At 38.1% G+C, this 57,671-nt stretch carries 60 protein-coding genes (2 of these 60 only partly in view); 4 read left to right on the forward strand and 56 right to left on the reverse strand.

The genetic code is table 11. The annotated features are described in order from the left end of the window. Positions 1-823, forward strand: the 3' portion of a protein-coding gene (locus IGJ00_RS08565; protein WP_100494966.1) for a tyrosine-type recombinase/integrase. Its footprint begins 323 nt before the window's first position; only the last 823 of its 1,146 coding nucleotides appear in the window; its start codon lies off the left edge, out of view; its stop codon occupies positions 821-823. A gap of 76 nt (positions 824-899) precedes the next feature. On the opposite strand, the gene lepA is transcribed toward IGJ00_RS08565, so the two are convergent. Beyond that, a complete protein-coding gene (gene lepA / locus IGJ00_RS08570; protein WP_065095933.1) occupies positions 900-2,735 on the reverse strand; it encodes a translation elongation factor 4 in 1,836 nt (611 codons plus the stop codon). Positions 2,736-2,883: 148 nt separating this feature from the next. Here lepA and IGJ00_RS08575 point away from each other — a divergent pair, with 148 nt between their 5' ends. From IGJ00_RS08575 to IGJ00_RS08585, 3 genes are read left to right on the forward strand one after another with little or no spacing between them, the layout of a single operon-like run. Continuing rightward, positions 2,884-4,101, forward strand: coding sequence for a GNAT family N-acetyltransferase (locus IGJ00_RS08575; RefSeq protein ID WP_071867693.1), 1,218 nt, complete (start codon positions 2,884-2,886; stop codon positions 4,099-4,101). 20 nt (positions 4,102-4,121) lie between these two features. Further along, the gene (locus IGJ00_RS08580; protein WP_071867692.1) at positions 4,122-4,616 is read left to right on the forward strand and encodes a nucleoside 2-deoxyribosyltransferase; all 495 of its coding nucleotides are present in this window, start codon (positions 4,122-4,124) and stop codon (positions 4,614-4,616) included. After that, positions 4,609-5,277 (forward strand): hypothetical protein, encoded by a 669-nt coding sequence (locus IGJ00_RS08585; protein WP_071867691.1) that lies wholly within the window; start codon positions 4,609-4,611, stop codon positions 5,275-5,277. The genes IGJ00_RS08580 and IGJ00_RS08585 overlap by 8 nt, the downstream gene beginning before the upstream one ends. Before the next feature lie 84 nt (positions 5,278-5,361). Here IGJ00_RS08585 and IGJ00_RS08590 read toward each other — a convergent pair whose 3' ends face one another. The 55 genes from IGJ00_RS08590 to IGJ00_RS08860 all read right to left on the reverse strand — a co-directional run. After that, on the reverse strand, positions 5,362-6,216 hold the full coding sequence (locus IGJ00_RS08590; RefSeq protein ID WP_438844324.1) for a GRP family sugar transporter: 855 nt from the start codon (positions 6,214-6,216) through the stop codon (positions 5,362-5,364). A 125-nt stretch (positions 6,217-6,341) separates the two neighbouring features. Beyond that, positions 6,342-8,924 (reverse strand): alpha-mannosidase, encoded by a 2,583-nt coding sequence (locus tag IGJ00_RS08595; protein WP_438844325.1) that lies wholly within the window; start codon positions 8,922-8,924, stop codon positions 6,342-6,344. A 2-nt stretch (positions 8,925-8,926) separates the two neighbouring features. Continuing rightward, on the reverse strand, positions 8,927-10,036 hold the full coding sequence (locus IGJ00_RS08600) for a PTS fructose transporter subunit IIC (RefSeq protein WP_019723575.1): 1,110 nt from the start codon (positions 10,034-10,036) through the stop codon (positions 8,927-8,929). A 27-nt stretch (positions 10,037-10,063) separates the two neighbouring features. After that, on the reverse strand, positions 10,064-10,378 hold the full coding sequence (locus IGJ00_RS08605) for a PTS fructose transporter subunit IIB (protein ID WP_071867688.1): 315 nt from the start codon (positions 10,376-10,378) through the stop codon (positions 10,064-10,066). 23 nt (positions 10,379-10,401) lie between these two features. Continuing rightward, positions 10,402-10,851 (reverse strand): PTS sugar transporter subunit IIA, encoded by a 450-nt coding sequence (locus tag IGJ00_RS08610; protein ID WP_071867687.1) that lies wholly within the window; start codon positions 10,849-10,851, stop codon positions 10,402-10,404. Between the two features lies 1 nt (position 10,852). Continuing rightward, positions 10,853-12,760, reverse strand: a complete 1,908-nt coding sequence (locus tag IGJ00_RS08615) for a BglG family transcription antiterminator (RefSeq protein WP_438844326.1) — start codon at positions 12,758-12,760, stop codon at positions 10,853-10,855. Between the two features lie 284 nt (positions 12,761-13,044). Continuing rightward, complete coding sequence (gene clpB, locus IGJ00_RS08620) at positions 13,045-15,654, reverse strand: ATP-dependent chaperone ClpB (RefSeq protein WP_438844327.1); 2,610 nt, start codon at positions 15,652-15,654, stop codon at positions 13,045-13,047. 379 nt (positions 15,655-16,033) lie between these two features. Then, positions 16,034-16,528, reverse strand: coding sequence for a GrdB-related putative oxidoreductase (locus IGJ00_RS08625; RefSeq protein ID WP_074799240.1), 495 nt, complete (start codon positions 16,526-16,528; stop codon positions 16,034-16,036). Between the two features lie 17 nt (positions 16,529-16,545). Further along, entirely contained in the window at positions 16,546-17,898 is a 1,353-nt protein-coding gene (gene celB, locus IGJ00_RS08630) for a PTS cellobiose transporter subunit IIC (protein WP_071867683.1), read from the reverse strand. Positions 17,899-17,973: 75 nt separating this feature from the next. Continuing rightward, positions 17,974-18,309 (reverse strand): PTS sugar transporter subunit IIB, encoded by a 336-nt coding sequence (locus IGJ00_RS08635; RefSeq protein ID WP_071867682.1) that lies wholly within the window; start codon positions 18,307-18,309, stop codon positions 17,974-17,976. 47 nt (positions 18,310-18,356) lie between these two features. Next, positions 18,357-19,304: a N(4)-(beta-N-acetylglucosaminyl)-L-asparaginase gene (locus tag IGJ00_RS08640; RefSeq protein WP_071867681.1), complete on the reverse strand. Its 948-nt coding sequence runs from the start codon at positions 19,302-19,304 to the stop codon at positions 18,357-18,359. 168 nt (positions 19,305-19,472) lie between these two features. Continuing rightward, positions 19,473-20,774 (reverse strand): Sapep family Mn(2+)-dependent dipeptidase, encoded by a 1,302-nt coding sequence (locus tag IGJ00_RS08645; protein WP_438844328.1) that lies wholly within the window; start codon positions 20,772-20,774, stop codon positions 19,473-19,475. Positions 20,775-20,784: 10 nt separating this feature from the next. Then, entirely contained in the window at positions 20,785-21,513 is a 729-nt protein-coding gene (locus tag IGJ00_RS08650; protein ID WP_438844329.1) for a GntR family transcriptional regulator, LSA1692 subfamily, read from the reverse strand. A gap of 446 nt (positions 21,514-21,959) precedes the next feature. Then, complete coding sequence (locus tag IGJ00_RS08655) at positions 21,960-23,012, reverse strand: lysylphosphatidylglycerol synthase transmembrane domain-containing protein (RefSeq protein WP_074799250.1); 1,053 nt, start codon at positions 23,010-23,012, stop codon at positions 21,960-21,962. A 10-nt stretch (positions 23,013-23,022) separates the two neighbouring features. Continuing rightward, a complete protein-coding gene (locus IGJ00_RS08660) occupies positions 23,023-23,295 on the reverse strand; it encodes a DUF1294 domain-containing protein (protein WP_010735321.1) in 273 nt (90 codons plus the stop codon). Between the two features lie 13 nt (positions 23,296-23,308). Further along, on the reverse strand, positions 23,309-24,211 hold the full coding sequence (locus IGJ00_RS08665) for a diacylglycerol/lipid kinase family protein (RefSeq protein ID WP_115357704.1): 903 nt from the start codon (positions 24,209-24,211) through the stop codon (positions 23,309-23,311). A gap of 201 nt (positions 24,212-24,412) precedes the next feature. Further along, entirely contained in the window at positions 24,413-25,645 is a 1,233-nt protein-coding gene (gene pepT / locus IGJ00_RS08670; RefSeq protein ID WP_438844330.1) for a peptidase T, read from the reverse strand. 15 nt (positions 25,646-25,660) lie between these two features. Then, the gene (locus IGJ00_RS08675; RefSeq protein ID WP_438844331.1) at positions 25,661-26,785 is read right to left on the reverse strand and encodes a Nif3-like dinuclear metal center hexameric protein; all 1,125 of its coding nucleotides are present in this window, start codon (positions 26,783-26,785) and stop codon (positions 25,661-25,663) included. A gap of 1 nt (position 26,786) precedes the next feature. After that, positions 26,787-27,479, reverse strand: coding sequence for a tRNA (adenine(22)-N(1))-methyltransferase (locus tag IGJ00_RS08680; protein WP_438844332.1), 693 nt, complete (start codon positions 27,477-27,479; stop codon positions 26,787-26,789). 221 nt (positions 27,480-27,700) lie between these two features. After that, complete coding sequence (locus IGJ00_RS08685) at positions 27,701-28,132, reverse strand: hypothetical protein (RefSeq protein WP_071867674.1); 432 nt, start codon at positions 28,130-28,132, stop codon at positions 27,701-27,703. A 183-nt stretch (positions 28,133-28,315) separates the two neighbouring features. Continuing rightward, complete coding sequence (gene dnaI / locus IGJ00_RS08690; protein WP_071867673.1) at positions 28,316-29,242, reverse strand: primosomal protein DnaI; 927 nt, start codon at positions 29,240-29,242, stop codon at positions 28,316-28,318. After that, the gene (locus tag IGJ00_RS08695) at positions 29,242-30,624 is read right to left on the reverse strand and encodes a replication initiation and membrane attachment family protein (RefSeq protein ID WP_115357707.1); all 1,383 of its coding nucleotides are present in this window, start codon (positions 30,622-30,624) and stop codon (positions 29,242-29,244) included. The genes dnaI and IGJ00_RS08695 overlap by 1 nt, the downstream gene beginning before the upstream one ends. A 22-nt stretch (positions 30,625-30,646) precedes the next feature. Beyond that, positions 30,647-31,132: a transcriptional regulator NrdR gene (nrdR, locus tag IGJ00_RS08700; protein WP_071867671.1), complete on the reverse strand. Its 486-nt coding sequence runs from the start codon at positions 31,130-31,132 to the stop codon at positions 30,647-30,649. A 458-nt stretch (positions 31,133-31,590) separates the two neighbouring features. Then, on the reverse strand, positions 31,591-31,923 hold the full coding sequence (locus IGJ00_RS08705) for a CsbD family protein (RefSeq protein ID WP_071867670.1): 333 nt from the start codon (positions 31,921-31,923) through the stop codon (positions 31,591-31,593). 57 nt (positions 31,924-31,980) lie between these two features. After that, positions 31,981-32,601 carry a dephospho-CoA kinase gene (coaE, locus tag IGJ00_RS08710; protein ID WP_071867669.1) on the reverse strand — a complete coding sequence of 207 codons (621 nt, stop codon included), beginning with the start codon at positions 32,599-32,601 and terminating at the stop codon, positions 31,981-31,983. Beyond that, entirely contained in the window at positions 32,574-33,410 is an 837-nt protein-coding gene (gene mutM / locus IGJ00_RS08715; RefSeq protein ID WP_071867668.1) for a DNA-formamidopyrimidine glycosylase, read from the reverse strand. Before mutM ends, coaE begins: the two co-directional genes overlap by 28 nt. Positions 33,411-33,810: 400 nt before the next feature. Then, positions 33,811-36,456, reverse strand: a complete 2,646-nt coding sequence (gene polA / locus IGJ00_RS08720; protein ID WP_074799260.1) for a DNA polymerase I — start codon at positions 36,454-36,456, stop codon at positions 33,811-33,813. A gap of 301 nt (positions 36,457-36,757) precedes the next feature. After that, the gene (locus IGJ00_RS08725; RefSeq protein ID WP_034688779.1) at positions 36,758-37,438 is read right to left on the reverse strand and encodes a Bax inhibitor-1/YccA family protein; all 681 of its coding nucleotides are present in this window, start codon (positions 37,436-37,438) and stop codon (positions 36,758-36,760) included. Position 37,439: 1 nt separating this feature from the next. Next, entirely contained in the window at positions 37,440-37,913 is a 474-nt protein-coding gene (locus IGJ00_RS08730; protein ID WP_019722649.1) for a MaoC/PaaZ C-terminal domain-containing protein, read from the reverse strand. Between the two features lie 336 nt (positions 37,914-38,249). Beyond that, entirely contained in the window at positions 38,250-39,584 is a 1,335-nt protein-coding gene (gene murC / locus IGJ00_RS08735) for a UDP-N-acetylmuramate--L-alanine ligase (protein WP_010735306.1), read from the reverse strand. 137 nt (positions 39,585-39,721) lie between these two features. Further along, positions 39,722-40,480: a YdcF family protein gene (locus IGJ00_RS08740; protein WP_019722648.1), complete on the reverse strand. Its 759-nt coding sequence runs from the start codon at positions 40,478-40,480 to the stop codon at positions 39,722-39,724. Between the two features lie 21 nt (positions 40,481-40,501). Then, complete coding sequence (locus IGJ00_RS08745; RefSeq protein ID WP_438844333.1) at positions 40,502-40,969, reverse strand: SprT family protein; 468 nt, start codon at positions 40,967-40,969, stop codon at positions 40,502-40,504. After that, positions 40,966-43,146 (reverse strand): Tex family protein, encoded by a 2,181-nt coding sequence (locus tag IGJ00_RS08750; RefSeq protein WP_074799263.1) that lies wholly within the window; start codon positions 43,144-43,146, stop codon positions 40,966-40,968. The genes IGJ00_RS08745 and IGJ00_RS08750 overlap by 4 nt, the downstream gene beginning before the upstream one ends. A gap of 299 nt (positions 43,147-43,445) precedes the next feature. Further along, the gene (locus IGJ00_RS08755; protein ID WP_071867663.1) at positions 43,446-44,183 is read right to left on the reverse strand and encodes a metallophosphoesterase family protein; all 738 of its coding nucleotides are present in this window, start codon (positions 44,181-44,183) and stop codon (positions 43,446-43,448) included. 191 nt (positions 44,184-44,374) lie between these two features. Further along, positions 44,375-45,313, reverse strand: a complete 939-nt coding sequence (gene trhO / locus IGJ00_RS08760) for an oxygen-dependent tRNA uridine(34) hydroxylase TrhO (protein ID WP_071867662.1) — start codon at positions 45,311-45,313, stop codon at positions 44,375-44,377. A gap of 194 nt (positions 45,314-45,507) precedes the next feature. Then, positions 45,508-45,879 carry a VOC family protein gene (locus IGJ00_RS08765; RefSeq protein WP_019724568.1) on the reverse strand — a complete coding sequence of 124 codons (372 nt, stop codon included), beginning with the start codon at positions 45,877-45,879 and terminating at the stop codon, positions 45,508-45,510. Positions 45,880-46,061: 182 nt separating this feature from the next. After that, positions 46,062-46,451: a hypothetical protein gene (locus tag IGJ00_RS08770; RefSeq protein ID WP_071867661.1), complete on the reverse strand. Its 390-nt coding sequence runs from the start codon at positions 46,449-46,451 to the stop codon at positions 46,062-46,064. 107 nt (positions 46,452-46,558) lie between these two features. Next, complete coding sequence (locus IGJ00_RS08775; protein WP_233433774.1) at positions 46,559-46,957, reverse strand: hypothetical protein; 399 nt, start codon at positions 46,955-46,957, stop codon at positions 46,559-46,561. Between the two features lie 66 nt (positions 46,958-47,023). Further along, positions 47,024-47,332, reverse strand: a complete 309-nt coding sequence (locus IGJ00_RS08780) for a hypothetical protein (protein ID WP_438745068.1) — start codon at positions 47,330-47,332, stop codon at positions 47,024-47,026. 265 nt (positions 47,333-47,597) lie between these two features. Beyond that, positions 47,598-48,005 (reverse strand): contact-dependent growth inhibition system immunity protein, encoded by a 408-nt coding sequence (locus IGJ00_RS08785; RefSeq protein ID WP_065095964.1) that lies wholly within the window; start codon positions 48,003-48,005, stop codon positions 47,598-47,600. An 89-nt stretch (positions 48,006-48,094) separates the two neighbouring features. Continuing rightward, complete coding sequence (locus IGJ00_RS08790) at positions 48,095-48,283, reverse strand: hypothetical protein (protein ID WP_438745070.1); 189 nt, start codon at positions 48,281-48,283, stop codon at positions 48,095-48,097. Positions 48,284-48,294: 11 nt separating this feature from the next. Continuing rightward, positions 48,295-48,459, reverse strand: a complete 165-nt coding sequence (locus IGJ00_RS08795; RefSeq protein WP_438745072.1) for a hypothetical protein — start codon at positions 48,457-48,459, stop codon at positions 48,295-48,297. Positions 48,460-48,706: 247 nt separating this feature from the next. Continuing rightward, on the reverse strand, positions 48,707-48,901 hold the full coding sequence (locus tag IGJ00_RS08800; protein WP_438745074.1) for a hypothetical protein: 195 nt from the start codon (positions 48,899-48,901) through the stop codon (positions 48,707-48,709). Between the two features lie 213 nt (positions 48,902-49,114). Further along, complete coding sequence (locus IGJ00_RS08805) at positions 49,115-49,615, reverse strand: hypothetical protein (RefSeq protein ID WP_438745076.1); 501 nt, start codon at positions 49,613-49,615, stop codon at positions 49,115-49,117. 358 nt (positions 49,616-49,973) lie between these two features. Continuing rightward, the gene (locus IGJ00_RS08810; protein ID WP_438745078.1) at positions 49,974-50,402 is read right to left on the reverse strand and encodes a hypothetical protein; all 429 of its coding nucleotides are present in this window, start codon (positions 50,400-50,402) and stop codon (positions 49,974-49,976) included. 242 nt (positions 50,403-50,644) lie between these two features. Then, the gene (locus tag IGJ00_RS08815) at positions 50,645-51,145 is read right to left on the reverse strand and encodes a hypothetical protein (protein WP_074799265.1); all 501 of its coding nucleotides are present in this window, start codon (positions 51,143-51,145) and stop codon (positions 50,645-50,647) included. Positions 51,146-51,154: 9 nt separating this feature from the next. Next, the gene (locus IGJ00_RS08820; protein WP_438745080.1) at positions 51,155-52,630 is read right to left on the reverse strand and encodes a transposase; all 1,476 of its coding nucleotides are present in this window, start codon (positions 52,628-52,630) and stop codon (positions 51,155-51,157) included. After that, positions 52,627-52,974 carry a DUF3958 family protein gene (locus IGJ00_RS08825; protein WP_438745082.1) on the reverse strand — a complete coding sequence of 116 codons (348 nt, stop codon included), beginning with the start codon at positions 52,972-52,974 and terminating at the stop codon, positions 52,627-52,629. Before IGJ00_RS08825 ends, IGJ00_RS08820 begins: the two co-directional genes overlap by 4 nt. Next, the gene (locus IGJ00_RS08830) at positions 52,974-53,255 is read right to left on the reverse strand and encodes a TIGR04197 family type VII secretion effector (protein ID WP_438844334.1); all 282 of its coding nucleotides are present in this window, start codon (positions 53,253-53,255) and stop codon (positions 52,974-52,976) included. The genes IGJ00_RS08825 and IGJ00_RS08830 overlap by 1 nt, the downstream gene beginning before the upstream one ends. Positions 53,256-53,471: 216 nt before the next feature. Continuing rightward, complete coding sequence (locus IGJ00_RS08835; protein WP_019724480.1) at positions 53,472-54,863, reverse strand: L-cystine transporter; 1,392 nt, start codon at positions 54,861-54,863, stop codon at positions 53,472-53,474. 209 nt (positions 54,864-55,072) lie between these two features. Beyond that, positions 55,073-55,477: a DUF1149 family protein gene (locus IGJ00_RS08840; protein WP_019724590.1), complete on the reverse strand. Its 405-nt coding sequence runs from the start codon at positions 55,475-55,477 to the stop codon at positions 55,073-55,075. 52 nt (positions 55,478-55,529) lie between these two features. Beyond that, positions 55,530-56,150, reverse strand: coding sequence for an HAD-IA family hydrolase (locus tag IGJ00_RS08845; RefSeq protein WP_177187653.1), 621 nt, complete (start codon positions 56,148-56,150; stop codon positions 55,530-55,532). Positions 56,151-56,204: 54 nt separating this feature from the next. Further along, a complete protein-coding gene (locus IGJ00_RS08850; RefSeq protein WP_233433775.1) occupies positions 56,205-56,627 on the reverse strand; it encodes a hypothetical protein in 423 nt (140 codons plus the stop codon). Between the two features lie 66 nt (positions 56,628-56,693). Further along, the gene (locus IGJ00_RS08855; RefSeq protein ID WP_438713145.1) at positions 56,694-57,365 is read right to left on the reverse strand and encodes a hypothetical protein; all 672 of its coding nucleotides are present in this window, start codon (positions 57,363-57,365) and stop codon (positions 56,694-56,696) included. A gap of 211 nt (positions 57,366-57,576) precedes the next feature. Then, positions 57,577-57,671, reverse strand: partial view of a QWxxN domain gene (locus IGJ00_RS08860; protein WP_438844335.1) — the final stretch only. Its footprint extends 7,384 nt past the window's final position; 95 of the gene's 7,479 nt are visible here — the last part of the coding sequence; its start codon lies beyond the right edge, outside the window; its stop codon occupies positions 57,577-57,579.

Consider the following 57,671-nt stretch of genomic DNA (forward strand, 5'->3'; position numbering starts at 1 on the left):
AAAACCTGGAAAGCTTCAAGAATTGCTTAATGAAGAATTTAATAAAGGTTTCTCAAAACAAACTCTATCAATTATAAAGGGTGTCTTAAATAAAGGGTTTCAAATGGCTATATATCCCTATGGTTATCTGCACCAGGATCCTACACGATATATCAAAATCCCTAAATATGACTTAAAAGAATGGAAAGATAAAGGAGATTTGAAAATTATTTCAATGGAAGATTTTAAACTTCTCTCTTCCACTGTTTCCCCTAGTGATCCTTACTATTTACCTATGATGATTAGCTTTCAAACTGGTTTGAGACGTGCTGAAGTGTGTGGTCTAATGTGGAAAGATATAAATTTCGAAGATGAAACATTGCGAGTGGAAAGAATTATGGTTCAAGATGGAAAAGATTTTGCTCTTGGAACGCCAAAAACAAAAGCTTCATATAGGACTATTCTTCTGGGAGATACTCTATTAAAAATATTAAAAATTATGAAAAAGAGACAAAAAGAAAATAAATTATTTTATGGAAGCAAATATATAGATTCGGACTTTGTGTGTATAAAAGAAAATGGTCAACCAGTTACGCCTAATTCAATTAAATGGTATACTGCAAAATTACGCAAACAAACAAAAGTGAATTTCAATTTCCACTCATTTCGCCATACTCATGCTACCATGCTTTTAGAACAAGGAGCAAAACCGAAAGAAATACAAGCAAGATTAGGCCATTCTAAATTAGCTACTACAATGGATACTTACGCACATGTAACTAAAAAAATGAAAAAAGACACTATCGACATCTTTGAAAAGATGCTACATGATAATGTCTTTTGATCATTTCCCATTTTAACGTGGGAAAAATGTGGGAAAAGTCAGGGCAAGGGTTTTAATTACTAGAGAAAAACTCTTGCTATTTCTTCGGTTCGTCCTCATCCATTTTCAGAACAGCCATGAAGGCTTCTTGAGGGACTTCGACGTTACCGATTTGTTTCATTCGTTTTTTACCTTCTTTTTGTTTTTCAAGAAGTTTACGTTTACGGGAAACGTCACCACCGTAACATTTAGCCAACACGTTTTTACGTAAGGCTTTGATGTCTGAACGAGCAACGATTTTTTGACCGATCGCTGCTTGGATCGGTACCTCGAATTGTTGACGAGGGATCAGTTTTTTCAGTTTTTCAACGATGGCTTTTCCGCGTTCATAGGCAAAATCACGGTGAACGATGAAGCTTAATGCATCGACTTTTTCAGCATTCAGCAAGATATCCATTTTCACTAGCTTGCTCTTTTGATAACCTGACATTTCGTAGTCAAGTGAAGCGTAGCCTTTCGTGCTTGATTTTAATTTGTCAAAGAAATCAAAGACGATCTCTGACAAAGGCAAGTTATAAACGACATTGACACGATAATCATCTAAATAATCCATTGTAATAAAATCGCCACGTTTACGTTGCGAAAGTTCCATGACTGCACCAACGTACTCATTAGGTACCATGATCTGTGCTTTCACAAAAGGTTCTTCAACGTCTTGGATCGTTACTGGTTCAGGAAAATCAGCAGGATTATCTACAACGACCATCGAACCGTCTGTCTTGTTGACATGATAGATTACAGAAGGCGCTGTCGTGATCAATTCAAGATTGAACTCACGCTCTAAACGTTCTTGGACGACGTCCATATGAAGCAATCCTAAGAAGCCACAACGGAAACCAAAGCCAAGTGCTTGTGATGTTTCTGGTTCAAACTGCAAAGCAGCATCATTTAGCTGAAGTTTTTCCAATGCTTCACGTAGATCATTATATCGTGATGTGTCGATCGGGTACAAACCACAATAGACCATTGGATTCATTTTGCGATAGCCTGGTAATGCTTCTGTAGCAGGATTATCCGCAAGTGTCACGGTATCTCCGACGCTTGTATCTTGGACTGTCTTGATACTTGCAGTGATATAACCGACATCACCGACCATCAAAAAGTCACGCGCAATCGTTTTTGGTGAGAAAACACCAACTTCGGTCACATCAAAGGTCTTGCCATTACTCATCAATTTGATTTTATCTCCTGCTTTGACAACACCATCTGTGATACGCACATTTAAAATGACCCCACGGTAGCTGTCATATATCGAATCAAAAATCAATGCTTTCAAAGGAGCTTCGATATCGCCAGAAGGTGCTGGGACATATTCCACTACTTGTTCTAGTATTTCTTCGATACCGATCCCAGACTTCGCACTTGCTAACACCGCTTCACTGGCATCGATGCCGATCACTTCTTCGATTTCATTACGCACACGCTCTGGATCTGCGGCTGGTAGATCGATCTTATTGATGACTGGTAAAATCTCTAGGTCATTATCTAATGCCAAATAAACATTGGCTAATGTCTGTGCTTCAATCCCTTGAGCGGCATCCACGACTAAGACTGCTCCTTCACAGGCAGCTAAACTTCGGGATACTTCATAGGTAAAATCGACGTGCCCTGGGGTATCGATCAAATGGAAGATATATGTCTCTCCATTTTTAGCCGTATAGTTCAATTCTACGGCATTTAGTTTGATCGTGATCCCACGTTCACGTTCTAGATCCATGGAGTCTAATAACTGATCTTGCATTTCGCGAGACGTCACAGTGTTCGTCTTTTCCAAAATCCGATCGGCCAAAGTTGATTTCCCATGGTCGATATGAGCAATGATCGAAAAATTTCGAATTTGCTCTTGGCGTTGTTTCATTTTCTTTATATCCATAGCGTCTCCTCTTTTCATATAATCAGCACTTTTCATTATACCAACGAAAAGGAGGAATTTAAAGACTTTTTCCTTCTAAGGACTTTAGAAGTTTTTTTTAGAAACTTTTGTTATACTGTGAACAAGTAACTAAATTGGAGTTGAAAAAATGGACCAAACAGATTTTAGAGAAAATTTTGAGTTGAAGCCTGTCACGGAGGAACATGTTGACCAGTTCAATGAGTTACTTTCCTACGTTTTTCAAGTCACTGACTCTGATATTGAAGAAAGTGGATTCGAAAACAAACGGGAATTTGTACGTTCCAAGCGACCGATTCTAGAATTATCCAATGTATTCGGCTGGTTTCATAAAGAAAAATTGATATCTCAAATCGCGATCTATCCTTGCGAGGTCAATATCCACGGTACACGGTATCAAATGGGTGGTGTGACTGGCGTTGGAACCTATCCCGAATATGCCAACCATGGATTGATGCAAGACTTGATCATCGTCGCATTAGACAACATGCGCAAAAACAAACAGTGGATCTCATATCTTTATCCTTACAATATCCCTTATTACAGGCGTAAAGGTTGGGAAATCATGTCAGATAAGTTATCCTTTAAAATACGTGATACGCAACTACCTAAACAAGTACCTGTTTCTGGTATCGTGGAACGACTGCCTGTCGATCACGAAGATGTTTTCCGTGTCTATCAACAGTTTGCGGGAAAGAATCATGGTGCACTGTTTCGTAGTGCCTTTCACTGGGAAGAATACTGGCGTTTCGAAAATGAAGAAGAACGGACTGCAGCGATTTATTACAATAGCGACAATGAACCAACAGGTGTACTTTTTTATTGGGTCGCTGAAGAAGTCTTCCATGTCAAAGAGATGTTTTATTTGAACCAAGAGGCGCGTAATGGGTTGTGGAACTTCATCTCTGCACATTTCTCAATGGTTTACTGGGTACATGGCGATATCTACAAAAATGAACCCCTCGCTTTCTTATTAGAAGATAGTCAAATCAAAGAACAGATCGAACCTTATTTTATGGCAAGAATCGTTGACGTCAAAGAATTTATCCAGCGCTTCCCTTTTTCTGGTACAGCAGAGGATTTCCATTTCATTGTGGAAGATTCCGTGGCACCTTGGAACAATGGGGTGTTTGGCTTGACGTGGCGAGATGGTCGTTTGTCGATTGTTAACGAACCCCTTGGAAAAATGGTTCGCTTAGATATCCAAACCTTGACATGCCTAATGATGAATTATCGTCGTGCTTCTTACCTTGCTCGAATCGAGCGCATAACCACGGATGAGGACATGATCAAGACATTAGAGCGGATCATCCCAAACATGGAAGCTTATTTTAGTGACTATTTCTAATACAAAGGATGTTGAAACGAATGAATATTTATTTTGCAGCACCACTATTTGCAAAAGGAGATTTGCTTTATAACGAATCTCTTGTTAAAAAAATCAGAGAGATTTCTTCTGATTTATCGATCTATCTACCACAAGAAAACGAAGCAATCAATGATAAGACTGCCTATGCAGACAGCAAAATGATCGCCTTGGCTGATACAGAAAAAGTACTAGAAAGTGACTTGATGATCGCTCTTTTAGACGGATTGACCATCGATGCCGGAGTTGCTTCTGAAATCGGTGTCGCCTATGCAAAAGGCATTCCGATCATTGGTTTATATACAGATAGCCGCCAACAAGGAGCGACTCATCCAAAAAAAGTCGCTGCCTTGCAACAGGCCGGTGAAAATCAGTTTCATTATTTAAATCTTTATACGGTCGGCTTGATCAAGTTGAACGGAACGATCGTGTCTTCTGAAGAAGCACTATTCGAAGCATTGAAATCATATCTAGCTGGGGGAAATATTAGTGAGTAAGACAGTAAAAAAAGTTCAGATTGCCTTAACGATTTTCGGTCTATTTGTTGTGGGTTATAACATTTTCGAATTTGTAACAAATAAATATTCGACCACACAAGGAATCACCTTTATCGTCGAATCTTTGGCAGGTATCTTATTGATTTATTTGCCACAGATCATTCGCCGATTGTTCAAGATCCATGTTCCTGATGCAATTGTTTTATTTTATTGGTTTTTCTTGTTCATCTCTGTCTTTTTAGGAACAGGTATGCACTTGATCAGTATTATTTCATTTTGGGATAAAATCTTACACGCCGTTAGCCCGATGGTTCTGACTGCCTTAGGTTACGGGTTGATTGGCTTCTTGCTGAAAGACGCGCCAATCGAGAAAACAAGTCCTTGGCTATTTCTTTTATTTGGATTTGCTTTTGCCGGATTATGCGGTGTTTTCTGGGAGTTCTGGGAATTTCTATGCGATCAATTCTTAGGGATGAACCTGCAACGATTTGCTGCTTCTGATGGTACACTCTTCGTCGGACGCGAAGCATTGATGGATACGATGGGAGATTTACTAACAAATACAGTCGGCGCCTTTATCATGGGTGTTTATGCGTGGGTCCAAGTGAAAAAAGACCCAGCACATTTTGAGAGTTACCGACTAAAAAAATTGGAAGATTGATTGCTAGTATCATCAGTAACCTTACTAAAAAAAGTGAGTTTGGGATCCTAAAGATTCCTGACTCACTTTTTTTCCTGCAAATTTTTACTTCAACAAGCTCATGCCAATTACACCGATGACATACACCAGTGTACCCAAATACACAAAACGTTTCTCTAATACCGTTTTCTTCTCTCTCAAAAGAATGATACTTCCATAGGTCGCGACAAGCAAACTCATTTGCGAAAACGAGTAAGTAATACCCACACCTAAAGACGCAAATACAACAAATAACGTCGTATTAGCGATCACCCAAGAACAACCGGTGATGATATTTCGAGCAATGGCATTGACTTTCAATTGTCTGATCCTCTTCATTGAGATGACCATCCCTCCAACAAACATGCCGATGGATTGAGGTAGAAATACTTGCGGTCCATGAATATCAAAATAACTAGTGATTGTTACATATAGCATCAAAAACGCAGATGAAATGCACAAAAAGACAATGACTTGTTTGGCAATCTTGCCATTATTATTACTTGTTTTCGTTACCAACAATATGCCAACTAAGATGACAGATAAAGCTATGATCGACATAATAGCTACAAAGATACTCGTCCATTCTAACAAAAAAATGCCTGAGACTAGCGTAACAAAGGCTAATTGTGTCCCAACAGATATGGGCATGGCTTTTGATACTTCGGCCTTTTCTAATGCGCGGAACTGAAAGTATTGCCCCACCGCCCAAAATGCTCCGGACAAAAAACAAATAATGAATGAAACCGTTTGGTACGTCACTTGTTGAGACAAACTAAATATCAAACCAAATAGTAAGGCAGCAATGGTGGTGCCAATCAATTGTTCTTCTGACTTGCCCCCCATGATCTTAGATAATATTGGCATCATGCCCCACCCTAATGCTGGGATCAAAGCTAAAAATAAAAGGTGTATCGCCATAATTTCTCCTCTTTCAATTTCACAACTAAAGGGAGACACAAGTAGTCAACTTGCTGTTCCTAAAACCCGCTAAACGGTGTTCCAGAAGCAACTCCTTGAGAATCAACTTGTGCCTCAACGTTTTTTTATTTTGTTAATAAATAGGTGGCTAAGCCATAGCCGCTGATCGTTTTTGTCTCTGTCACTTCTTCTTCCAAGGCATTGATACGTGTGTATTTGAACCCTGAAAAAAGCTTCTCTGGCTCAAGGTTACGCTTTTCTGAGGTTCCATTGACTAATCGAATCACTACACCTTCTGAATAATAAGCATTATGGATCGCACTGACAGCCAATCCTTCTTCCAAATCTAACGAGATCTGCGTATATGTCGTTTCACTCAAAGCAAGTGGTTGGATTCTACTTTGGATCTTATTGTCGATTCGATAAACAAAATAATTCAAATCTTGCAATTGATACGAAATCGACGGTTGTTCTTTGTCTGATTTCCATGTCACTAATGTGTGTTCTGAAATATCAGTTGGCGCCACGCGCACTGAAAAGTCAAAATCGATCCGTTGATTTTCCATTTGAGCAAGCGGTGTCTCCATCATGATATGCCCTTTTTTCGTCGTATCTCCTGAAGCACGTCCTGGACGATACAGCAAATCTGGTTTCCCTAACGAATCTGTCGTGGCTAATACTGTGACATATAAGGAGTCATTGATATATTCGTATTCCTTACTTTGTTCGGTATAAAACACTAATGCCTCTTCGGCGCTATACGCGATCACTTGTTTTTCAAAGGGCTCGATATTTACTGGCATCTCAGAGTATTTTTGTTCCCAATCGTTCATTGACTGGTTTGTTTTTTCCAAGTAACCAAATTGGATCGCAGAAACGACCTTTTCAATCGATTGATTCAACTTTGTTTTGATGCGGATACGGTGATTTAACACAGAATTTCTAAAAGAAAGACTGCCTTGGACCTCTCCTCGTTCCGTTAACTTCAATGTCAGCTGGTAAGCAAAGACTTTCGTTGTTTGACCGGCGATACGTTCTGCCAATGTATAAGGAAGCTCTAGTTTTCCTTCCAAGATCAAGGTTTCTTCGTTGCCTTTACATGAATCAAATGTCAAAGAGACTGGGTGATCATTTGGTATCGGCGAATAATCGTAAGTATCGCCGGCATTGCTATCATCCACGATCGTCAAGAAGTCTCTGATCGTTTGGTCACCATCTGAAAAGACAAGTTGTCCCTCTTCAAAAGTCAATGAATAGTTCCCTTTTGAGATCATCGTTCGTGGCGTCATATCAGGTAGCTCAGCTGTAGTGTGTTCAACGAAATCGAAGACTTGATAACCTAGTCCATCAAAGGAACAATCAACTGCTACTTGTAAAATATAGTACCCTGGTTCTTCGATAAAACGATTGCCAGCAGGTGTTTCTTCCATGATATTTTGGCGGCTAGGCACATAATCCATCGAGATGACGGCAGAATCATGGCCCAATACTTCGATTTGATTGACTTTTGAGATAAGTTTTACCACTTTTTTTCCTTTGAAAGGTGTAACTGAAGTATTCAAAATCAAGAATTGTTGATCTGTCAGCTGTAGTCCTTCAGAAACTCTTTTCAATACCAAGTTTTCGATACTGTCACAGATTTCTGATACTTCTTTCAAACGATGGGCGATGTCTTGCGCGACACTATCTGACACACAGCCGGCTAAACTGTCATGTGCTTGGCACTCAAATAATTTTTTCCATGCCTTCATGACTAACCGATTGCTCAAAACGATGCCTAGCTCCTTCGCAATCACGACCATTGGTTCGATTTCAAGTGTCAGTTTATTCTCTAATCTGAAAATCTCACGTTTTAGATCCATACGGACAGAACCAATCGTCTTATGCACACGGGCAAAAACAGGTGCGCGAAACTCTCCTTGATACTCTTCCAGATCCTTTTGACGGATCAAATCCATGAACGCTTGATACGTGCTTGTTTGATAGTTATATTTACCGATTTGATTGATTTTAGCGATTTTTTCTTCTAAAGACGAGATGATCCCTAATTGATCGTTTCCTGTTGGGATCAAAATTTCTGTTTCATCTGCGTAGCTCTTGATGAAATCAATGCCTTTGTCTAATCGTCCTTCCACATAACTCTTCGTTGGTTCTAGTTGTTGTTGCGCACCATAGCCCTGAGGAAAGTTCACCGCATACAATTCATTCTCTCCACTCAAACTTTTCCATTTGAAATATGGCGAGTGGACATGTTCACCTAAGTCGATCCCACGCCAAAAAATGATATTGTCAAACCCAGCTTCGTTTAAAATCGTCGGCATTTGTGCGTTGAATCCAAATGTATCTGGAAGATAACCAATAGGTAGATACTCCCCATATTTTTTACTTTCAAAGACGCCCACCATTGCATTTCTTAAAATAGACTCACCCGAGGCAAAAAACGCATCAGTTTGTGTAAACCAAGGGCCAATAAATAATTGACCCTTCGCAACTAATTCTTTGATCTCTGATAATTTTTCTGGATATAGTTCCAAGTAATCATCTAAGATCGAAAGCTGTCCATCTAAAACAAAAGTAGCATTAGGTTGTCTTTTCAACTCTTCCAAAACATCTGTAAACAACTGATCACTTAAAACGATGCAATCCATTGAAGTAAAGTACCATTCTCTATCCCAATGTGTGTGATTTACAATGTGTATATTTGTCATAGTTACGCTTCCCATTGTTCTTCCCAAGCAGCTTCATCAAATTCTTCAACTGCTGATTCTACTTCTTGTCCAGCATCTTTTGAACGTAGCACGCTAGTTAAGATCGCGATGAACAATGCACCTGTAGCGATCGAAAGTACATAGATCGGCCATTTTTCTACGGTGAACCAGCCATAGAATCCTGAAATCGGTGCAGTGTTCACTGCCCCTAAACCAACTGCCATCGCTGAACCTAAGGCAGAACCAATCATATTGATCGGGATAACTTTCAATGGATTTTCAACGGCAAACGGGATCGCTCCTTCAGAAATACCAACAAGTCCCATGATCACTGCTGATTTCCCAGCTTCTTTTAATTCATTGTTGTATTTGTTTTTCGCAAAGATCGTGGCTAATCCTAACCCGATTGGTGGAATGATGATCGCCACTTGTGCCGCAGTATTCGGTGCATAAACATTACTAGTCAATAGTGCCATTGCTGTGGTCACTGCCGCTTTATTGACTGGTCCACCTAAGTCAAAACCAACCATTGCGCCAACGACTGCTGCCATAACGATGGCATTTCCACCACTTAAACCGTTCAACCATGATTCTAAACCAACGTTCAATGCTGCAAATGGCGTACCGATCACATAATTGACTAATAGAACGGTGATCAATGTACCTAAAACTGGTACTAGAAATACTGGTACAACTGATGCCATTGATTTTGGCAATTTGATTTTGTTTTTGATCAACAAGCAAGCATAACCAGCGATAAGACCAGAAACGATTGCGCCTAAAAAGCCTGCATTGATATCTTTCACTAACATCCCGCCAACTAAACCAGGAGCAATCCCTAGTTTATCTGAGATCGAATAGGCAATAAATGCGGAAATCACTGGGAACATCAAACCAAGTGCTGTGCCACCGAAACCATCTAAACTATGCAATAAACGAATGATCGCATTCCCACTCTCGCCATGAGAACCGTCCCAAATATCCACAATTCCGTAAAATGAACCACCCACACGAGAAATGGCCATGATTACTGCTCCGGCGATCACTAACGGTATCATATAAGATATTCCTGTTAAAACATGATTTTTGATTTCACTTGCTATTTTTTTCATTTACTTTCTCCCCCACTGATTAATTGATTAGTCGATCATTCCTAAAGCTTCTTCAATGACTTTTTCGGCATTCTTGATTGGTGCAGCAACTGGCACTTTTAAGATCGTTTTGCCTTTGAAACGCTCTTCATTTCTCACTTTTGTATCTACTGCAAAAATAACGACTTCGCCAATCTTGCAATCTTTTTCAGTCAACTCATTTTCGATACCTGTTGCTCCTTGTGTTTCAACTTTGATCAAATCTCCACGTTTTGCTGCTGCTTTCTTAAGTGCTTGAGCTGCCATATACGTATGAGCGACCCCTGTAGCACAAGCTGTAACTGCGATAATTTTTCTTTTCATCTCTTTTTCCTCTTTTCATTTGTTTATTCGCTTAATAGTTTCGCGATTTGTTGTTTATCTGTCTCAGTTTTTAACTGTGCCGTAATGTCATCATCCATTAATTTCATCGCAATCTCAGATAAGATTCTTAGATGGGTATCCCCTTTTTGTGACTCTGGGATCGCCAATAAAATGACCACAAAAACTGGTTCTTCATCTAACGATTGCCAATCGATTGGTTGTTTCAATCGTGCAAAAACAATTGCTGGCTCACTGACTGCTTCACTTTTCCCATGAGGAATGGCAATATTGTTCCCAATGCCTGTCGTCGAATGTTCTTCTCTTTCTAATACAGACTGGATATAAGCTTCTTTATTGTTGACTAAGCCGTTATTCGTTAAAACTTCCCCTAATTGACGAATCGTTTCTTCTTTGGTTGTACTCTCCATATCTAAAAAAATATGATTAGAAGGTAGTAAAGTTGCAATGCTCATATTAAAATTCCTCTTTCAAATAGTTTTTGATCTCATTTTTTGTTCCTTTTAGCAAATGTTTTTTTTCACCAGATTCGATGATCTCTAGCATGACATCATAGACTTCTTCCAGCTCTTGTGCTGTTTCATCTTTGATACAGATGAAAAATAAATATTTGACTTTCGTTTCTCCCCACATCAATTCATTAGCTAAGCGTAAAAAGACGATCGCTGATTTTTTGACGTATTTAGGGGCCCCGTGTGGTGTCGCAAATTTTCCAAAAGAGGTAAAAGATAGCTGTTCTCTTTCTAAAGAAGAAGAGATGATTTTTTCTTCCGCGTATCCTTTTTCAATCAATTGTTGTCCAACGAATTGGATCACTTCCTGATAGTCTGAGAATGAATGATCCAAAAAGATCAATTCCTCTTTGATCAAGTCCGCAAAGTGATTCGTTGACTTGATGGTATTATTTTGAGCATCCTTTAAAAAACGCTCAATTTTTTGACGTTCTGATTTGTTGAGAACCGGTGAAACATTGATCGTTGGTATCGTCTCTAGGTTCAAGTTGACAGTCGATATCACCAGATCTTCATCGATCGATGTCTGCATCAACTCTTGGATTGAAAGTATCCTAGAAATTTCGATCTTCTCATAATTTCTACGAAGTCGGGCAGCCAAGAGTTGTGATGTGCCTTTGCCACTGCTACAAACAAGTAAGACACTGACTTTCTTCTGATATTTTTCTTCTTTTTGCTCTTTCATTGCTTGGATATGGACAGCAAGAAAAGCGACTTCATCTTCTGGGACGTTGATCACAAAATCTTGGCTCAAGGCATTAGCTAATTGGATCGCTTCTGTAAAAGCCACAGGAAAGTTTTTCTTCACATCTTGTAAAAAAGGATTATGGATCAACAGTCCTTTTTTGATACGCAAGACTGCTTCTTTGATGTGTGTAACTAATCCTAAAATGATACTTTCATTGTAAAGGGTTACATTTTCGTGAATCAATTGTCGAATGCGTTCATCTGTCACTTCCTGTATTTGCTTCGTTTGTTCAAGCAACGTATCACCTTCTAAGTGTAAGAGAATATAACGGACTTCAGAAGAAGGTAATGTCAATGAGAAAGTTTTTTCTAGTTTTAGAATGAATAAATCAAATGGTTTATTTTCTCTGACTTTTCCAAATACTCCTTCACTTTCTAAATAGTTATCCTCTCTTACGCGATCAATCATGATCAACAGATGGAGCAATAATGAATGATAGGTCGTATCATTCAACCTTATTTGTGCATCTTTTAGATATTCCTGCAACATTGTATCAACTAATGTGATGTTCTTCATGTCGATGAAATCATTGACAAAAGGAGGAATACCTTGGATCGAGTGTAGATATAGCTGGTTCTTTTTGGTGATTTTCCAATTACTACCCCAAAAATAGTAGATCAGATCAAAGGCTAAGCGTCTTTTTTCTTGCTCTGATAAGTTTAGAAATGAACCTTTACCAGGCAATCGATCGATGCTAACGTTGAAATGGCGGAAAATCTCATGGACTTGGTTCATATCACCTTCTAATGTCGATTTGCTTATAAATAGTGTATCTTGTAGTTCTTGGCGAGTGAAATAGGTCTTTTTTTTCAAGAGTTCAAAACAGAGGAATTGAATACGTTCTTTTTTAGAAGCTGGAACTGTTACCATGTTCGTTGTATCGATCTGATTTAATATTTCGTTTGGATCACCGTTGATCGAGACACCGACTCGTGGTTTTCTAATTAGTTCGATGGTTGTTCCGCTAAATAGCTCATCGATCAGTTTTAGTGATTGTGAAACTGTTTTATTCGATAAATTCATGTGTTTTGCTATTTTTGTGACCGTCGTATGTTCGTTCATCAAAATATATTGAATGATTGCTTTTTCCCGTTCCTTGATCATCACACTATCACCTCATCTACATTTTCTATCTTAGCTTGTCTGCCGTTTTATGAAAACACTTACTTTTACCGTTTTGAATACAGTAAATCATAGGTTTAGTCGCTAACTTGACTACGCCATTCATTTTTTAGTTTCTGTTTCTTCAATGAACCAAGTAATTGTTTATTAAAGTATAGACGAAAAAAAATACCTGTCAAAGTGCAGACTATCAGTAATAGTCCACTACTTTGACAGGTAATGATTTCCGCTTCTGTCATGTATAAGGGTGGTACAAGCGCTTCTTATTATTCGTCTTCGGGTAAGTTTTCAGTTGCGAATGCTAAGTGGTGATCAAACAATGTGATTGTTACTTTTGATTTTGGCATGATCTTGCCAGCTACGATTTCTTTAGCCAAAGGCGTTTCAACTTCTTTTGTAATGAATCGTTTCAATGGGCGTGCGCCATATGCAGGCTCATACGCATTTTCTGCAATCCATGTTTTTGCTTCGTCACTGATTTCCAAAATGATTTCTTGATGTTCTAAACGATGTGCCAAATGAGAAATCATCTTGTCAACGATCCCTTTGACATTGTTTAGACTTAATGGCGTAAAGAGGATCGTGTCATCAATACGATTCAAGAATTCTGGTTTGAAATGACCACGAAGGATCGTTCGCACTTGTTCTTCGACTTCTTCTGGTATCGTACCTTCCGCGGTAACACCTTCCAACAATAGTTGAGAACCGATATTGCTTGTCATGATCATCACCGTGTTTTTAAAGTCAACGAGACGACCTTTTGAATCCGTCAAACGGCCATCGTCTAATACTTGTAATAAAATATTGAAGACATCTGGATGTGCCTTTTCAATTTCATCGAGCAAAACGATCGTATATGGGTTTCGTCGCACAGCCTCTGTTAGCTGTCCACCTTCTTCGTAGCCAATGTAACCTGGAGGCGCACCAACTAAACGAGAAACGGCATGTTTTTCCATGTATTCACTCATATCGATCCGCACCATATGCTCTTCAGAATCAAACAAGTTTTCTGCTAAAGCTTTTGCTAGTTCGGTTTTACCGACACCAGTTGGTCCTAAGAATAAGAATGAACCTAATGGTCGGTTTGGATCTTGTAATCCTGCACGAGAACGAATGACCGCATCACTCACTGCGTCTACCGCTTCATCTTGCCCAATGACACGTTTATGAAGTGTTTCATTCAACTTGATTAGTTTTTCTCGTTCACCTTCCACGAGTTTCGTTACTGGAATCCCTGTTAAACGACCTACAACTTGAGCAATCTCATTTTCAGTGACAGATTCTTGTACCATCTTGATGTCACTGTCTTTTGTTTTTGCTTCTAGTTCTGCTAATTCTTTCTCTAATTGTGGAATCGTACCATGACGTAAAACAGCGGCACGCTCAAGATCATAATTGTTTTCTGCGTCTTCTAATTCATGTTTTGCCTTATCGATTTCTGCACGTTTAGAAGATACGGTATTTACTTCTTCTTTTTCAGTTTCCCACTGCATCTTCATCGCATTGGCTTCTTCTCGAAGATCGGCTAGTTCTTCTTGTAAGTTCTTCAAACGTTTTTTACTTGCATCATCAGATTCTTTCTTCAAGGCTGCTTCTTCGATTTCCAACTGCATCAAACGACGAGTCACTTGATCTAATTCCGTTGGCATGGAATTCATTTCTACTCGGATCGTCGCACTTGCTTCATCGATCAAATCAATGGCTTTATCAGGTAAAAAGCGATCTGTGATATAGCGATCGGATAATGTAGCTGCCGCAACCAGAGCATTATCGTGAATATTGACGCTATGGTGAATCTCAAAACGTTCTTTCAACCCCCGCAGAATACTGATCGTATCTTCAACAGTTGGTTCCTTCACTAATACTTTTTGGAAACGTCGCTCTAACGCCTTGTCTTTTTCCATGTATTGGCGGTATTCATCTAAAGTAGTCGCACCGATCAAATGTAGTTCACCACGAGCTAACATCGGTTTAAGCAAGTTACCGGCATCCATACTACCTTCCGTTTTTCCTGCACCGACGATGTTGTGGATCTCATCGATGAACAAGATGATCCGCCCATCGCTTTTCTTCACTTCTTTCAAGACTGCTTTTAAGCGTTCTTCAAACTCTCCACGGAATTTTGCTCCGGCAATCAAGGCACCCATATCTAAAGAAAAAATGGTTTTATCTTTTAAGTTTTCTGGTACATCTTTACGGACGATTCGTTGCGCTAATCCTTCAACGATCGCTGTTTTACCCACACCAGGTTCCCCGATCAACACAGGGTTGTTTTTAGTTTTACGTGACAAGATCCGAATCACATCACGAATTTCTTCATCTCGGCCAATGATCGGGTCCATTTTGCCACTACGGACTTGTTGGACAAGATCGACACCATATTTTTCTAACGCTTTATATTGTTCTTCTTGATTTTTAGAGGTCACACGCTCTCCTCCCCGCATGTCTTCGATATTTTTACGCAATTCTTTTTCATTCAGTCCCTGTTTTGTCAAATAAACAGTCAGTGGATAATTTTTTAATTTCATTAAAGCTAGTAGCACGATCTCAGTGGATAAGAATTCATCACCAAAAGTTTCTCTCAATTGATCCGCTTCATTCAATAAACGAAAAAGATTTTGACTAAGATTTTGTCCGTATTGGACATTGCTGCCTGAGACTGTTGGATACTCATCTAACACTCGATCAATCTCTTGTTCAAACGCATCTGCATCGATACCTGCATCTGTATATAGATTACGGCCAAAATGATTTGGCTGTAAAAAGATCTTCCATAAATGAACGATGTCGATTTCTTGATGTTTTCTTGTCATCGCTACTTGTTGTGCTTCTGCAATCGCTTCTTGGAGCGTAGTTGTCATTTTTTCACTATTCATATATTTCCCTCCTGTAGTAGAAGTTGTTTGGTCAAAGTCAACTATATCTTTCTCTAGCGTCTATAACATCCGTCTAAAGTCTCGTTTTCTTTAACCTTTACATGATTATTATACTCATTTGGTCAGCTTTGGTCAAAGATTATACTCAGGATTATCAAAAAAATTTGAGACAAAAGTGACAGTAAATGTTGTCTGTCACTCTATACCAAATAAACGGCAAAAAAAAGAAACCTCTATAAAATTAGGGCAACAACCACAGTCATTTACAGAACGATTCCGTGGTTGTTACCCTTCATTCTAGAGGTTGGTTCTATTCCGACCTAGGGTATTTATTTCTGATGATTGCTTAGCACAAACTAGTTGATTCATCAAAATCAAGTCATGAGGATTGATTTTGATGAGTGAGCGCTGAAATAAAGTAGCTGATATTTTTATATGAATCATTTAAACCAATTCCGCCTTTTTTAGGCATTTTTATTACATTGATCTTTTTAGCATAGCGTACAAAGGCAGGATTTTCTTCAGACATCGCAGCTACACTTGGGATTCCTTGTTCACTGAAAACCAAAGCTAATTGGGCCGCCATCATGCCAAAATTAGCATAATGCATCGCGGGACCACAAAGAACAGCATCTGCATCGAATTTTTTGGCAAAACCTATAAATTTTTTGTTTACCTCTTCTTGGTGATCGAGATAATACTGATCACCACAATACAATGTAGCAATGATTTCTGTATCGTGTTCTTGAAAAAGTGGATTTAAGGTACGCCCTGGTCCAAGAGCTGTTTTTTTGCCCCCAGGAGGTAGCTGGGCATTTTCATCACTGCCCAAGCCTGCAGTCAAATGATTGAGAATCAAGACTATTTTTTTCATTCCTATGGCCTCTTTTCCTATAAATCATCAAAATCGAATTCATCAAAATCGATTTCTTCTTCTTCCTGTACCGCCTCTGCTTCTTCTTTTAAATACTGATTATCTAGCACTTTAATAAAAGGATAATAAATAGCCATTCCTAATAGGATCAGTAATGCTTGCAAAACAGATGCCTGCCAACCACTAACTAAAAAACCAGAAATGATCGGTGGCGTTGTCCATGGTAGTTGAATACCATTCGTATAATTAACTAATCCTACCTCCATACAAAAATAGGAAATGATAATATTGATCGTGGGTACAAGTGCAAATGGAATAAGTAAGACTGGATTTAAGACAATCGGTAATCCAAAAATAATCGGTTCATTGATTCCAAAAATCCCTGGTACTAGTGACAATTGCGACAGTTTTTTTACTCGTTGGCTTTTGCATACTAGAATCATGACTAAAATCAATGAAAGCGTAGATCCTCCACCACCAAAAGTAGCAAACATATCTTGAAATTGACCTGTGATGATATTTGGTATATCTGCGCCATTTTTGAAGGCATCTAAATTTTCAACGGATAGTGCTCGTAAAATCGGATTGAATACTGCCCCAACTACACTCGAACCGTTGATACCGAAAAACCAAAAAAAATGCAAGAATAAGTAGGCTATGATCATCGCGCCTAGAGTATTTCCTAAGCTAAGTAAAGGAGTTTGTAGGAACTTAAATAGTATTTCTTGTAAATTACCATATGAGGTTAGATTTGCTAACCAATTGACAATCATAAAAAGAGTAACAATCACAAAACTTGGGATCAACGCTTCAAAGGATTGTACGACGGTTGGTGGCACACCTTCAGGCATTTTGATCGTCCAACCTTTACGTAATAAAGCGACAAACAATCGGGTAGCAACCAAAGCCACGACCATCCCTAAGAACAGGCCGCTAGAACCCATCCAACGTAATGGCAAGCTTCCTACTTCATAGACTTCAGTGGAGCCTTCTGGTGTAAATAGGGTTGTAAAAGGGGTCACTATAAAAAAAGCGACCAATGAAATAATTGCCGCTTGCATGGCATCTACTTTAAATTGTTTTGCCAGACTATATCCAATACCCCCAACCGCTAAAATCGTCATAATATCAAAACTTGCCGTGGCAGGCATATTCAACATCGTTGCCCAGTTATCTCCGAGAAAATGGCTCATCGTTTCATTCCAATTTGGAATTGGAAAATTAGTCAAAACTAAAAAGAGCGATCCTACGATCAGTAAGGGTGTTGATAGCAAAAAACCATCACGAATCGCAATCAAATACTTATTTTCACCGATTGTTTTCGCCATTGGTGTTAACACACGTTCTAACCAATCCAAAAATTTTTGCATGTTTCTTCCTCCCATCCAGCTGCTTTATTTTTGTTTGAGGACACAATTTTTCGATTGAAATCCCATTTTATTAAGCTACTTTGGCGCTTTTGATTTTTTGATCAAGCCCAAGACATCTTTCAACGCTTTTTCCCCGTCCATCATGCCATATGTTTCTGGAGCAATCGTGCCAACAGGTATCCCCATTGGGTCAAACGTTTCTTTCATTTTACTCGCTAAATGACGGACTTGAGGCCCTAATAAAATAGCCACAGGTTTTTCTTGTGCGACTTTTTCTTCCGCATGGATCGCAGGAAAAGCGGCAATTTCTAATGGCATTTTGTGTTTTTTGACGACCTCCATCATTTTATTGACCATAATACTTGTTGACATTCCTGCTTCACAAAACAAATAAATTTTTTTAGTTGTCATATTTATTCCTCCATTTTATTCTTGTTAACCGTTTATCCGATTCGCTGTTAAATTGGTGCTTTGATACGTGCTTCATAGGCATCAAGCCATGCTTGTGTGATTGGTGTGATCACTGTCGTCTGATCTGGACCAGGATTGGCCATAAAAATTGCTGGTTCTTGAGCCATCGTTGCGACACTAAATGTAAATTCAACGTTCGTAGCTACCCCCCATTCGCCATATTTATCTAATGCTACTAACGAGAACGCCCCCGCTTTGCCATAACGTTTGCGCAATCGCTCATCAAATCCATAAACGGCTCGATCACAAGCCGCTTGTGGCGTAAATCCATTCCCCATCAATCGAACGATTTCATAAGAGAGGCAGCCCTTCATAAGATCCTCCCCTAAGCCTGTAGCTGTCGCACCGCCAATCGTACTATCCACATAAAATCCCGAACCAGATAATGGCGAATCTCCTACACGTCCATGTTTTTTCATAAACAAACCGGAACTGGATGTTCCTACTGCCATCTGTTGTTGCGTATCGAGCGCGACAACCCCGACCGTATCATGGCCATCGTAAGGATCTAAATTCAACGTAGCGATTTCTTTTACTCGTTGTTCCCAGATTTTTTTTGCACGTGCTGTTAACATATTTTTTCGTTCAAAACCAGATAGCATTGCATATTCTGTTGCTCCCTGTCCTACTCGAAAACTATTGAATTTTTCATCACTTAATTGCCGAGCAACAGAAATCGGATTGGCTACATCAGTAATCCCTGCAACTGCACCAATCTTAAATGTTTCTCCATCCATAAAAGCAGCATCCATTTCTACGATTCCTTTTTCATTTGGTAACCCACCATAACCAACGGATTTATAAAATGGATAATCTTCTACCACTTTGATCGCCGTTTCCACAGCATCTTTACATGAAAACTGTGCTTCTAATTGTTGTTTAGCCGCCAAGACACCTTCATGTGCCATGCGCCAAGTTGCAATCATTCCCCACATTTCTTTCCCTCCATCACCTAACATTTGTAGCGCTTTCAAGTATATTCTATATGGTATATACTATTATGTCTATACTAAAAAACGAGTTTCTTTTTAAAACTCATCGTTTTATTAGAAACTCGTTTTACGTGAAATTTATTTTTCAATTGTTCGTTCTATCTGAATGTTTTATTCTGTTAATGCTTGGAGGCTGCGCATGTAGATTTCTAAATTTGTTCGCAAATCTGCGGAATCCATGTATTCGTTCGCCGTATGCGCAATCCCTTTTTGCCCTGGAAATGAAGGACCAAATGCTAAGATATTCGGCATTTTACGCGCATACGTGGCGCCTGTTGTTGTCACTGGTTTAGGATCATTACCGGTGACTTGATGATAGATCATTGACAGTGTATTGATTTTTTTTTGCTCTTCTGTCCGACAAAATCCAGGAATACTACGAACCACTTCTAAATCAACACCTAGAGGCAATTGGTTTTTCAAACGTGACACGACTTGTTTTTCTGATACGGTCACCGGGTAACGTAAGGCAATTTCTAATAGCAAGCCTTCTGGAGACTTTTGTAGCACAACAGGTGTCAAAATCAACTTGCCTGAATCTTCGTCTTCAAACGCTAAATCGATCCCTTCTCCAAAATGTTTTTGATGAAAGCTTTGACAAATCCAGCGAAAATAACCCTGTGCAATTGGCGTGATCATTCGTTCTTCAGCTAGTTTTGACACCAAGATCGTGATAGCATTTTCTCCTAACTCAGGCGCGTTACTTGGTGCTCGTTTACCACTGGCACTTATTTCTTTTTTGGCAATTCTCACGTGCAGTTGGTCTGGAACATGATCACGGAACTGGTCCCCTTCGAATCGACTGATTTGTTGATGTTCCTCTTCGGGTAAAGTAAAGTGGAGTACCACATTTACGATCCCACGTTCGCCATAGACCACAGGATATTTACAATCGGGCGTGAACCCGAATAACGGAGGGCTTTCCTCGGCTAAGTAATGAGAAATATCTGACATGCCACTTTCTTCATCCGTTCCAAAGATGATCCGAAGATTCTTTTTTGGCTGGTGTCCTAGGTCTTTTAATAGTTTCATGCCATACAGACAACACATGATAGGCCCTTTGTTGTCTAATATTCCTCGACCATAAAAACGACCCTTTTTCTCACTGAGATCAAACGGCGGAAACTCCCATCCTTGACCAGCAGGAACCACGTCAAGATGTCCCAGGACCCCGATATAATCACTTCCATCATTCCCCCACTGGGCATAGCCGATCGCATCATCGATTACTTTTGTTTGGAACCCATACCCGGCACTTTTGTCCATGACCAAAGAAAGAACCGAGCGTGCTTCTTTACCAAAGGGAGCTCCTGGTCCAGGTACTGACTTAACACTAGGAACTTGCATGACTTGTTTGAGTAAATCCAGAAAATCTAGCCAATTCTCTTCGATTGCTGTGTTGATTTGATCCATTTTTCACCTCTTATTTTTGACGTATCAATGTATTTTTAAACGTATATTGATCTGCACGATAAAAAGACGTGTCGAACAATATCGGTTTAGCAGAAGGGGAATAAGTCATCGAATGGACGAGAAGCATTGGATCATCTTCTGATACATGCAATAACTTGGCAATATCTGGGGGACTTATGACTGCTTCGACTTCTTGATGCGCGTAGCCAATCTCAATGTTCTCTTCAATTATTTCATATAATGAAGATGCCAGCTGAGCTTGAGGAAGTTCACCACTTTCATTTTGCAAATAACGTTTTAGTATATAGAGGTTTTCTACTGTCATTGGTTCATCATCAAAGTAACGTAAACGAGACAGATATACCATTGCTTCATTTCCATAGTCAGCGAACATCTGGCGAATCTTCAACGGTACTTCTTTTACGATCTCAACTTGCAATACTTCTGTCCGTGTCTTTTTTCCTTGAGCCTTGGCAGTTTCAGTAAAACTTTGTAAGCCACCGGAACCGCTTTGGATCTTCGGTTGCTTCATGACATAAGTTCCTTTTCCTCTTTCTTTCACTAAAATATTTTGACTGATCAAAAGATCAATTGCTTTGCGTACTGTCAGTCGACTGCATTGAAATTCTTCCGCTAAATCATAATCTGAAGGCAACTTTTGACTGGTCACGTAAGTTCCATCATTGACTCGTTGTGCAATTTTTTCAGCTATATCTTGGAAAACCACTTGTTTTTTCACTTTATTACCTACTTTCTAACTACATATCATTCATCAAACAGTCGATTCATTCTGACATCAAAAGTCAAACGTCTAAAAGTTGAACGGTCCAAAATGAAAGAGCAACTTCTATCGTTTTTTATCCTGCTTGTAGGATGAGTAAAATCAAGAAAATCTTTCTTGTCGAAAGCTAAGTTTTCGATTGATTTTATATATAGTATATACCATTAAGTATAGACTTTCAGCAACTAATCGTGGGATTTTAATTTTACCCTACCGGTGTTGATTGTTTCTTCCATACATTTCGAGGGACTGTTTTGTTTGAGAGATAGCAACGTCTAGCCTATTCTGCGTGAAAGCAATTGTTGAACAGATATTTTTTAACAAACGAAAAAAGAATCAATCTAAGCATTTTCAGCTCAGACTGATTCTCCATTTAAATTTTACTTGAAAGTTGTTCAAATTATTTAAATTTTCCCCTTTGTACGCTTTTTTTCTGCCTTTACTTCATGGATCTCTTGACGTAAGATATTCCGTCTTTCTGCAATCACATAGAAAAAACCATAAATGAATGGCAAGATGAACGAGCCAAATCGGTAAAGTAATAAGGAAGAAACAGCATCCACCGTTCCAACTACAGGTCGAAAGAGCAATAGATAGACAAATTCAAACGAGCCAATGCCTGCAGGAGTTGGTAAGACTCCTGATAAAACCACTGCAAAGCTAATAAATGAAAATGTCAAAAGAAAATCAAGATGTGGATGGTTTTCTACTAAAAACAGATAAGGCATCACATACCAACAGAGTAGTTTTAGCAGGTTCCAACAATAGATCCTGATCAATGCGGTGCGGTCTTGGATGATCGTTTGTACCGTTTCTCTCAGTGAATAGATCTGGCTGTTGCACGTATCGACCCAGTGACGTAAACGTTCAGTTTTGAATAAACGATTGGACACTTTGACGAAAAAAACTTGAAGATTCAAACTGACGGAGACGGTCACAAGAAATAAAATGATCAAAGCCGTCAAAATGATCCCAGCAATGATAAACCAAATCATATTGGGTGCCTTTTCGTAGAACAAAGAAAATTGAACGATCAAGCCAATGACTGCATAAGTGATCACCGCTAATTTATACATAATCATATGCAAGGCAGTGACTCCTGCTCCTTGAGAAAACTTCAGCCCTTTTTTATTGTAAAAATAAATTTCTGAGATCAGTGTACCCGTTCCAAATGAGACGATCCGATAAAAGGCAATATAACAAGACGTCCAGAACCCATCACTTGTACTGAAAGATTTGGAAAACGGCTTGGCGATCTCTTTGATTGAGCGACCTTCTACAATTTGATAAAGTGTACCGAAAAAAAACATCGCCAGAAGCACTTGGACACTTGTTGAAAGCAACTCTTTGAAAATATCCGCAAAAGATTGGTTGATCAAATAATAAATAATAGCGAGAATAATAGTCAATAATAATAAATTAATGATGATTTTGATTTTTGTTCCTTTAGTAGACATGTACGACTCCTTAATGGAAAAAATAGATCAAGACGAGATCAATCATGATTCCTAACATGAAAACGATCGTGAACTTCTTTTTTTTAGTTTTGTGACGGAATATGCGTTGTGCGAACAAACCGCCCAAACCACCGCCTAACAAGCTAACAAACAACAAATTACTTTCTGGTACACGCCAAGCGCCTTTTTTTGCCTGACGTTTATCATAACCCATCAAGCCAAATAGATAAACATTCACAATGAATAAGTAAAACCATAAGGGATTATGCATCAATACTTCCATCAACTTCCTCCAATTATTGCTCTTCTTTTGGTACGTAGATCGTTATACCTTCTGGGATGACTTTTAATTCGATCGGTAAGTCATCTGTAGTGTCACCATCCGTCCGAGTTGTCACTTTCTTTTCTCGTGCCTGGATATTGACTTGACTAGCTGTCAGATATTTGATGCCAGGAACAGAATAGATCTTACCTTTGATCATACGTGGGAGATAAAATGCAAACCGGAAAAAATCTAATGAAGGAACGATGGTGATGTGGAACTTGCCATCATCTGGCGCAGCGGAATCATCGAAACCAGTAAAACCGCCTACTGAGTTGGACATCGTGATCGTCAACAACTGTGCTTTTCCCTTCCAATGCTCTTCTTCCGTCTTGATATCTAAATGATATTTTTTCTTTTTTAGCAATAATTTCACGAAACGTTTGATAAAGATCCATGAACCGTATTTTTGCTTCTCTTTTTGGCTGATCCAGACCGCTGTGTCGGCTAATATGCCAATAGTCAAAGTAGAAATGACTACTTTATCATTCACTTTCCCATAATCGATTTTGCGGATCGATTCCTCTAACATCATCGCTGCGGCTTCTTCTTTCTCAAAAGGAATGCCTAACACTTTCGCTAAGTTATTGATTGTTCCACCAGGTAATAAGCCAACACGATAATGGTCTAATTCATCTTGGAATGCTTGGATGATATGGTGGATCGTGCCATCACCACCAATGATGACCAGTGTATCTACCTCATGTTCTTTTGCTTTTTCTCTCAATGTTTCATCTTTGATCGACGGTCCAGTTTCCGTTAGATAAACCTCTAGTTCTGGTCGATGTTTTGCGACATACTCTTTGAACCATTCTGCTAATTGTTCCCCTTCATCCTTTCCTGAACTTTTGTTATAAAATACCAGTAACTTCTTCATAAACCATATTCCTCCTACTTTCCTGCAAAAAACAAAGGGAGTGGATGCGAAATAAACGCTCACCCCCCCCCCATGAACAGTGATTCGAGCACTGACTAAAATAGCCTCGAATCAATCATATGTCAATGCAGTGTAGCAATCAACCAATAATGTGAGATTATTGGTTGAAATTTAATCTTTTTTATCAATGAAACGGATCGATTACACCTGCGTATTCAACTCCGCGATTTTAACAATGACATCTGTCGCTTTTTCCATGACTTGTAGGGATACAAATTCAAAACGTCCGTGCATGTTTTCGCCACCTGCAAATAGATTTGGTGTTGGTATCCCCAGATAAGAGATTTTTGAGCCATCTGTCCCACCACGTACAGGTTCGATCACTGGCTTAATGTCTAAATCGATCATTGCTTTTTCAGCTAGATCAACGATACTCATATCCTTTTCGATGATTTCACGCATATTGTAGTATTGATCATACATTTCTACTTGAATACGCTCTTGGTCAAACCGTTGATTCATTTTTTCTTGAATGCTTGTGATCATTGCTTTTCTTGCTTCAAATGACTCACGTTTATGGTCACGGATGATATAGCTCATTTTCGCTTCTTCTGGACCACCATTCAATGCCATCAAATGGAAGAATCCTTCGTAACCATCTGTTTTTTCAGGAACTTCATCAGCCGGTAACTCATTGTGGAAGTCGATCGCTACTTGTAAAGCATTGATCATTGTATTCTTCGCTGTACCAGGATGGACATTTTTCCCTTGGATCGTGATGTTTGCTTGCGCTGCACTAAACGTTTCGTATTGTAACTCTCCTAAAGGTCCACCATCGATCGTGTAAGCAAAATCCACGTTGAACTGTTCTACGTCAAATTTGTCCGCACCAACTCCGATTTCTTCATCTGGACCAAAAGCGACTTTGATCTCCCCATGAGGAATGGAAGGATTTTTCAACAAAATCTCCATAGCTGTCATGATTTCTGCAATACCCGCTTTGTCATCTGCGCCTAATAATGTCGTACCATCAGTTGTGATCAATGTATGGCCATCATAATTTTTTAAATTAGGGAAATCTTTGACATTCAAGGTAAAGCGCCCTTCTTTATCTAAAACGATCGTTGATTCTCCATCATAATTTTCAATGATCTGAGGATTTACGCCTACTGCATTGAAATCAGCAGTATCCATGTGAGCAATAAAACCAATCGAACGTACGTCATGATCGATATTACTAGGTAGTGTAGCAATCACAAAACCGTTTTCTGTATTATATGTTACATCAGACAAGCCTAGATCTTCTAATTCTTTTTTCAAGACTTGCGCAAACTCTACTTGCGTTTGCGTAGATGGCGTAGTACGACTTGTTGGATCGGATTGTGTTTCCGTTTTGACATATCTTAAAAATCGGGGTAATAAGTTCTCGTACATAAATGACTCTCCTTTTTATTTAAATTCAAATGGATTGGTCGATGTTTCTGAAACAAAAAAGTCAACCGTCCAATTCTCTTCGTTTTTCCACTTTTCAAATTTCTCTACAAATTTTTCCTTGCACAATGATTCGATATAATGGCCAGGATCAATTGCAGCTAATCCCGTACTTTGCATATCTTGCGCTGTATGGAAATAAATATCGCCAGTAATATACACATCCGCTCCTTGAGCCAAGGCTGCGGGATAAAACTTCTCACCACTCCCACCACAAATAGCGACTCGTTTGATCATTTTTTGTGGGCTTGTCGTTGGGCGAACCACACGTAAACCTTCCAATTGAAAAACTTCTTTTACATGGGCTGCGAAATCATCCAAGCTCTGTTCTTTTGCTAGTTCCCCAATGCGACCTAATCCCCAGGTTTTAACTGGTGCATCGATCGAGAACAAATCAAATGCCGGCTCTTCGTATGGATGTGCTGCAAACATCGCTTGTAAGACTTTCTCTTCTATATTTTCTGGGAAGATCACTTCGACTTTGGCTTCTTGGACTTGTTCCCCACGGCCGACTTCACCAATTGTTGGATTCGCTCCAGCTTTTGGACGGAATCGACCTTGGCCAATCGAGGTAAAACTTGTACTATCATACTCTCCTTGTTCTCCGGCACCCGCTTTTGCCAAGGCAGCTCTTAAACGCGGAGCATCCTCCATTGGAAGATAACTGATCAATTTTTTGTAGCCACGTTCATGCGTTTGAACAAGATGACCTGTGACCTCAATTCCTAATTGCTCACAAAACCAATCGTTCAACCCATCTTCAATGATATCCATGTTTGTGTGGGCTGCATAGACTGCAATATCATGTTTCAACAAATCAGCGTACATTTTTTCTTGTGGAGAATCAGTGATCAAACGTTTGACTGGTCTAAAAATCGGGGGATGTTTTGCAATCAAAAGATCGATCTTTTTCTCAATGGCTTCTGCCACCACTTCTGGTCGGACATCTAAAGTCATCATCACACGTTGGATCGGTTTGTCCAAAGTGCCAATATGCAACCCAACTGGATCGCCTTCTTCCGCTAACCATTGCGGGCAATAGCTTTCAAATTTTTTGATGAAATCTTGTGCTTTAATGGACATGTCATAAAACCTCCTTGATCCATTCCACCTCTTGTTGGATTGTCTCATATCTGTTTTGTTCACTCGCATTTTTTAATTGCTCTAAGATCACTTCACGTTGTTTGAGCTCCCGTTGCCATTTTGCCGAAAAAGTAGCGTTTTTATCTTCGAGTAAGAATGGCCCGAACATCAGCTCTTTTTCAGAATAGTCAATGGGCTGTTCTTTCTTTTCAGCTACGATGATCTCATAGATCTTTTTGTTTTCTTCGATGATTTCTTCTGCAATGATCTGATAGTTATTTTCTTTCAGCCACGTTCGTAACGTTTTTTCGCCAATATTGGGCTGTAGAATCAAACGTTCTTCTCCCGATAAGCGCTGGTTTTGCCGACCAGCTTCTAAGATGTCACGAATCAAAGAGCCTCCCATGCCAGCAATCGTGATCGCGCTGATTTGATCATGCTTTTCGATGGCATCTAATCCATTGGCCAAGCGTACCTCAATTCGCTCAGACAGTCCATTTTTCATCACCTGTCGTTTTGCCGATTTAAAAGGTCCTTTAACGACTTCTCCGGCTACAGCAAAGTCGATTTTTCCTTTGAGCATCAATGCGACGGGTAAGTACGCATGATCTGAACCGATATCTGCTAAACGAGCAGCTTCTGGTACAAAACGTCCGACAGTTTCAAGACGTTTCGATAACTCTGTGTGATTCATTTTTCCACTCCTTAACTACTGAATGTTTGGATAGCATCCAATTTGTCATGACTTTGGACAAACACTTACTTATTAAAGTTATCCTACTTATTTACGCTTTTGGGATAACTATTGTTCTTGTCCCTATCATAACATTAGTTTATGTTCACTAGAAAAAAGAACTGGGAAAATATCCCAGTCTTTTTTTAACAAGTAATCAAAAGATTTCAATTGATTCTTTTTTATTGGACAGTGATCTCAATGATCGAATTTCCAGGAACTTGTGGAGGGATCGACATCGTCATGACCGCCATTTCTACCAATTTAAATTCGATCTTTTCTCCTTCTTTTAAGGAATCGACACCACCAGTGATTTGATCCACTGAAGCATTCAAGATCACTCCATCATTGCTGAAGGACGTACCGATATTTGCTGGATCTTCTATTTCTTCTACATCTTTGACGGTGATTTGGTACACATCACCTTCCGCTTCGCCGAAGCTTTCGATCGTACCTGTAAACACACTTTGTTTTTGTTCGGTAGAACTATCTGTTTCCACTGTCGATTCTGCATTGATCGAATCGATTGAACCTGTACTTCCTTCTTCGTTGCCGCAGCCTGCCAATGCAAACACGAGACCGGCAGCAACTAGACCAGTTAAAATAGCTTTCATCATACATCCTCCGTGTAATTTCTTGCGTTACTGCTTTGATGATTCCATCCGGTTATTTCTTCAAGTCCATGGATTCGTTTCATCTTAACTTTGTTCAGTTTATGAATTTTTATTGAAAAGGTGAAAAACAGTGACAGTTGAGTAGATACTCCAACCTGTTTCTGTAAAAATCAATTGCTGGCATTAGCCATTTCGACGATTTCGGCCTGTCATTTCGATTTCTTTTGTCAAATAGCGGATTCGTTCCATGATCCGTTTGGCTTTCAACGGTTCCTCATCGCCTCGTTGTGTCACCGTCAAATGTTGTTCTAATTCGTTCATCGTGAAGTTTGAAGAAAAGAATGTTGGCAATTGTTCTTGCATCCGATACTGTAGGATGACACCAAATACTTCGTCACGGATCCAACTACTCATCGCATCCGCTCCAATATCATCGATCATCAAGATCGGCGATTTCTTCACCGCATCTAACTTCTCAGCCACTTGATCTTTGCCGATGGCTTGCTTCATTTCAACAGCAAATGTTGGGAAATGAACCAACGTTGTGGTGAATCCTTTGATTGCCAGTTCTTTCGCTGTTGCACCTAAAAGATAGGTTTTCCCGATACCAAAACTTCCGACCAAGTACAACCCTTTGTGGAAGTTTTTAGGATCAGCTGAATATTGTTCAACGAAGTCTAATGCTTCTAAGCTTGCATAGCCACGTCCATCTGTTCGTTCGAAATTTTCAAAGGAAGCAGATTGGATGTCTTTGGGCATATCCATTGCTTTCACACGACTCTTGATCTCTTCTTGTTTTTGACGAGCTAAGAGTGCTTCTGTCGGCACATAGGTGACATCGACATAGTGGAAATTCAATGTCAATTTTGGTTCATATCCGGGAGCGATCATCGTTGGATCGTTCGTTTGATATTTTCTTTTTTCTTGGACATACTCATAGAGTTTGGCATAGCTTTTTTCGATATCCGCTTGCGTCAATCGGTCTTGATGGGCTGATAGAAAGGCTTGAACATCCGCATCATTCAAAACTTCAGCAATCATCTCGGAATACTTTTCTTGGTAGTTGCGTTTACTGATGATTTTCTTCAGTTCTTTTCCTACATCTTCCATTAGCTCTCACCTTCCTTTTTAGCCAGATACTCTTTGAAGCGACGATCGATCTCGGCTTTTTTCTCTGTACTGATTTGCGTTTCGTCTTTTGGTTGATTGACCCAATCAGGCAATTTTTCTCGCCTTACGTTTCGTCGATAATTTGACGTGTTGTTTTGTTTTGTCGCTTTTGGTTGCTTTGCTTTCGTACTCAATGTATGGAGATGCTCAATCGCATCTTCTGGCGTACTGATTTTTTTTTGCGCCCACTCATTGGCGATCGTATTCACGAAGCTCGCATTCAAGCTCGCATGGTTTTTTATGACTAACACATAGTTGATCAAAATGTTGATGACACTGCTAGACAGACCGGATTGGGTGACCAAATCTTGCAACAACCAATTTTCCTGTTTGGAAACATACCCGCCTTTTTCTTTTTTTATCGCTTCGAGATAACGCATCGGTGGGGTTTGTCGTGCGACTTGGATCAATTGTTGTGCAGCACTAGGCAACGCCTGATTGACAGGGACACCAGTTTCAGCAGGCTGATCGGTATCCAGAGTGTTGCTCGATTGTCGCAACGCATTCTGCTGTTGCTGCCGTAGCAAGACGATCCGTTGAAGTTCTTTTAAAGATACTTCTTCTGTCGTAAAATCAAACGACTGTAGAATCAACTCTCCTAATGTCAGTTCATCAAAGCCATAGAGTTGTTGGTATGTTTTCACTTGTTGAAGGACTGGTTCTGTCAACTGATTGATGTGTTGTTTCTTCAACCAATCGGTCAGAAACGTCCAGTCAAACGAGTCTGAATCTGGTATCAATGATTTGGGTCCAACAGGTGTGAATTTTTGCTGGATCGATTCCACTTGTTCTTGGTTTGCTGCATAGACTGTTTCATTGAACCGATAGACTTCTAAAAACTTCTTAGTAATTTTTTGATAGCCTTCATGCGAAAGATTTTTTGGCTTAAATAACTCTGTCAATTGGTTGAATCGACGTTCACCAACTTTTTCTAGAAGTAAAAAAGAAAGTAACGTATCATTGAAAAACGCAGGAACGTCCATCGGTTCTAACAACTCATAAAGAAAACAATTGCCCAAATTTTCATCTTTTTTGAAATAGACTTCTAAAAGACCGATTCCTTCTAGTTTTTTTCGCGCCTCATAAAATTGTGGTAATCCACAACTTAGACTACTCAATAAATCGGCGTGTAATCCTTCAGGACCTACGCCAGTTTCTAACGAGATCTCCGAGTACAACGTCAAGTAAAGACTCAACGCTTCTCCCCCGATCAATGGTTGGTAAAGGGATAACAAGGCTGACTTTCCTTCTTCTTTTAAAGGACTGCTCTTTCTTCCTTGGTAAATATTTTTCGGTTGTAATTCTTTCCACGCATTTTCCAAGGAATGCTCCCTCCTTTATTAATTACGCATCATTTTCACTATTACCCGAATCTTTGGCTTTATCAACAATGTCTTGTAATTCTTTCAAAAAGACAGACATATCTTTGAATTGACGATAAACACTCGCAAAACGAATATAGGCGATTTCATCTAAGTTCACTAAATCTTCCATGACGTATTCGCCGATCAGATTAGTTGAAACCTCATTTTCGCCAAGACTTCTTACACGATTTTCAACATGATTGACGATCTGTTCCATTTGTTCCATCGCTACTGGACGTTTTTCGGCAGAACGGATCAATCCACGTAAAATCTTGTCACGATTGAATTCTTCCCGTTCACCATTTTTCTTGATAACTAATAAAGGTGCCGCTTCAATTCGTTCAAAGGTCGTAAAACGGAAGGAACATTTTTCGCACTCCCGGCGTCTTCTTATCGCTCGACCATCGTCAGCTTGACGACTATCGATCACTCTTGAGTTGTTATGTTGACATCTAGGACATCTCATCGTAATTTTCACCTCTCTTGGTGTAGTTTAATCGCTTATTTGAATGTACCAAATGAAGTTGTTCCATCAGTTAACTCTTCCACCTACTATGAATCATTGGTGTTAAAAAGGCTGATTTTCACACTAAGCTTAAAAATTATAAAATATGAAAAGGACTTTTTCAATTTATATCTTATTGCTCAGGTCAAAATAATTTTTACAACTTCACTGCTTAATTGTGTTAGATTTTTTTCCACTGATTTTTTATTGAACTAATTCAAGTGGATCGTAATAAACGTTTTCTTATTACTAACTTTAGTATAACATGAAACAATTAAGCAATGCGACTGTCCCAGTTAAAAAATCGCTTGAACTGAAAGATTTGTTGTGTTTTCATCTCAACGAACGAAAACAGACTGGCGTTAAGCACCAGCCTGTTTCTTTTTGATTTTCTGTTTTACTAAATGATTGGGTAATCTCTATAGTTTATCTTCGATTCCCGTATAATGTTTCATTCGTTCTTCTTCGATTTTTTGTTCTGTTGAACGATGATCGAATTGGGGGGCTTGTTTTTCTTCAGGACTTGTCTCTGGATCTTTGCGTTCTGTTGTTAAGTCTTGGCGTTTGGCTTCTTTTTCGACATGTTGGTCTTCTAACTCAGCAATTCTCGCCCGGTATTCATCTTCACGGATTTTACCTTCTTCTGCTTGGATCTGGCCCTTTTCCTGTAAGTCTTCTTTGTGGAGAATCTCACCAATCTTTTCTTTCGCAGAACCTACTACTTTGTCTTTTTGGTTTTTGAATGTACCCATCGTATCATCTCCCCCTCTTTCTTTATATAAATAGCATAGCAAAATGTTGCGATTTACTCAAAGAAAGCGATTAAGTAACAACCATTTTTTGATTTCAGCGGATAAATCTTCCTTGGTTTGACGATTATCGAACACGATATCCGCACGTCGTTTTTTTTCCTCGATCGACAATTGACTTTTCACCCGTTGTTCTGCGTCTTTTTTTGATAATTGATTGCGTACCATCAAACGTTCGATCTGCTGGGATTCTGGAATATAGACCACTGCGACGGCATCCATTTGTGTATCATACTGTCCCTCAAATAATAATGGAATATCGACGACGATCAGCGGATATTTTACTTTCTTCTCTATGATTTCTTCAGTGATTTTCCCACGGATAAATGGATCTAATACTTGATTCAATTGCTCACGTGCGGTGACAGAGCCGAAAATCAATTGTCCAAGTTTTGCCCGGTCTAAGCGACCATCCTGTTGGAGGATCTCCTTGCCGAACGCTTGAACCAACGCTTGAAGTCCTGGCGTATCCGGTTCAACGACCGCTCTTGCCACTTGATCGGCATCAATTACTGGAAAGCCATATTGTTGGAAAATAGCAGCGGCAGTACTCTTGCCTGTCGCAATTCCTCCTGTCAAACCTAAAACAAATCCTACTTGGGTATTCTTAATTTCTGACATGTTGGACAATAGTGCGTCCCCCTTTGCGCAACTTTCGTTTTCACGATTGGTGTTTGACAACGAACACATGCTTCTCCTGTCTGTCCATAGACATGTAAAGCCACTTGGAAACTCCCTGACTCACCTAACGCATTGAGATAACTTCGGATCGTTGTCCCCCCTGCTTCAACTGCTCGTGACAACACATCAATGATTGCTTGACGGAGTAATTTGATTTCTTTTGGGCGTAAAGAATCAGCTGGTTGCTCTGGATGGATCTTCGCTTCCCATAATGCTTCATCTACGTAGATATTTCCTAGTCCTGTGACCAACTTTTGATCAAGTAACAAAGGTTTGATAGCTTTGTGTGACTTTTGTAGTCCTAAGGTAAAGTCTTTCAACAAGAACAAATCTGGTAAAGGTTCTGGACCTAATTTCAAGATCCCTTTATAGGTATTGCTCGCCCCTTTTTCAACAATCGTCATCCGACCGAATTTTCGTACATCGTGGTATCGTAATTGGCTGCCATCTTCAAAAGAGAAAATCACATGTGTGTGCTTATCGATTGGTTCTTCTTTTTCAAAATATTGATATTTTCCCTCCATCCGTAAATGGGAAATCATTTCATAATGACTCAAGTGAAAAATCAAAAATTTCCCTCTGCGACCGATCGATTCGATGGTTTCACCAATTAACGTTGCTTCAAAAATTGGTACCTCCGGTTGTTCAATGATTCTCGGCCACAGCACTTGAACGTTTTTGATTTTTTTGTTTTTCACTAATTTTTCTAATCCTTTTCGGACAGTTTCAACTTCTGGTAATTCGGGCATGCTTTTTCTCACCTACATTTTTCACTTATTTGATTTAAATTGAACTTATTTGGGACAGAAATAAAATCTTTTTTGTTCCTGAGCTTAAAACCGAATAAACGGTGTTCCAGAAGCTGACCTTCAACATTACGCAATAAAATTGTAAAATATAAAAAACTATTTTTTGATTTTCTATCTTACGGCTCAGGTCAAAATGCGTTTATCACAACCTTGATAAACGGTACTCCAGAAACAACTCCTTCAGGAATAAGCTAAGAAACCCAAAAATTTAAAAAACAATTTTCGGGTTTCTCGCCTTATTCTCGGAGCTGGATATTTCAGTCACAATCTACTCCCGCATCGAACGAACCCGATCCAAGTGCTTCCCTCAAAGTTTGTCTGTCAGTATAAAAGTAAAGAATTATTTTGCTTCATACCATGTTTTGCCCCAACTGCTATCTGTGATCAATGGGACATGTAAAGCAACCGCCTGTTCCATTACTTCGCTGACTAATTTATCTAACCTCTCTAATTCACTTTCTGGCACTTCAAAGACTAATTCATCGTGCACTTGAAGCAACATCGTCGCTTGCAAGTCCGATTCTTTCAAGCGTTTGTCTAATTCGATCATGGCGATTTTCAGGATATCCGCCGCACTTCCTTGGATTGGTGTATTGATCGCTGTTCGTTCAGCAAATGAACGAATGTTGTAGTTTCTTGAATTGATGTCGGGTAAATAACGACGACGATGGTATAACGTTTCAACAAAACCTTGATCTTTCGCTTCACGAACGATACGCTCCATGTATTCTTTGACACCTGGATATTTTTCAAAGTACGTATCGATATATTGTTGAGCCGCTTTACGAGTAATGCCTAAGTTTTGTGATAACCCATAATCAGAAATTCCATAAACGATTCCGAAATTGACTGCTTTCGCTTGACGACGCATATTTGGTGTCACGTCTTCGGCTTTTTCAATGCCGAACACACGCATTGCTGTACTTGAATGGATATCTTGTCCTTCTAAAAAGGCAGCTTTTAAATGCTCGTCATCTGAGATATGCGCCAATACACGTAATTCGATCTGAGAATAGTCAGAAGAATAGATCAACCAATCTTCATTTCTAGGAACGAATGCTTGACGGATCTTGCGACCTTCATCTAAACGGATCGGAATATTTTGTAAGTTGGGATCAACTGAACTCAAACGGCCTGTCTGCGTCAATGTTTGAACATAGCGAGTATGGACTTTCCCGTCCGATTGGATCACTTTCAGTAAACCTTCGACATAGGTCGATTGGATTTTAGCGATTTGTCGATAAATCAAAATATCATCAACGATCGGTGCTTGCTCACGCAATTGTTCTAAGACATCAACCGCAGTCGAATACCCTGTTTTGGTTTTTTTGATCACTGGAAGACCCATCTTTTCAAAAAGGATGACACCTAATTGTTTGGGTGAGTTTAGATTGAATTCTTCTCCAGCCTCTTCATAGATTTTTCGTTCGATCTCTCTCAATCGATCCGAAAATTCGATTTTCATTTCTTGAAGGCGAGTCGCATCCACTTTGATCCCACTGATTTCCATTTCAGCCAAGATGATCGACAAAGGTAATTCCATTTTTCGGAAAAGATCTTCTTGATTTTTTTCTGCTAGTTCTTGACTTAGTTTAGGTGTCAAGCCATTGATTGCTGAAACTTTACGTGCTAGGTGGGCAAAGAAAACTTCTTCATCTTCTGGTAGACCTTTCTTCGCGCCTTTTCCATAGATTGCTTCATCCGATTGAATATCATGGTACCCATAATGTGATGCTATCCCTTCGATGTCCTCACTTTTCTCGTTCGTATCCAATAAATAAGCACCTAGTAAGACATCAAAGTCGATCCCTTGTAATTTCGTTGCATAGCGGTTCAATGCCACATACGTACGCTTAGCATCATATACATTTTTCAGGCGAGTCTTGTCCCCGATCCATGAAAGAAAGGCTTCATTTTCAAAAATCGCTAAGTCATTTGTCACATAGATTTTCTCTGGTGTTCCCCAAGCCACACCAACGATGTCTTCTGTATGATAGTTGTCGCCCATCATCTCGACATATAAAGCCATATTTGTCTGGAACATGCTTTCATCATATTCATGGACCACTTCAAACAAAATATCTTTCATTTCTACTTGTTCTTCGACCACATCTAATTTAGCAAGGAATTGTTTGAAATCCATTTCCTTGAAGAAAGGCACCAGTTTATCTAAGTCTTTCCCTTGATAAGCAAGAGATTCAATATCAACTTTTACCGGCGCATCGGTATCGATCGTTGCTAATTTTTTAGACAAGAAAGCTTGCTCTTTGTCATTGATCAGATTTTCTTTCATCTTACTTTGTTTCATTTCGTCGATATGTTCATAGATCCCTTCAACAGAGCCATATTGATTCAATAATTTGATCGCTGTTTTTTCACCGATCTTTGTTACGCCTGGGATATTATCTGAAGCATCCCCTGCTAATCCCTTCATATCGATGATTTGTTTCGGTGTAAGTCCATCATATTTTTCCGCCACATGTTCTGGCGTATAACTTTCAATATCACTTACACCTTTCACAGTAATATCGACTTTGATTTCTTTTGATGCCAATTGTGTTAAATCTCGGTCACCGGACAAGACAACTACATCGAATGTTTCTTTATCCACTTTTTCTGCTAAAGTACCAATGATATCGTCTGCCTCATAGTTCGGCAACTCGTAATACTTCACACCTAGACCGGTTAGAAGCTCACGGATATAAGGCATTTGTTCTTTGAATTCTCCCGGTGTCTTTGAACGGCCACCTTTGTATTCTGCATACATTTCTGTTCGGAATGTTGTTTTCCCCGCATCAAAAGCAACCAAAACATGGGTTGGTTGTTCTTTTTGCATGACATTTTCAAACATATTATGAAACGCATAGATTGCGTTTGTATGCAACCCATTACGATTTTTAAAACGTTCCAACGAATTGTGCAACGCAAAGAATGCACGAAAGGCCACACTATTTCCGTCAACGAGCAATAATTTATTTTTAGTCATCCGCTTAACTCCTTACTATAAAGTTCTTTCTCATTCTAACAAAGAATGCCAAAGAATGCGAAAAGAAAAAACGGACAGGCAAAAGGTTGTTAGAAAAGCGGTCCGTACTAAGGAGTAAGATACCAGTGTTACTTTTTGAATACCGTTTATCCTAGATCGCGAACAAAGTAATTTAGGATAAAAATAGTGATTATTGGTATCGACGACCCAAAAAAAGAACCCACTAGAATTTGACGATCAAATTCTGTGGATTCTTTCTTTTCATATGAGAGATATTTTTATCTTGTTCTTCGTTTATTGCTTAGTTATTACGTCCAAAGATTCGTAAGAATGCCAAGAACAAGTTGATGAAATCTAGATATAGTTGAAGTGCCAAGAATACGGCAATCCCACTATTTGCTTGTCCATTTGATTGGACATATACATTTGCGATCTTTTGGTTATCATAAGCAGTGATACCTGCAAAAATCACGACAAGTAGTAATGAGATGAACAATTCAACTGCACTACTTCTTAAAATAAAAACATTCAAGACCATCGCAATGATCACACCGATCAATGCTGCCATACCGGCACGACCCACACCTGTTAGATCTTTTTTAGTGAACATCCCGATTGCTGACATCCCAATGAACATCCCAGTTGCTGAAATAAAAGCAGTCGTGATCGTTCCGATATCATAGAAAGCTAATGTAACAGCTAAAACTATACCGTTCAACAAGGAATATGCGATAAATCCACCGATTGCTAAGCTTGGATTTTTTTGTGCTTTTGCTCCTAAAACTAAAACCAAAATGATTTGGACGATCCATAATCCCATAAAACCTAATGGAAAATTATTGATGAAACTTGCTACTTGATAAGGAAAGACTTGGATCGCTAAATAGGAAGTGATCGCACTCAGCGCTAGACCGATTCCTAAAAATCCGTAGACTTTCGCATAAAAGCGGTTGATACTATTTGATATGATTTGATTGTTCATCTTATTCACCTTCACTTTCAAGAGTTAATTCTTGTTCTAATTCTGGTGGTTGTACCATGACTACCGCATCTAATACACGATTGTCTTGTGTATTCGTGGCCTCCACTGAAATAGTCACAACATTTTTCATCTTATCCACTCGAATGACTTCAAACTGAAAAGTCAATGTTTCATAATGAAAAACCGGCTCGACAAAATTAGCTGAAAAATTCACCACATGAGAACCTGGACCAGGCAAGTGTTTGGACACTGCACTTGTTATGATTCCCATTAGCATCACAGTTGGAACAATGGGTTGATGATATTCCGTTTTCTGTGCAAAATCATGTTGGATATATAAAGGGTTGGCATCGTTTGTTAATCCTAAATACAATAATAACTGATTATCTTCAATTGATTCTGTTAAAGATAACGAGTCACCTTCCTCGATTTCATTGATTGTTTTTCCTAATTTACGCGGTTTACTTATGTTCAAGTTTAAACCCTCCAGTTTATTTATTCATTCGTACCAATTGTACCAAATCATACAAAAAACGCAAGTTACAGAACATGCTTTGGTCTTTCACTTATGTAAGCAATCACTTCGATGATCGTACATTATTTATTGTAGACTATAGCATAGTTGAATAAAAACCGTTCGTATTTTGTCTGGATACTTTAGGATTTCTTAATTCGATCGAATACGTACGGTCACTATAAGCAGGCGAAACATTACTGAAAACGAACTACCCATCACCCACAAATAAACGTCAAAAGGGGCTGCCACCTGACAATCCCTTTTGACGCTAACTTCTTTTATTCACTTAAGTGATTACAGAACGTTTTTCGTTGTACTGCTCAATAATTTTTCATAGGCTTGTTCAAATTTTTGAACATCACCAGCACCCATGAAAATAATCACTGCTTCGTGGTAGTCTAATAACGGCGAAACGTTATCTTCTTTGATTACTTGACCACCTTTTTTGATTTTTGCTCCTAAGTCTTCGATTTTAACGTCCCCTTGTTCTTCACGGGCAGAACCAAAAATATCACATAGATACACACGGTCAGCTAAATCTAAGGCTTCGGCAAATTCATCCATCAAGGCAATCGTACGAGTAAATGTATGTGGTTGGAAGACTGCAATGATTTCTTTGTCTGGATATTTCTGACGTGCGCCATCAATAGTTGCTTTGATTTCTGCTGGATGGTGAGCATAGTCATCAACGACTGTCATATCAGCTACGATTTTCTCGCTAAAACGACGTTTCACTCCAGGGAATGTCAACATTTCGTCAGCAACTTCTTTCACATCTAACTTTTCAAAGTAGGCAACTGCGATAACACCAAGTGCATTCAAAATATTATGTTTTCCAAATGCTGGAACTGTAAAGTGTCCAACAAACTCTTCGCCATGGAACACATCAAAAGCTGAACCAGTTGTCGTACGTTCAATATTACGTGCTTGGATATCGTCATCTTCATTCATACCGTAATAATAGATTGGCACATCCGCTTCTAACTTTCTTAGATAGTCGTCATCTCCGTAAGCAAAGATCGCTTTTTTGACTTGTTTTGCCATCGTTTGGAAAGCTGAGAAAACATCATCGATACTTGTATAATAATCAGGATGATCAAAATCGATATTCGTCATGATCACATAATCAGGAGAGTAAGCTAAAAAGTGGCGACGATATTCACATGCTTCAAAAGCAAAGAATTCTGCCTCTGGATCACCATGACCAGTGCCGTCACCAATCAAGTAACTTGTCGGACGAATCCCTGTCAATACATGTGATAATAGACCTGTCGTACTTGTTTTCCCATGGGAACCAGTGACAGCGATACTCGTATAATTTTGGATAAAATCTGCAATAAAATCATGGTAACGGATTACTTCTAATCCAAGCTCTTTTGCACGTTGGATCTCTTCGTGTGAATCTGGAAAAGCATTGCCGGCGATCACGATCATTCCTGGTTTGACGTTTTCTGCATCAAACGGCAAGATAGAGATATTGGCTTTTTCTAAATCTCTTTGAGTAAAGAAATATTTTTCGATATCTGATCCTTGGACGTTTAATCCTTTTTCATGTAATACAAGTGCCAAAGAGCTCATTCCTGAGCCTTTAATACCAACAAAGTGGTACAAATTTTCTTGATTTTTCATTTGAATCCTCTTCTCTTAACTATCATCCATTATTTTATTCATACATTCAACACGAAACCCATTATCTTATAAACAATAAAAAATTTCAACCAAATTTATTCGGATGATTTTTAGTTCCTTAAATATTAGTGCCCTGATTACCTTTTTAGCGAAACTTTTTCATTCATTGCTAAGAGACGTAAATAAGCAGACCACACCTCATCTGGGATGTCGACATGACCGATAAATCCCGTTCCATTAGGTCCGTAACCTTGGGCATCATCTTTCAAACGAACCATTTCTCCAAATACTAAGGCTTGGAAATAATCAGAAGGCCACAAGTCATTTAGTCTTTGATCAGAGAAGTTGAATCCCTTCGTACTTTCTGTCACTTGTGGAAGTATCGGTACATAATTATAAAAATGAACAGACTCATTGCCCCAATCCTTCTCAAAAGTCGCCTTTGTTCGTCGTTGCAAGGTCGGATCATTCATTAAAAGAACACGTTCAGGTAATGGGCCCTGTGCTTTTAATAACTTGTAAGAAAATGAAGCATTCTCGCCACAATTGGTTGACTTCGTTTCTAACAATAGTGCCTGTTCAGGTAACCTATATTTTTCAAGCAAATAGCGGGCACAAATCTCACTTTCACTTAAACCTTGTTCAAATAAGAATCCTTGTTTTTCAAAATTTTTATAGAGATACTTCGTCGCATGTCCGATCCCACCAACTAAAACGATTTGCTCAACCTGCTGATTCAAGTATGCCTTTGCTGCTTCATCTACTAGAACGGGCAGACAATTCCCAGCTAAAATCAGTGTTGGTGCTTTTAGTTCCGAACACTCCTGTGGTTCAGGGTCTGCTAAAAAATCCAATAAGCAATTCCAGTCTGCAATTCTTGATGGTTCACCTGTCATTCTGTTTCTCTCCTCATACAATTATTCAACATCCAAGTACGTGGTTTCTTTCCATACCAATCGTCCTCTACAACGCCCACACAAATAGCGATCTGTATTGATTTTCCTTTTACGATAAATCCATTCAGCACACTTTTGGCATTGATATCCTTCGATTTTTTGCCTTCTATTTGAAGGAATGGCAGGTGCATAACGTAACCCACCCGTCTTTAACAATAAATGTTTGAAATCTGAGTCACGATGACGATAGCCTTTTCCAGTCAAGTGAAGATGATAATGACACAGCTCATGTTTGATGATCCCGATGATCGTAACTTGATCGGCTACTGCAAACATCGTCGGATTAAAATCCAAATGGTGGTCATTCAAATGATACCTACCACCTGTTGTTTTCAAACGCTTATTGAACATTGCTTGGTGCATGAACGGACGCTGGAAGCTTGTTAAAGAAATCTCTTCGACTAACTGTTGTAATTCTTCTTGTGTCAAGCTTGTTCCTCGTAAGGCGAAAGCATCGTCAGACTGATGCGCCCTTTGTTCGTATCCACTTGTTCGATCCAAACAGTGACGACATCCCCAACGGAAACAACGTCAGTTGGATGTTTGACGAATTTATTGCTTAATTTAGAGATATGGACTAAACCATCTTGTTTCACCCCAATATCAACGAATGCCCCAAAATCGATCACGTTTCGGACTGTTCCTTTTAATTCCATGCCAGGTTTCAAGTCTTCCATACTCAATACATCTGAACGCAAAAGTGGCGCAGGCATTTCATCTCGCATGTCTCGTCCTGGTTGGGTCAACCCTTCAAGAATATCTTTCAATGTTTCTTCACCTACTGGCACCTGTTGCACCAAACGTTGCGGAGAAAGTTGACTTAATTTTTCGATTGCTTCTTTTGTTCCTAAGTCTTTTTCAGATAATTGGTTTGCCTGTAAGATCTCTTTTGCTACTGCATAACTCTCTGGATGGATCGCAGTATTATCAAGTACATGTTTCCCACCAGGCACACGCAGGAAACCGATCGCTTGTTCATACGCTTTTGGCCCTAAACGTGGGACCTTCTTCAATTGCGTTCGAGAAGCAAATGCACCATTTTCTTCTCGATACGTCACGATGTTTTGAGCAGTCGTCTTATTTAGACCAGAAATATGTTGCAACAACTGAGGACTCGCTGTATTGACATCGACTCCTACTTGGTTCACTGCCGTTTCAACAACAAAATCCAACTGTTCTGCTAATCTTTTTTGTGAAACATCATGTTGATATTGTCCAACGCCAACAGCCTTCGGATCGATTTTCACTAGTTCAGCCAACGGGTCTTGTAGTCTTCGTGCAATCGACACTGCACTCCGTTCTTCGACTTGTAACTCAGGAAATTCTTTACGGGCAATATCACTTGCAGAATAGACAGAAGCTCCGGCTTCATTGACGATGGCATAAAACGCTTGATGTTTGGCTAACTTCAACTGTTCTGCCACAAATAACTCCGATTCACGGCTCGCCGTTCCATTACCGATCGCAACCATATCCACATGGTACTGATCAATCAATTTCACAAATGCAGGGCCTGCTTCGGCTCTTTTTGCTTGATTTGCCGGTTTATGCGGGTAAATCACTTCGATCGCTAAAACCTTACCTGTCGCATCCACCACTGCTAATTTACAACCGGTACGATAAGCTGGGTCAAAGCCTAAGACAACTTTCCCTTTTAAAGGTGGTTGTAATAACAAGTTACGCAGATTCTCACCAAATATAGCGATGGCTTGTTCATCCGCTTTTTCGGTCAATTCATTACGGACCTCCCGCTCAATCGCAGGTTGGATGAATCGTTTGTAACTATCGTGAATCGCCAAACGTACATAACTAGCAGAAGGCGAAGCTGTATCAGGAATCAGTTGTCTTTCCAAGTAAGTTAAAAGTGCAGCTTCATCAACCGTTAAATTGACTTTCAATACTTCTTCTTTTTCTCCACGATTGGTCGCTAAGATGCGATGAGAAACGATTTTATGAATCGGTTCAGAAAAATCATAATACATTTCGTATACGCCTTTTTCATCATTCTCTTTGTTCTTGACCGTACTTTCATACAGGCCCTTGTTGTACGTATAGGAACGGACCCATGTTCTGAATTTTGCATTGTCACTTACCTGCTCCGCAATGATCTCATGGGCACCTAGTAAGGCTTCTTCAGGAGACGGAACTTCTTCAGTGACGTATTTAGCTGCTTCAGTCAAAACATCCTCAGATGTAAAGGTCAATAACCAAGTGGCTAAAGGTTCTAACCCTTTTTCTTTCGCAATCGTTGCTTTCGTTCTTCGTTTTTGTTTGTACGGACGATATAAATCCTCTACTTGTTGCATTTTTACAGATTGTGTAATACTTTGTTGTAATTCTGGAGTTAATTTTCCTTGTTCATCAATCAAACGCAAGACTTCGGTTTTACGCTTTTCTAAATTTTCTAAATAAGCATAGCGCTCTTCAATTTCACGGATTTGTACTTCGTCCAAGCTTCCGGTCATTTCTTTACGGTAACGAGCAATAAAAGGCACCGTATTTCCTTCTGCTAATAGATTTAAAACAGTCGTCAACTGTTTTGCTTGATAATCTGCCAATTCTTTCTTTACAAGATCTAGAATCGTTGGATTTACTTTGTCTGTCATTAAATAGCCTCTTTTCTAAGTCGAAATCGATTCTTGCTACGGTTTACTCATTAAAAAGCAAGAATCAAAAAATCATACTGATTTATTTTAGCATAGATTCTGGTATTTCTAAATGTAACTAAACAGTGTCTAGAACAAAAATAAAATTCATTTTTGTTTTTAATTTTAAAACGAATTATCGGTGTTCCAAAATCTGACCTTCAGGACTAAGCGAAAAAGCCCAAAAATTTGAAAAACAAATTTCGGGTTTCTCGGCTTATAAATCACAACTGGACACTTTTATCAAAAACTTTTTTTGATCAATCACGTGGTTGCCATGGTCCTTGATTGTTTTGATACTCGATATCTTGGATGATTCCAATTGGATCAAAAACGACACCATGCATTGATCCGCCAAAGACAGCCCCACCGTCGATCCCGATTTTCTGATCTTGTATCCATAAATCAGTTGTCTGCATATCTCCATGGAGTAGTGGCGTGATCGTATGACCAAATACGATCGTCTTACCCGTCCGATTCTTATGCTCATGAAAAGGCTCTCTGATCCATAAAAAATCTCTAGGGCTAGTATCACGCCAATCTTTTTTAGTTAGATCAACACCCGCATGGACAAAAAGATAGTTTTCCCATTCATAATATAAAGGCAAATTACATAAAAAATCGACCAATTCACGATATCTTGAACGAATCATCATGGCAATCTCAGTTGGTGAATATTCTTCTGCTGCACCTGGATGCAAAAGACTTTCCATTGTTTCTCTTCCACCGTTTCGTAAATAAGACGGATACCAGTCTTCTGGTTCTTGGAGAAACTGTAAGAAGTACTCTTCATGATTGCCTCGCAAGTAGATCGCACCAGTTTCTTTCACTAACTTCATTCCTAGTAATAAGCAATCTTTTGTTTTTGGTCCACGATCATTCAAATCACCAATCAAGACTAATTGATGAAGATGTAGATCATAATGTGTTAATAGCTTTTGAAAAAGATCATAACTTCCATGGACATCCCCGATTGCATAGACAAATGGTTTATTCATGATACCACCACCTTTTCATTTGATTATATCGTAATTCCACTATCATAGGTAGCAACAATTTCCGAATAGTTAAAGGAAAAATCTCCTGATTTCAGATTAAAATGAGAGCCACGAAAATTTGAAGAACAACTTTCATGACTCTCATTTTATTTTATAAACACTAGCTACGTCTGCTTTTATTGTTAGAAAAATTATACAAATGCTGCTAAATGTGCATCGATTTCTTCTGTTGTTAGATTTCTTTCTTTGACATAGCGATTATGCGGATGTTTGGCACATGCTACTGAACATGATCCTAAATGTTTTTCTTCGTTTTCCACTGATGCTAACATTTGACGATTACACTCTGGATTTGCACAGTTGATATAACGTTCGCAAGGAGTACCATCAAACCAGTCTTTCCCTACGATCTGCTTATCTACATGATTGATGTCGACAGCGATACGCTCATCAAAAACATACATTTTGCCATCCCATAGTTCCCCTTGGACTTCTGGATCTTTGCCATATGTCGCAATACCACCATGCAATTGACCGACGTCTTTAAATCCTTCTCTCACTAACCACCCTGAGAATTTCTCACAGCGGATGCCACCTGTACAGTAAGTAACGACCCGTTTTTCCATAAACTCTTCTTTATGGTCACGAATCCATTGTGGTAGTTCTCTAAAGCTACGGATATCAGGGCGAACCGCTCCTCTAAAATGCCCAAGATCATATTCATAGTCATTTCGTGCATCGATCACAACCGTATCTTCATCAAGAATCGCTTCTTTAAACTCTTTAGGCGATAAATAAGCGCCCGTCATTTCTTTTGGATCAATGTCATCTTCTAGTTTTAGTGAAACTAGTTCAGGACGCGCACGAACAAACATTTTTTTGAACGCATGACCCTCGCTAGGATCAATTTTGAAAAATGTGTCAGCAAATCGTTCATCTGCCAACATCGCTTCCATGTATGCCTCAGTTTCTGCGATCGTTCCAGAAACCGTGCCGTTGATTCCTTCTTCTGCGACAAGGATACGACCTTTCAAATTCAAAGATTTACAAAAAGCAAGATGCTCCTTCGCAAAAAGTTCAGGATCAGTGATCGTTGTATATTTATAATATAATAGTACTTGGTAATCCATTTAGTTACTTCCTTCCTACAATTCATTCCATAATAGTATAAAGAAGTCTAACTGAAATGACGATTTTTCTGCTTGTGCATTTTTGCGCAAGTATAGTTTACATAATATAAATATTGTAATTTTATGTATTCATAGACACAAAAAAACCGACTAAAATTTCAGTCGGAGTTCTTGCTTCATTCTTACTAAGTAAGTTATTTTCCTGTCACAGCAAAGTAATTCCCATCAGGATCTGCAAAGTTGAATACATATTCTTCACCTAAATGGACTAAATCACCTAATGTCACTTCTAATTGTTGCATCTTTTTGTATAAACCAAAAATGTCCGCACTATAAAACATCAAAGAAGGTGCCCCACTAGCTGTGCCTGGTGAATGCTGTTCGATAAATTCACGATCATATAAAACAAACGCAGTACCCGCATCTTTTGATTGGGCAATCTCAATAATCAATGTACCATCCATTTCTTGACGATCCAACACAACAAAACCGATCTGCTGCCAGAAATCTGCATTTTTTTCAACATCATCTACGTATAACATGATTTTCATTTCATTTGTAAACATCTATTCATTCCTCCACTTTTTTCGTCCTAGCTAGTTTAGCATAGCTGGTACTGAAAATCTATGTTGGAGAGGTACGGATGAGAAAAGTGATTTATGTCCTTCATTTTATAAGTAAACTTATCTTTTACTAGTCAAGTCTATGCTATATGATAGTAATCAGTCAAAAATGTTTTAATATAGCATTATTCGAAAGCTGCATGAATAATAGTCTTCACTTGGATAAGATCTTTTCGAGTATATTTGTAACTTAACTTTTTTTGTTTACTAAAGGACTCACTTGCAGAAATTTTATTGATATAGTACACATCCCCTTTTTCGTTTGCAACTTCTGATAAAACTGTTCTGCCGATTGAAACATCATTAATATATTGAAATTTTTCACCACTATCATCTTGTCCACCAAAAAGAAAAATTTTACAATCATATACTTCATTTATTTGCATAAAATCAAAATTTTTAAAACTAGTAACAGCAGAATCATCAAAACATAAATCAATTGTAGCTGTATCTAAATTTTCCAACTCTAAATTCCGTGTAGCTACTGATGCTTCTATGGAAAGTAGTTTATACATGCGCATGCTCCTAGTTTAAATAGTTACGTGGATTGCTCTTGTTGGTAAATCGGTTGATTCGTTACTTCTCGATTCTCTAACTTTCGTCAGAAACCAAAACATTTATTTCAACTTGATTTTTCTTGCCAAAAGAATCGATTTTCTTCCATGTTTAATTTTTCCACCTGAATCTCTTTACAAACGATATTCATTGTCATCATCGATAGATCAAGAGAACATTCTACAAAGTTCTCATTCCCTTCATATTTTTTCAAGGAAATATCTTGTCCTTCATATCCAAGTTGCCCCCCTCGCATTTCTTTTACATTATCGATTGTTCGCCAATTTGAATCGGTCTCATAACTGACTTTATAACAAGATAAAAAACAGATTTTCCAACAACTTTCTTCATTATTTTCTATAAAAATGTATACCTCATCACCATAATACTGAGTTTGAATATCCAATATTGACATATCCCAGTATTCAGTATTATCAATTTTATTTTGTAATAATTCAATATTCATCATTTACCTCCAAAATTATTACTCATAGTTGATATAGATTGTACTCAAATAATTATTTTCTAAAAATTAAACAATTGCTTGTACTACTTCTTCCAATATATTTTTTATTGAATTTTGATTGATCTTGCTGATATCGAAACACCTTAATTGATCAATAGTAAGCGACTTATCATTGATCAACCACGGTGAATCATCATACCATCCCTCATGATGAAAATATTCTTTCACCATCCCCTTTTTTTCGACATTACAATCTAATAAATGATCTAAAATAGTTTCAAAATAGCCGTTCCAAATGATAAGTTTATTATTAGCAGATACAAAAGAAAGCTCCGATTCTCCTTCAAAACCTTCATAAAACCTATTGTCAATCATAGAATCCATTCCTTCCATTGACCTTTATTTAATTGTTCTGTAGTGATATTCACTGCTTTCTTCAGTTATTGCATCGTACTATTCTTCACCTGTTTTAAGCCTCTAGTCAGCAATATTTGATGCGATGCGTAATAGGGAATATTTAGTTTCGTTGATCCATATATCGCCGGATTGCACGGTAAAGACATTTATTTCGTACGAAGAATGTTTTCTGTTGATTAACGATTGATTTTGGCTCAAATTATCTTTTCACTCTTTCTAAAGTTTACAAGTTAGAAATTATTTTTTTTAATTGTTCATATTTCTCCATAAATTCGTCTCTTTCAAAAGCAAAATCCCACAGATGATTATCTATATTTTGATCTATGTGTGAAGGTAATTCTTTTAGTTCTTTTGTATATTTTTTCAATTTCTCGATCGACACATTTGCTAACTGTTCTAAAAAATGTCCGTCCCATAATTCACCAGCCAATGGATCGTTTATAATAAATTCTAACGCTTTTTTTATTGCTAACTCCTCAACCTCATGCTGAGAAAACATTGTGTAAACATCCTTTTCATCTACCTCATCTTCTGTTTTATTCAATAATTTATTTAACCAAATATCATACTTCTTGCTCACAATAGGAAAATCATCATTTATATGATAAATATCTTTTATTTTTTCTGCCATTGATCTATCCATCCATATTTATAAATAAGTCATCTATGTTTCTGAGGTCCTCGTCTTAATGGCTCTGAGTAAACCTATAAATTATATTTCTAAACTCTTTTCAATAATCCGATTAACTCACTATCATCTGATTTTTTTGTTTCTTTTCTTACGTTTTTATCTAAATAGTTGTAAAAAGTGTCAAAGTCTAAATACACTATCTGATTTACTTCTACAGCTGGAGAAGCCAACTCAATCAATACATGTTTATCATCTAGCGGCTTAGGTAATTGTGCCATATCGTAGTCATCTAAATCATTTTCAAAAGATAAAAAAAAACCTCTTCTCCCCATCCTTCCTTATTAGATAATAAATTTAATAACTTGTTTAGATTTCTATTAGCTGCACAAAAAAAAGTTTCCATCAACTCATCTATTTCTTGCTCATTGATTAAAATTTTAAATTTTTCTGTCATCATCTTTACTCCAATTAATAATGATCCATCTAATTAATGCAGAAATTCTTAGGTTGAAATCTACAACTTCTTTACTTTTAAACATCAGTTTTTTATAGTATAGCCCTTGTAGCCATATTCAATGTAATAGGGGTAGTACACGATACTTTTTTATTCGCTTTTATTTATTTATGTATCTTCAGCTCATTGATCGTTACAGAAAAAACATCCACTAATTTGCGTTACCTATACGTCCTATATTTTTTTATCAGTCAAGTGTTTCTTCTTTATTCGTGATTAGCCTGATAAAACTTTCTTCAATAAATTTTACTCGGGTATCTTTTGTACTAACCCCATGAGCCTCACTTATCATATCTATTATCGTTACTTCCCCTTCAGAACTAGCTAATAAATATTGATTACCTTCTAAAAATATTCTGTCGTATTCATCTTCTTCATACATTACATCTTTAAATTTACTATCGTTACTATTATTAGAAACTACGAAATCTATTGTATCTTGCAGGTTACCTTTATCTATTTCTGTAAGATATTTGCTAGTTGTTTTTCTTTCACTATAATCTTCCTTTTAGATTTTGAATAGAGTCAAATTCTATATTTTATACTTATCATACTACTGAAAAGATAAGACAAAATGGGTAACGATTTGATCTATTCATTTTATTTTCCCTGACTCTAAAGAAAAAATTGTTATATCACCATCTTCACACTCAATAACGATCGAGTCATTCCTCTTTAAGTAATAATCTTTAACAATATTTCTGAATCCAATATGCCATAATAATGATCCGCTGCTTTTGTAAACGAGTATATCCAGCTCACAAATAAACACAATGTATTTAGCGTTCGGATCTATCATTATTTCATACAATAGAGAAGGTAAGTTTTCTTCAAAAGACACCGACAGATTTGCAGAATCTATACATACAGAAAGACTATTTATTCCTAAAAATACTTTATTTGAATTAGTTGATATGTACATCTGAGGTTCTAATCCCAAATCATCGTATATAAATCCTACTTCAATTAAACTATGACTAATTTTTATAAATTGGTTGCTTTCTGCTATATCTTCACCGAGTAAGAAAGATTTTTTTCCTAAGCTCTCTTTTAATTCTATTGTTGATTCATAAGTTTTTTTTTCGAATAAATTCACGTATCTCCCACCTTAAATATTTACTACTAATACGCCAACGCCATCCTAAACCGACTCAATTTAAACACCTCCGTTTCGACCTTGTAAAAAGCTTTCTCTTACAGTAGTTATATAATTAAATGGTGTTGTATCAGCTAATTTATTTCATAACTTTTTCTTCCCCAGTTTAAAATATCAGAAGAGCCGATTGATACATTTTCAAATCATCATTAGATAATTCCTACTTATTGGCACACCATAAATATAAATCTTAATTAGCTCAATCTTCTATGATGCTATATTGTATTTCTAATAGGAATTTTTTGTTTGTTGCTGTTCTTCGACTTTTATTTAAAATATGGTTTAATCCATAACGATTTTAGGCACTGATCATTTTATCTACCACAGCGATGACATTCTCAAGAAACTCTACACATTTATCACTGTTATTAAGCATAAAATCTCCAAAGCATAACCAATTTCGTTTTGAATCATAGTAAGTAAGCCACGATTCTTCCTTATCTGGCCTCCATGAACCTGGTTTCAAAGCCTCTTCTAGTTTGATTTTGCCTTTCTGTACCCTTAACGGTAAAATCAAATCTTTTTTATTCCAACTTTCTTTTGGTGTGTATCCCCAAACTTGATTAGCAGAATTTTTAGTAGAGTCAAATCCTATATTTATATAATTTATAAGTAATAAAATATCTGAGTTTAATTTGGGATTAAAATCTAAGTTTCCATCCTTATCATCATACGTTACTTGTCCGTTAATTATTTCATTCTCAAAATTTATATTTAGTTTTATCATTTTTCACCCCATTAAACTAGTTTTTCTATCTAAATTGTTTTTTTTCATTTTATGATTTCTCCTCATAGACTATGGAGCAGGAGTTGAATATGTACGTATAGCCTAAAAATCATCGTTAAGATTCATTCACGTGTTGTATTTTCGATGTACAACTTAAAGTATCAAGAACAAAAAATCATCCACAAACTAGTGATGTGATGATTTTTTGTTCTTGAAATACCTTACTTACTATTTTCTAAAGTTTATAATTTTAATTTTTCTACTAATTTTTTAAAATTACGAATGTTTTTATTTCGCAAAGAATTTAGTTTAATTATTTCTGATAAATAATACTCTGATTTCTCTAATACTTCTGTTCTGAAGTCAGAAAATAGCATTTTTTTATCTTTCCAGAATTGATAATCCGGATTTGAAAGTTTCTCTGTGCGAATCCACCCTCCTTGACCCACTTTAGTACCTGAAACCTTACTAATAGATAGGATTTCTTTATCTCTATAAATTTCTATCCACGTATTAAAAGATTCAATATCATTAATCAAAACATAGTTTTCTGTTTTTAAAATCTCTAAGGCCCTTAAAAAACTTATAAACCAATCATATAGAGATACAGTAAAATCATCTAGTTCTTCTTCCAGGATAATCCCATAGTGTTCATTATCAATTGTGAAACTAAAATAGCCATATTCTCCGATAAGATTGTCTGAATCAATGTTTTCAAATACTTTAAATTTTATTTCAAGCATTTTCTCACCCTATTTCTTAAGATTTCTAAATTCCTCTAAAGTATACCGATACTTCCCATAAGACGTTCCAAATCCTCCATCAGGTTGGATATAAATATTGATTTCCTCTCCATTTATCTTATATAGAAAAGTATCTCCCTTCTTTCCTTGTGACAATAAATCATTATAAGCAATTTCTGTATATTTTTTTATATCTTCACTAGTCCAATTAGAATTGAAAAAGCTAGTTCCATCTAACTTTTCAGTTAATTGATTTTCAGTTAAAAACTGGGATTGTTTCTTGAGAGAATTAATATTATGTTTATTTATATGTGATTGATTATTTTTACTAAGAGGTCTTTTTATTTTAACATCTGATATCGCCCCACCTACCTCCTCAATCTTACCATTCTCCACCTGTTTCACACCAGTAGTCGTCAATACTTTGTAAGACGCATAAGTAAAGCCTAATATCATCAGGGCTTGACCAAGTTCAGATTCATTGATCCATGTGTAGCCGTCTTTGACATATTGCGAGGTAGAGACAATACTGCCTAAGAGTGGGTCTAGTTTTTCGCCGGTTTCGTAATTGACACCTTGACGCCATGCTGCATTGACTTTCTCTTGGTAGGTGTCATACGTCATGAATTGGATCAATTCAGGGTCTAAGTAATGGCCTACTTTCGTGACATATTGATACAGCTCGGGGTTCACGATGCCATAGCCTGATTGCTTGTCTTCGATTTTCCAAAAGACACGTGGGTTGCCCTCGCTATCGTGAATAATAAGAGCATAAACGTTGTACTTTTCTAGTTCTTTGTTTTTAGTTGGATCAATACCTTTTTTCTCGTTGTCTGCTTTTTGCCATTTGTCTTGGATCGTAGTTGTCCAGGACAAATCTTTCGGCATAGAGAATGTCTTCGTTTGACTATTCCAAGCAGTTTTCGTTTGAGCAAGGCCTTGATTGACTGCTTGTTCGAGACTTTTGATTTCTGTAAAAAATTGCGCGGAGCTTTGGTTGTAAGCTAAGAGTTTTTGGAGTTTTTCTTCCAGCTTGTGTTTCAAGTCATGATACATCGTGAGTAACAACGTATTCTGATTGAGTTGAAAGCTTTGATGTTCTTCTGGCATATAAGGTGAAAGAAGCAGTTGCCGTATCCCTTCAGCTTGGGTGATATATTGATTCATTTGACGAATTTGCGCTTCTAATTCGGATTGTTTCAAGCTGATAGAATCAACTTGATTTATGTATTCCTGTGGAAATCGTTTCGCTGCTTTTTCGACCGCTTCGGAGAGTAAAATTCCTCCTTGGACGAGTGGGTAAAGTATTTGAGAAAAATAGGCTTTCGCAGCGTCGTAGGTTTTCCCTTGGAGATTGGGCGTTTGTAAAGTGAATTGAGTGATGGCTTGTTGGAGATTTTGGTAATCAGTGACTTGTTTTTGGCAGAAGTGACTGGCGCTCGTGGCTTGGGCTAAGGAATCCGAAAGATACATATCGATACTCATGTGTTTTGATCCTCCAACAAAATTTTTCTTTTCTCAAAGCTAATCTCATCAAGCTTTTGCGTGATTTTTTGTTGTTGGATCATTTCGTGATGTTGGCATTCATCAAAGCCATTCATCAATCGCCTACTTTGATGTGAAAACTCCGAGGTGAATGTTTCGATGGACGTAAAGGTATTCGATTTCTGGTAAGACAATTGTAATCGAAATAAGAAGTTTCCGATTTCTTTAAAGTGATTCTGGTAATCTGAACGGCAGGCATCAAGTTGTTTCATTTTCTTTTCCTGTTCTTCTCTTTTTGCTTGCAGCAACGTTTCCTCGGTATCAAGATTTGTCCATTGATTCATTAGCGTCTCTCCTTAAAAAGATCTCGACTTAACTGAGTGTCTAGTGTAGAAAATCCTTGAGCAGCAGTTTGCAATTGATTAGCAGCGCCTGAGATAGCTGAGGCAATTTGATTGGCTGAGTTTTTGGCGGACGTTATGCTACTTTGAATGTCTTGATTGCCAATTAGCGTGGTGCGTGTGTCATTTTGAAGCGATGATGCTTGGTTTAAAGGGCTGGTTGCACTGGTGATTCTTGAAGTGGACTGTTGGGCTTGTTGAGAATTACTGCTGAATGTGACCATTGATCTCCTCCTCGATTTATATAGGCTGTATAGAATGCTTATATATTCATTATAACAATACATAACCTTTCGTTGGATGAGAATTGTATTAGATAGGTCTTGTTACCTTATTTTTTTATAGATTTTTGAATCAATTATTTCACGTTTACACTTTTCGGAATATATTTTAGTATAAAAAAAGCGAGAGCAATCTGCTCTCACTTTTCGTTTTTTCGATCACGCATTCACGTCAACGACTTTTGCTTCATCTTTGATCACATCTCGATCAAGATCATTGATACGTGCACTTGTAACAATACCTGCTACCATACTACCACTTACGTTGACAGCTGTACGAGCCATGTCGATCAATGGTTCGACGGAGATAACTAAACCAACGATTGCTACTGGTAAGTTCATTGAACCTAATACGATCAATGAGGCAAAGGTTGCCCCACCACCGACACCAGCTACTCCGAATGAGCTGATTGTTACGATGGCTACTAGTAGCAAGATGAATTGAATGCTAAAGACATCCATTCCAGCTGCTGGTGCAACGATTGTCGCTAGCATGGCTGGGTAAACACCCGCACAGCCATTTTGACCGATCGATAAACCAAAGCTGGCAGCAAAGTTTGCTGTGGCTTCATCTACACCAAGTGCTTTTGTTTGTGTTTCAATATTCAATGGCAAAGCACCCGCACTTGAACGTGAAGTAAATGCAAAACTTAGTACTGGAAATGTTTTTTTCAAGTAGTCGATTGGGCTGACTTTCACACCGATCAAAATCAAGAAATGAACGATCATCACTGCAAACAATGCAAGATAAGACGCTAACACAAATTTACCTAAGTTCAAAATGGCATCAAAATCACTTGTTGCCATCACGTTTGTCATCAATGCGAACACGCCATAAGGTGTCAAACGCAAGACTAACGTCACGATACGCATCACGATACGGTACAAGCTATCGATCATATCTGCAAAGAATGATGCTTCTTTTGGTGCTTTTCGTTTGATTCCTAAGTAAGCAACCCCAACAAATGCCGCAAAGATCACGACAGCAATCGTACTTGTTGCACGAGTTCCGGCAAGGTCTGCAAAAATATTTTTAGGAATAAATGACAAGATTTGTTGTGGAATACTTAATCCTTCCACTGTTTCTTGTCGTGTCGCTAACTCAGAAATACGAGCAGTTTCGGCTGCTCCTTGCGTAAATTCAGCACCTTGAAGACCAAATGCGATCGTCACACCGATCCCAATCAATGCGGAAATAGCCGTTGTTGCTAATAAAGTGGTCAGCACCGTTGCACTGATTTTACCTAATTTTTCTGATACTTTCATTTTTGTAAAAGCCGCAACGATTGAAACAAAGACTAAAGGCATGATCAACATTTGTAAGAAACTAACGTAGCCGTTCCCAACGATACTGATCCAATCCATGGATTGCGTAATAACCTCGTTTTCTACTCCAAAAATTAGTTGCAATGCGCCCCCGAATACGATACCGGCAGCTAGCGCAGTGTAAACCCGCGTTGAAAATTTTGCATGGCGCTTTTGCATACGATAAAACACATATAATAATGCCGCAAAAACTAGAACCACTAAAACTGTGATGAGTGTTGTCATTTTCATCCTCCTCTTAATTTGTAATGACAAGTCCATCTAAGGAAGTAAAGGTTCCCGAGAAGAACTCTTCAGCTCTTCTCCTGAAAATATTTTTTTCAGTGACTTATTCATTCTAGACTATTTTCCGAAATTTTTCCTTACTTTTGCTTACAATTAGTAATAGAAAAAAACACCAGTGATAGCTAATAACTATCACTGGTGTTTTTTTCTTAATTTTCTTCTTTGGCTTTTTCTTCTTTTTCTGATTGGAAGTTCAATTTCACACCTGGCGCATCCAAGGCGATCTCTGTTACTTCATAGGCCAGACGTTTGACCATCTCAAAAAGTGGTGCCACTAATTCATCGACCTCTTCTTGCGTCACATCGTTTTGATCTTGGACTTTGCGATTCAAGATGTGGTTGATTTGACTAACGCTTCCAGATAACACATATGTATCAAATACTAAACGAAATTCTAAACGGGCACCAACGATGCTATGTTCTTTCGGATAGTTTTCAATTGTCTCTTTTAGTGGTGAAAAACCTACTTTTAAGTCAGTTTGTACCTCTTGATCAGGTTTTAAAAAATCATAATGAAAAGCTTCTACTACTTCTTTTTGTCTTCTAATTTCCATTTTATCACTCCTCTGTTTAAATTATAGCATAACTAAAGTTGAAAGGGGATACTTATTCTGCATTCTTTTCGATTGCTAAAATATCCGCTAGATTCGCCACAATATGATCGGCAGGAATCTCACCTAAGAAATGATCGATATCATATAGGCAAGTGTGGATCTTTGCATTGATCCCCGCTTCAATATCTAATCTTCGGTCCCCTACCATCATCGTTTTTTCTGGGTCTAAGTGATACTGATCGATCAAGTGATTGATGGCATCAGGTGCTGGTTTTCTGGCAAAGCCTTGGTCGATACCAATCACTTCTTCGATCAAATCTGCTAGCTCAAAGACTTTTAAAAGTTTCCAAGTAGAAGCCGTTACACGATGTGTTAAAATATAATGTTTTGCTCCATTCTGTTTTAAACGGCGTAAAACCATTTCAGTCTCTTTGAACGGTACTGAGAGTTCCTGATATTGTTCTTCATATTGATGAAACAAATGATTGAAGGAGACTTCTTCTAATTGATAGCTTTCTCGTAGTTTTCTCACCGATTCTTGCTTCATCACACGATAGATTTCCTTTTTTGGGCGTTCGATACCAAAATCTTGTAATGCTTGAGATACTCCTTCAACCATCGCCGGATACGTATCGAACAATGTCCCATCAAAATCCCAAATGTAATTTTTAATCATTCTTTTACTCCTTTTTACTCATTTCACTAGACATTTGACTAGTATTTTTTCTTATACCTTTCTTGTAAATTGCGTGCCGCACTTTTTACAAGTCACTCGAATCTCACCCTTGCCTTTCGGCGCTCTTTGCTTGAGTTGACAAGTTGGACATGAAAAAATCGTGTAGGTAGCGCTAGCTTGTTGTTCAGGTTGACGTTTCAGTTTATTTTTTATTTTTGTAAACCAGCTTTTGATCGCCACTGTTTTTTGTAAATACGCTTGATTTTCGTTTGAACGAACATAGATTTTCTTTGAACTAAATCGAGCGATGGTCAAAGCGATAAAAAAGAAGAAGAGTAGATAGCCTAAACTGAAAGGCAACCAATATCTAACGACAAAGAAAAATAATCCTAAAACTAACAATAAACGATTCAATGGATCAAGACGCGCATATCTCCCTTTCATAACTTGTTGATATTTTTGTTGAGCTTTCATTATACGTTGTATCCAAATAGGTCCCATTTTTTTCTCCATTTCTCTTTTATTCAAAAAGAAAAAGCCTTAGTTGGCCTTTTCCATCGTCATTTGTTGTAACACATGACGGTTCCGCATAAAATCGATCACGATCAGTTTTTTTTCATCTTCACGTTTTACCACTCGAAAGGTATCTTGTAAAGGTAATGTCAACTTCTTAGATTGGATTTCCTTCAAGCGAACAAAACGACGGATCAACGAGAGCAATTGTGGAAACTGGATCGATGTGTGTAATAATTCTGGATATTTTTTTAATAACTGCGTTGTTTTAAACAAATTTCTTTTTCGGCTGATTTGTTTTAAAAAACTTTTTAATATCTTTTGCTGCCGCTGAAAGATTGAAAGAGAGCCTTCTTCATCGATCTGGTAACGCATCTGACGTTGTAGATCTTTCACCGATAGATGTACTTCAGTGGTACCTGACTCTACGTTGATTCCTTGAGGGAAAAGTTCTGAGATTGCTTTGTCCCACTCTTTTAATGATACTTCAAGATAGTCATTCATTGGCAGTTGAAGTTCTTGAATAAAAAAATGCTTGGCAGCTTGAATGCCACCTTGTTCGTAAATTTCACCAATCGTCAACCCTTCTAAATGAAACTCCGGCGAAAAATGCAAGACTGTTTTTTGTTCATCGATTTGCGTATAGATGAATGTCGACCGTTTGAGAATCGTATCTTTTAAAACAACTAAAAAATTCATTCTTCTCCCCCTTTTTTCTATTACAAAATAGCATATTTTCAACTGTTTGTGTGCAAATATGCAGGAGATTTCATAAAATCTTATTCTTTGAATTTTATGCGCATATAAAAAACTTTTTTATGGCTATATTAGTTTTTTTATTCATGTATTTGATGTTATGGGCGATTCGATAACCGTTACCTAGTATCTGAATCTAAAGGTGTCTGACAACTTATAGATTCAATTCGGTGCGCCTTCTGATTTTTTGCTCGTTAATAAGCCTTGTATTCGTATCATTACTATTTGCTTTACCTATATTTTTGATTG

It is taken from the genome of Enterococcus sp. AZ062 (genome assembly GCF_051715065.1).
Taxonomy (GTDB): domain Bacteria; phylum Bacillota; class Bacilli; order Lactobacillales; family Enterococcaceae; genus Enterococcus_B; species Enterococcus_B mundtii.

Bases quoted from the DNA above. Each gene is read 5' to 3' on its own strand.
- lepA (WP_065095933.1), bottom strand. From the start codon at position 2,735: ATGGATATAAAGAAAATGAAACAACGCCAAGAGCAAATTCGAAATTTT.
- IGJ00_RS08575 (WP_071867693.1), top strand. From the start codon at position 2,884: ATGGACCAAACAGATTTTAGAGAAAATTTTGAGTTGAAGCCTGTCACG.
- IGJ00_RS08580 (WP_071867692.1), top strand. From the start codon at position 4,122: ATGAATATTTATTTTGCAGCACCACTATTTGCAAAAGGAGATTTGCTT.
- IGJ00_RS08590 (WP_438844324.1), bottom strand. From the start codon at position 6,216: ATGGCGATACACCTTTTATTTTTAGCTTTGATCCCAGCATTAGGGTGG.
- IGJ00_RS08595 (WP_438844325.1), bottom strand. From the start codon at position 8,924: ATGACAAATATACACATTGTAAATCACACACATTGGGATAGAGAATGG.
- IGJ00_RS08600 (WP_019723575.1), bottom strand. From the start codon at position 10,036: ATGAAAAAAATAGCAAGTGAAATCAAAAATCATGTTTTAACAGGAATA.
- IGJ00_RS08605 (WP_071867688.1), bottom strand. From the start codon at position 10,378: ATGAAAAGAAAAATTATCGCAGTTACAGCTTGTGCTACAGGGGTCGCT.
- IGJ00_RS08610 (WP_071867687.1), bottom strand. From the start codon at position 10,851: ATGAGCATTGCAACTTTACTACCTTCTAATCATATTTTTTTAGATATG.
- IGJ00_RS08615 (WP_438844326.1), bottom strand. From the start codon at position 12,760: ATGATCAAGGAACGGGAAAAAGCAATCATTCAATATATTTTGATGAAC.
- clpB (WP_438844327.1), bottom strand. From the start codon at position 15,654: ATGAATAGTGAAAAAATGACAACTACGCTCCAAGAAGCGATTGCAGAA.
- IGJ00_RS08625 (WP_074799240.1), bottom strand. From the start codon at position 16,528: ATGAAAAAAATAGTCTTGATTCTCAATCATTTGACTGCAGGCTTGGGC.
- celB (WP_071867683.1), bottom strand. From the start codon at position 17,898: ATGCAAAAATTTTTGGATTGGTTAGAACGTGTGTTAACACCAATGGCG.
- IGJ00_RS08635 (WP_071867682.1), bottom strand. From the start codon at position 18,309: ATGACAACTAAAAAAATTTATTTGTTTTGTGAAGCAGGAATGTCAACA.
- IGJ00_RS08640 (WP_071867681.1), bottom strand. From the start codon at position 19,304: ATGTGGGGAATGATTGCAACTTGGCGCATGGCACATGAAGGTGTCTTG.
- IGJ00_RS08645 (WP_438844328.1), bottom strand. From the start codon at position 20,774: ATGGATCAAATCAACACAGCAATCGAAGAGAATTGGCTAGATTTTCTG.
- IGJ00_RS08655 (WP_074799250.1), bottom strand. From the start codon at position 23,012: ATGTCTACTAAAGGAACAAAAATCAAAATCATCATTAATTTATTATTA.
- IGJ00_RS08660 (WP_010735321.1), bottom strand. From the start codon at position 23,295: ATGGAAGTATTGATGCATAATCCCTTATGGTTTTACTTATTCATTGTG.
- IGJ00_RS08665 (WP_115357704.1), bottom strand. From the start codon at position 24,211: ATGAAGAAGTTACTGGTATTTTATAACAAAAGTTCAGGAAAGGATGAA.
- pepT (WP_438844330.1), bottom strand. From the start codon at position 25,645: ATGTACGAGAACTTATTACCCCGATTTTTAAGATATGTCAAAACGGAA.
- IGJ00_RS08675 (WP_438844331.1), bottom strand. From the start codon at position 26,785: ATGTCCATTAAAGCACAAGATTTCATCAAAAAATTTGAAAGCTATTGC.
- IGJ00_RS08680 (WP_438844332.1), bottom strand. From the start codon at position 27,479: ATGAATCACACAGAGTTATCGAAACGTCTTGAAACTGTCGGACGTTTT.
- IGJ00_RS08685 (WP_071867674.1), bottom strand. From the start codon at position 28,132: ATGAAAGCTATTTTAACTGGTCTAGTTGCTGCCGGTCTCGTGTTTGCA.
- dnaI (WP_071867673.1), bottom strand. From the start codon at position 29,242: ATGGAAGATGTAGGAAAAGAACTGAAGAAAATCATCAGTAAACGCAAC.
- nrdR (WP_071867671.1), bottom strand. From the start codon at position 31,132: ATGAGATGTCCTAGATGTCAACATAACAACTCAAGAGTGATCGATAGT.
- IGJ00_RS08705 (WP_071867670.1), bottom strand. From the start codon at position 31,923: ATGGGTACATTCAAAAACCAAAAAGACAAAGTAGTAGGTTCTGCGAAA.
- coaE (WP_071867669.1), bottom strand. From the start codon at position 32,601: ATGTCAGAAATTAAGAATACCCAAGTAGGATTTGTTTTAGGTTTGACA.
- mutM (WP_071867668.1), bottom strand. From the start codon at position 33,410: ATGCCCGAATTACCAGAAGTTGAAACTGTCCGAAAAGGATTAGAAAAA.
- polA (WP_074799260.1), bottom strand. From the start codon at position 36,456: ATGACTAAAAATAAATTATTGCTCGTTGACGGAAATAGTGTGGCCTTT.
- IGJ00_RS08725 (WP_034688779.1), bottom strand. From the start codon at position 37,438: ATGAACAATCAAATCATATCAAATAGTATCAACCGCTTTTATGCGAAA.
- murC (WP_010735306.1), bottom strand. From the start codon at position 39,584: ATGAAAAATCAAGAAAATTTGTACCACTTTGTTGGTATTAAAGGCTCA.
- IGJ00_RS08740 (WP_019722648.1), bottom strand. From the start codon at position 40,480: ATGACAGGTGAACCATCAAGAATTGCAGACTGGAATTGCTTATTGGAT.
- IGJ00_RS08750 (WP_074799263.1), bottom strand. From the start codon at position 43,146: ATGACAGACAAAGTAAATCCAACGATTCTAGATCTTGTAAAGAAAGAA.
- IGJ00_RS08755 (WP_071867663.1), bottom strand. From the start codon at position 44,183: ATGAATAAACCATTTGTCTATGCAATCGGGGATGTCCATGGAAGTTAT.
- trhO (WP_071867662.1), bottom strand. From the start codon at position 45,313: ATGGATTACCAAGTACTATTATATTATAAATATACAACGATCACTGAT.
- IGJ00_RS08765 (WP_019724568.1), bottom strand. From the start codon at position 45,879: ATGTTTACAAATGAAATGAAAATCATGTTATACGTAGATGATGTTGAA.
- IGJ00_RS08770 (WP_071867661.1), bottom strand. From the start codon at position 46,451: ATGTATAAACTACTTTCCATAGAAGCATCAGTAGCTACACGGAATTTA.
- IGJ00_RS08775 (WP_233433774.1), bottom strand. From the start codon at position 46,957: ATGAATATTGAATTATTACAAAATAAAATTGATAATACTGAATACTGG.
- IGJ00_RS08780 (WP_438745068.1), bottom strand. From the start codon at position 47,332: ATGATTGACAATAGGTTTTATGAAGGTTTTGAAGGAGAATCGGAGCTT.
- IGJ00_RS08785 (WP_065095964.1), bottom strand. From the start codon at position 48,005: ATGGCAGAAAAAATAAAAGATATTTATCATATAAATGATGATTTTCCT.
- IGJ00_RS08790 (WP_438745070.1), bottom strand. From the start codon at position 48,283: ATGGCACAATTACCTAAGCCGCTAGATGATAAACATGTATTGATTGAG.
- IGJ00_RS08795 (WP_438745072.1), bottom strand. From the start codon at position 48,459: ATGACAGAAAAATTTAAAATTTTAATCAATGAGCAAGAAATAGATGAG.
- IGJ00_RS08800 (WP_438745074.1), bottom strand. From the start codon at position 48,901: ATGTATGAAGAAGATGAATACGACAGAATATTTTTAGAAGGTAATCAA.
- IGJ00_RS08810 (WP_438745078.1), bottom strand. From the start codon at position 50,402: ATGATAAAACTAAATATAAATTTTGAGAATGAAATAATTAACGGACAA.
- IGJ00_RS08815 (WP_074799265.1), bottom strand. From the start codon at position 51,145: ATGCTTGAAATAAAATTTAAAGTATTTGAAAACATTGATTCAGACAAT.
- IGJ00_RS08820 (WP_438745080.1), bottom strand. From the start codon at position 52,630: ATGAGTATCGATATGTATCTTTCGGATTCCTTAGCCCAAGCCACGAGC.
- IGJ00_RS08825 (WP_438745082.1), bottom strand. From the start codon at position 52,974: ATGAATCAATGGACAAATCTTGATACCGAGGAAACGTTGCTGCAAGCA.
- IGJ00_RS08830 (WP_438844334.1), bottom strand. From the start codon at position 53,255: ATGGTCACATTCAGCAGTAATTCTCAACAAGCCCAACAGTCCACTTCA.
- IGJ00_RS08835 (WP_019724480.1), bottom strand. From the start codon at position 54,863: ATGACAACACTCATCACAGTTTTAGTGGTTCTAGTTTTTGCGGCATTA.
- IGJ00_RS08840 (WP_019724590.1), bottom strand. From the start codon at position 55,477: ATGGAAATTAGAAGACAAAAAGAAGTAGTAGAAGCTTTTCATTATGAT.
- IGJ00_RS08850 (WP_233433775.1), bottom strand. From the start codon at position 56,627: ATGAAAGCTCAACAAAAATATCAACAAGTTATGAAAGGGAGATATGCG.
- IGJ00_RS08855 (WP_438713145.1), bottom strand. From the start codon at position 57,365: ATGAATTTTTTAGTTGTTTTAAAAGATACGATTCTCAAACGGTCGACA.